The sequence below is a fragment of the Pseudomonas orientalis genome (genome assembly GCF_001439815.1).
GTDB classification, from domain to species: Bacteria; Pseudomonadota; Gammaproteobacteria; order Pseudomonadales; family Pseudomonadaceae; genus Aquipseudomonas; species Aquipseudomonas orientalis.
In genome coordinates this window covers 564,977-622,647 of the sequence record NZ_JYLM01000003.1, presented here as the reverse complement: position 1 = coordinate 622,647, position 57,671 = coordinate 564,977, and the positions used below count along the sequence as shown (strand labels likewise).

Genomic DNA, 57,671 nt, shown 5'->3' with positions numbered 1-57,671 from the left:
TCAGCGATATCCGTCAGACCTTGCCACCGGATATCCAGGGCCCATTTTTCAACGATGAGTTCGGCACCACGTTCGGCAATATCTACGCCTTGACCGGTGACGGTTTCGACTACGCCGTGCTCAAGGACTACGCCGACCGTATCCAGATTCAGCTGCAACGGGTGCCGGACGTGGGCAAGGTCGAGCTGCTTGGCCTGCAGGACGAGAAGATCTGGATCGAGCTGTCCAACCTCAAGCTCGCGACCCTCGGCCTGCCATTGGCCGCTGTACAGCAGGCCTTGCAAGAGCAGAACGCGGTGTCGACCGCCGGCTTCTTTGAAACCCCCAGCGAACGGGTGCAATTGCGGGTGTCGGGCAACTTCAAGAGCGTGGAAGAGATCCGCAACTTCCCGATTCGGGTGGGCGACCGAACTTTCCGGATTGGCGATGTGGCCGATATCCACCGTGGTTTCAACGACCCGCCGGCACCGCGCATGCGTTACATGGGCGCCGACGCCATCGGCCTGGCCGTGGCCATGCGTGAGGGTGGCGACATTCTGGTGCTGGGCAAGGCCCTGGAGCATGAATTCGCACGCTTGCAGAAGAACCTTCCGGCGGGCATGGAGTTGCGCAAGGTCTCGGACCAGCCTGCGGCAGTAAAGACCAGTGTCGGGGAATTCGTCCAGGTGCTGGCTGAAGCCTTGGCCATCGTGTTGCTGGTGAGCTTCTTTTCCCTGGGCGTACGCACCGGCATGGTGGTGGCCCTGGCGATTCCGTTGGTGCTGGCGATGACCTTCGCCACCATGTATTACCTCGGCATCGGCCTGCACAAAATCTCCCTGGGCGCGCTGGTATTGGCCTTGGGCCTGCTGGTGGATGACGCGATCATCGCCGTGGAAATGATGGCGATCAAAATGGAGCAGGGCTACGACCGGCTCAAAGCCGCGAGTTTCGCCTGGACCAGCACCGCATTCCCCATGCTGACCGGTACGTTGATTACCGCTGCGGGCTTTTTGCCGATTGCCACCGCGCAATCGAGCACGGGTGAGTACACCCGATCGATCTTCCAGGTGGTGACCATTGCATTGCTGGCCTCATGGGTCGCTGCGGTGGTGTTTGTGCCGTATCTGGGCGCAAAGCTGCTGCCGGACCTGGCGAAGATTCATGCCGCCAAACACGGCCCTGATGGGCCGGATCCCTACGGCACACCGTTTTATCAGCGGGTAAGGCGTGTGGTGCAGTGGTGCGTGCGTCGGCGCAAGACAGTGATCGTGCTGACCCTGTTGCTGTTTATCGGCTCGGTCGGGCTGTTTCGTTTCGTGCCGCAACAGTTCTTTCCTGCCTCGGGTCGCCTGGAGCTGATGGTCGACCTGAAGCTGGCCGAAGGCGCGTCCCTGAGCAACACCGCCGACCAGGTCAAACGCCTCGAGACCTTGCTCAAGGCACACGCCGGCATCGACAACTACGTGGCCTACGTGGGCACCGGTTCGCCGCGTTTCTACCTGCCGCTCGACCAGCAACTGCCGGCTGCCAGCTTCGCGCAATTCGTGGTGTTGGCACACACCATCGAAGAGCGCGAAAGCCTGCGTACCTGGTTGATCGCAACCCTTGATGAGCAGTTTCCCGACCTGCGTTCGCGCGTTACCCGCCTGGAGAATGGCCCGCCCGTGGGCTATCCGGTGCAGTTTCGCGTGACCGGTGAGCACATTGAGGAGGTCCGCGCCTTGGCGCGGAAAGTCGCGGCCAGGGTTCGCGAAAATGCCCACGTGGTCAATGTGCACCTGGACTGGGAAGAGCCGAGCAAAATCGTCTACCTGAATATCGACCAGGACCGCGCCCGGGCGCTTGGCGTGAGCACCGCCAACCTGTCGAAATTCCTGCAAAGCTCCCTGACCGGCTCCACCGTCAGCCAGTACCGGGAGGACAACGAGTTGATCGAGATTCTTCTGCGCGGCACCGTACACGAACGCACCGAGCTGTCGCGGCTGCCAAGCCTGGCGGTACCGACCGACAACGGTAGAAGTGTGGCCTTGTCGCAGGTTGCAACCCTCGAGTATGGCTTTGAAGAGGGCATCATCTGGCACCGCAACCGCCTGCCGACGGTAACCGTGCGTGCCGATATCTACGGCAAGGAACAACCCGCGACCCTGGTTCAGCAGATCCTGCCGAACCTGGAAGGTGTGCGTGGCGAGTTGCCTGACGGCTATTTGCTGGAGGTCGGTGGCACGGTTGAAGACTCGGCGCGCGGACAGAACTCGGTGAAGGCCGGCGTGCCGTTGTTCATCGTGGTGGTGCTGACGCTGCTGATGCTGCAACTGCGCAGCTTCTCACGTACGGCGATGGTGTTTCTGACCGCGCCCTTGGGCTTGATCGGCGTCACGCTGTTCCTGCTGGTGTTTCGCCAACCGTTTGGTTTCGTGGCCATGCTCGGCACCATCGCGCTGTCGGGGATGATCATGCGCAACTCGGTGATATTGGTCGACCAGATCGAACAGGACATCAAGGCGGGGCTGACGCCGTGGCAGGCGATCATTGAAGCCACCGTCCGCCGTTTCCGCCCGATCGTTCTGACGGCACTCGCGGCGGTGCTGGCGATGATTCCCTTGTCGCGCAGTGTGTTCTTCGGGCCGATGGCGGTTGCAATCATGGGCGGGCTGATTGTGGCGACGGCGCTGACGCTGCTGTTTCTGCCGGCGCTTTACGCGGCGTGGTTCAAGGTCAGACAGCAATGACAGTGGTTATGGGGAGGAACGTTTCTTAAGGTTTCGCCACTCATGGACTACCTGAATACAGGTATTCGGTCCGACGGACTTCACGCTGGCGGGCCGGATCTCAAATCTGATGATTCAAGGAGTATCCAATGGGATTATTCATCGGTAAATCGTTGACCGTTTCCGTTAACAGCGGCTTCGGCAGCATCGGCGGCGGCTGGAACTGCGCAAAACCCAAGCCACCAGCAGATGACTGCAACGACAAATGCAAACCCAAGCCCGACTGCGATGGCCGTAGCAATACCATCAAGTTCGGCGTAAGCGTGATGCCGCTGGGCGCGATAATGTTCGGCGGGCTGGCCGGCAAGCTGTTTTGACGGTGCAGTAAGGGCGCCCGGGCAGGTGATCTTTCCCACCTGCTCGGGTGCACAGCGGTATTTACAGGGCGCCAAACACTTTCTTGGCAAGGCTGGTGGCGGCAGCTGCCGGATTCTTGCGAATCGTTTCTTCCTGCTGCGCGATCATCTTGAACAAGCCGTCCAGCGCCTGTTCGGTCACGTAGTTTTCGACATTGGCGCTTTTGGAATCCACGGCACCAAACGCCGCCGCTTTGCCGGCCAGCGCGTTGTATTGCTGGGCCACACCCACCTTGTCGGTTGCGGCCTTGACGATGGGCAGGAACTTGGCGCGGATTTGTTCGCGACTGCTCTTGTTCAGGTACTGGGTGGCTGAATCCTGACCCCCGCTGAGGATGCCTTTGGCATCGGTCACGCTCATGTTTTTCACGGCATTGACCAGAATCGGCTGAGCCTGGGTGACGGCGGTTTCCGCAGCTTTGTTCATGCTGGTTTCCAGCTGGGTGACCTGATCACCCATACCGAACATCTTCAGCTTGTCGGCGACCTTGCCCAGCTTGCCCGGCAGGCCGATCTTCACGTCGGGGTTATTGCTGAAACCGCCGGGCGTGCCCAGTTGTTTCACAGCGATTTGCGCGCCTTGGGTCAAGGCATCCTTCAGGCCGCCGCTGGCGTCGCTCTGGGACAGGCTGCCAAGGTCCAGCGCCATGGCATTGGCGCCCAGCAGCAGTCCGGCAAACAGGGCAGTGAGGCGAAGAGGGTTACGGAGCATGAGCGCTTCCTTAGGGTTGAATTCAGTGGGCTACCGCGTCGACACGCACGCGCAGTGGCTGTGGGTCCTGGTCATTGAGCTGTACCGCGTGCCGTTGCGTGGTGGTGAACAGTAGCTTGCCATCCACTTCGATGCGAGCGCTGACCGAGTAGCTGTGGCCAGGCTTGACCTGTGCCGGGTCATAGCTCAGGTGAAACGCCAGCGGCACCTGACCCTTGATCGGGCCTTTCTGTTCGGCCAGGACCACGGCCGGGGCGTCCATCAAGGACACGTCTTGCAGGCTGACGCTCAAGGTGGCGGCAGGCGGCAACGCGATGCGTTGCAGGTAGAACACTTCACCGTCGAGGCTGGCCTTTGGGGCGGGGGACATGGATTGGCAGGCTCCGAGCGTTGCGGCCAAGGCAATTAAAAACAGCCTTTTCATAGGGGGTCTCCTTCGAGAGTGCCGAAGGGATCTCGGCACACTCGCCCATCCTACGAAAATTCAGGCTGAGGTGGGGGCTGTAAATTCAAAAGTCACACCTGTTCAGCTTCGTTTTGAGTGAAGCTTTCGTAGGTATATTCCTCATCTTTGAGGATGTAGTCCGATATGAGCAGCCACAACGGCCTTCTACCTACAACACTGGGCGCGCCGTCGTTTCGATCCGCCATGGTCAATATCAGTTCATAGCGTGCGTTCTGATCGATCTGGCGAGAGTCGAACCGAATGAACTCAGGTGCGAAATAATAAGGCGTGGTCAGTTCGGCTAATATCTGCGGCGGGCTTTCGTCGTCCTCTTCATGTATTTTCATGATTTTGTAATTGGCCTCTACATGCCGCAGTGATTCGATATCGACGCCGGGCATAATCTCGGGCTGTGGTAGCCGACAGTGAAACAAAGGATTCAATGAGATGACCTGTTTTATGGAGTCGGCAACGCGCCATTGATTCGAATGAACTTGGAAGTCGTGGAAAGTTGAGGGCAGAATCTGTGACTTACCCAATTGTGTAATACTGACATCAACTCGGTAGCGAGAGATAAAAGTAGCAGGTTTGTCAATTTTGAACGTCAGCTGTTTCAGCCCCCGAGTGATGCCCGTTGTACGCCAGCTCGCGCATAACTTGTAGGGTGCCCCGGTTCGTGTGCGCTTTCTCAGCGCGACTTGTACTACGGCGCCAGGCCAGTGTATGGAATTTTCAGGATAGGAAAATTCTAGGACAAGTCTTTTGCTATTGGAAGTTTGCGTTGTAGTGTTCATGATTGTTGACTCGGATGGCAGGCGTGAAAGTCGCCAACGTCATCTTAGCTTAACTATTATGGGTGACCTGGAGGTGTGGAAGTTTCGGCCCGCTTTTTAAGTAATGGACTACGGATGGGCCGAGTAGTTGATTGTGCAGAGCGGTTAGTTGGTTTCGAGGACGGTAAATATGTACTTTATTAACTAAAGTGTTGATGTCGGCAAGCCCTTTTATCAGGCATTGCCAACATCGTTCTGATCTCGCTCAGTTCTCTTTAACCTTATCGGGTTGCTGAACATCATCACTGCGATGCAGCGCCACCTGGCGAATCGACAGGCGAATCTCCGCCGGCAGTACACGTTTGGCCGCGCCTTCCGCCAGCTCACCGAGCAGGTCGCGATAGCTCAGCTTGCCGGCTTCATCGCGGCGCAGCACATCTTGCTCCAGCAAGGTCTGGATGAAATGTCGGAAAAGGCTCTTGTCGAAGAATTCCGGGGCATTGAGGCCATGCAGGATCGACAGGCGCTGGGCCATGATCGTGCACAGGTCCTCCAGCTCTTCGGCGCTGATGCTGTTCTGGCCGCTGTTGAGCAGCAGCGAGATTGCCATATAGAAGCGTTGCAGGGTCTGGGCGATGCTCTTGGACAGCAGCGTCAGCAGCACAAAATGTCGCGAGCTCGGCGCCGGGCGCAGGTACACATTGTTTTCAAAACGCAGCAGGCCCTGTTCCACGAACGCTTCCAGCCACTGGTCAACCACCGCATCCAGCTCCTCCAAGGACCAGCGGATAAACAGCTCCGATTGCAGGTACGGATACAGTGCCTGGGTGTAGCGCAGGATCTGCTCGCGGCTCATCCGTGAACTGCTCTGGAAGAAGCTCGCCAGCAGCGCCGGCAGGGCGAAGATGTGCAGCACGTTGTTACGGTAATAGGTCATCAGGACGGCATTCTGCTCATCCAGATAGACAATTTTGCCCAGAGCATCGCTTTGTTCCGACAGCAGGTCCATGTCCTTGACGTGCTTGATCAGCGCCAGGCCATCGCCTTCCGGCAGGGTGGTGTGGGGCGAATAGGGCACGCGGCGCAGCAGCGCCAGGTACAGGTCCAACTGACGCGCCATGGCTTGTTCATCCAGGGCCAGGCGTGTGGTCGACAGCAGCGCCAACGCCACCAGGTTCACCGGGTTCACCGCGGCGGCTTCGTTGAGGTGGCGGGCCACCTTTTCGCTGAGGCGGTGGGTGGTTTCATTCAGCCACGCCGGCTTGTAGTTCGGGCCCAGTTCCTGGGAGCGCCAGTCCGGTTGCTCAGCGTCGAGGAATTCCGCCAGCTTGATCGGCTCGCCGAAGTTGACCGCGACCTGGCCGAAGCGCTGCTTGAGCGCGCCCACCACTTTGAAAATATCGAAGATCGACTCTTTCTTCTTGCTCGCACCGCGCAGTTCACCGAGATAGGTGCGGCCTTCGAGCACGCGTTCGTAGCCGATATACACCGGCACGAACACGATGGGCATGCGCGAAGAGCGCAGGAAACTGCGCAGGGTAATCGCCAGCATCCCGGTTTTCGGCTGCAGCATGCGACCGGTGCGCGAGCGCCCGCCTTCGACGAAGTACTCCACCGGGAAACCCTTGGTGAACAGGGTGTGCAGGTATTCGTTGAACACCGAGGTGTACAGCGGGTTGCCCTTGAAGGTGCGGCGCATGAAAAACGCACCGCCACGGCGCAGCAGGCTGCCGATCACCGGCATGTTCAGGTTGATGCCGGCGGCAATGTGCGGCGGCGTCAGGCCGTTCTTGAACAGCAGGTAGGACAGCAGCAGGTAGTCGATATGGCTGCGGTGGCACGGCACATAGATCACCTCATAGCCTTGGGCAACCTGTTGCACACCCTCGATGTTATTGACCTTGATGCCGTCGTAAATCTTGTTCCAGAACCAGCTCAGCACCACTTCCAGGAAGCGAATTGCCGTGTAGGTATAGTCCGAGGCGATTTCGTTGCCGTAGCGCAGGGCCAGTGCCTTGGCTTTTTCCGGCGAAATGTTCTCGCGCTCGGCTTCATCGGCAATGGCCTGGCGCACCAGCGGCATATTGACCAGGCCCTTGACCAGGTTGCGGCGGTGGGACAGGTCGGGGCCGATCACGGCGGTCTTCAGGTTACGAAAGTGCACACGCAGGATGCGTTGGGCCATTCGCACGGTGCGTTCGTGCCCTTTATTGTGCTCGATCAATTCACGCAGGTTGATGGGCGCGGAGAATTGCACGCGGGTCTTGCGGCCGAGGATCAGGATGCTCAACAACCGGCGCAGACGCCCGGTGACCGCCCAGCTGTCGGCGAACAACAGCTTCCAGGGGCTGGACTCACTGTCGGGGGATTGGCCCCAGAACACGCTGACCGGAATGATTTGTGCATTCTCTTCGGCATGCTCGCTCAGGGTGTTGACCAGGCGTGTCAGGGTGGGCGGCGCGCCGCGCTTGTCCTGGCGGCCGAGCCAGTCCGGGTCCGGCGTGAGGTAAAAGAACGCCGCAGGTTCCATCAACGGGCCCACCGATACCGGCAGCACCGGTCGCGGCAGGCCGGCCTTGGTGCACTCGGCATCGACCACGGCCAATTCGGTCAGGGAGGGCGATTGCAGGACGTAGAACACCGGCCGGCTGCGGTCCAGGTTAAGGGTTAGGGACGACTGGTTGATCGTCTCCGAGCGAACCCAGAGGTACAACAGTCGGCGCAAGGTGCCAAACACCAGACGGCGAAACGGGGAGCGGGTCATAGGCGAACTGCTTCAAGTGGAAAAAACCGAGCAGGCGCTCGGGCGGGTAGTGTGCCGTATTCACCGAAAATCGGCAAAAAAGCAGCGATGTAAAGTTGAGTTGATGGTTTTTGAACCTGTCTTATACTCGGCAGTTCAACGCCAGTGACTCAATAATAAAAACCAGTGGGAGTGAACAGATGACAACGCGCGAAACCGGCAGTGTGAAGTGGTTCAACGATGCCAAGGGCTACGGCTTTATCCAGCGTGAAGATGGCAAGGATGTGTTCGTGCACTACCGCGCCATTCGCGGTGACGGGCACCGCTCATTGGCCGAGGGCCAGCAGGTGGAGTACGCCGTGGTGACGGGAGAGAAGGGCTTGCAGGCGGAGGATGTGGTGGGGCTGTAAGTTCACCACTGAACCAATGTGGGAGGGGGCTTGCCCCTCCCACATTTGATTGGGTTCGCAGCTCAGGATCAGGCGGTTTTCCAGGTGATCTGCTCTTCACCGTCTGTACTGATACGAATCCAGGTGTCAGCGCTTTCTTCACCCTCTTCCTCGACCCAGGTTCCCGGCGCGCAGCGCACTTCAACGTTCAGCGCGGCAAACGCGGCGCGGGCGCAGGCGATGTCGTCGTCCCAGGGGGTCTGGTCGCTTTCCAGGTACAGGCTATTCCACTTGCCGACGGCTTTAGGCAGCCAGGTCACCGGCACATGGCCGGCCTTGCACTTGTAGGTCTGGCCTCTCTGGACCCACTCGGTGCACGGGCCCAGGGCGGCGCCCAGCCAGGCGGCGATGGCCTTGTGGTCGACGTCGGCGTCCTTCAGGTAAATCTCGATATCGGGTTGGCGCATGGATGTTCCTCGTTGCGGGATTCGAAAATCCATTCGCGGAAAGAAAAAAGTCGTTTATTGAAGCACGAAATAGTCGTAGCGCATCGACACAGTGACCAGCAGCGGTTCGGCCGCCTCGATCACCTGGCTGCGGCGCTCGGCGCTGGCGCGCCAGCCGTGAGGGGTCATGGCCAGCAGATTGGCGCGGTCCCGGGGGGCGGCCAGGCTCAGCGTGAACGCCAGGGTTTCGCTGTGCGCAAGGCTCATGCCGTCCGGCACCAGGGCCAGGTGCTTGTCGTCGGTGTATTCGCGCACTTCGTCGTAAAGGCGCTCGCGCAGTTCCATCAGGTGGCCACTGGTGGGCCCGACCTTCATCAAGCCGCCGCCGGGGCTGAGCAGGCGCTTGGCTTCCTGCCAGTCCAACGGGCTGAACACGCTGGCGAGAAACTGGCAACTGGCATCGGCCAACGGTACGCGGGCCATGCTGGCGATCAACCAGGTCAGCGCCGGGTTGCGCTTGCATGCGCGCTTGACCGCTTCCCTGGAAATATCCAGGGCGTAGCCGTCGGCGTCGGGCAAGGCATCGGCGATCTGCGCGGTGTAGTAACCCTCGCCACAGCCGATGTCCACCCAGCGTTGCGGCGCGCGTTCAGCGGCCAGCTCGGCCAGGCGCCTGGCTACGGGGGCATAGTGTCCGGCATTGAGGAAGTCGCGGCGCGCTTGGACCATTGCCAGGTTGTCACCCGGGTCGCGGCTGTTCTTGTGCTGCACCGGCAACAGGTTCAGGTAGCCCTGGCGTGCGCGGTCGAAACGGTGCCCGGCGGGGCAGGCCACGCCGTTGTCCACCGGGTTGAGCGGGGCGCTGCAAAGGGGGCAGGCAAGCATCAGGCGAGCAACTTGATCAGGGTCTGGTAGTAGATTTCGGTCAGTACATCGAGGTCGCTGGCAAGGATGCGCTCGTTGACCTGATGGATCGTCGCATTCACCGGGCCCAGCTCGACCACCTGGGTGCCCAGGGTTGCGATGAAGCGTCCGTCGGACGTCCCGCCACTGGTGGACGCCTTGGTCTCACGCCCGGTGATCGCCTTGATGCTGGCCGATACCGCGTCGAGCAGTGCGCCCGGCTCGGTGAGAAAGGGCAGACCCGACAGCGCCCAGTCCACGTGCCAGTCCAGGCCGTGTTTATCCAGAATCGCCGCCACCCGCTGCTGCAAATCTTCCACGGTGGATTCGGTGGAGAAACGGAAGTTGAACACCGCCGTCAGGTCGCCTGGAATCACGTTGGTGGCGCCGGTGCCGGAATTGAGGTTGGAGATCTGGAAACTGGTCGGCGGGAAGAAGGTGTTGCCATCATCCCAATGCTCGGCGGCGAGTTCTGCCAGGGCCGGCGCGGCCAGGTGGATCGGGTTCTTCGCCAGGTGCGGGTAGGCCACGTGGCCCTGGACGCCGCGTACGGTCAAGGTGGCGCCGAGGGAACCGCGACGGCCGTTCTTGACCACATCGCCCACCAGGGTGGTGCTCGACGGTTCGCCGACGATGCACCAGTCCAGGCGCTCCTTGCGCGCGGCCAGGCGTTCGACCACGGCCTTGGTGCCGTGGTGCGCCGGGCCTTCTTCATCGCTGGTGATCAGGAAGGCAACCGAGCCCTTGTGGTCCGGGTAGTCGGCGACAAAACGCTCCGCCGCCACCAGCATTGCCGCCAGGCTGCCTTTCATGTCCGCCGCGCCACGCCCGCAGAGCATGCCGTGTTCGTCGATCAGCGCATCGAACGGGTCGTTCTGCCAGGCCTGCACCGGGCCGGTGGGCACCACGTCGGTGTGCCCGGCGAAGCACAGCACCGGGCCGTCATGTTTGCCATGGCTAGCCCAAAAGTTATCCACATCTTCGATGCGCATCGGCTCGAGCGCAAAACCGGCATCGCCCAGGCGCTGCATCATCAGCTTCTGACAATCGGCATCGATCGGCGTGACCGATGGGCGACGGATCAGGTCGATGGCGAGTTGAAGGGTCGGCGAAAGGTCGGCATGGGCCGTCATGGGGGAAACTCCGGAAATCGAGGCAGCGACGTTCTAATTGTAGGAGCGAGCTTGCTCGCGAAAAACGCAAGGGCACCGCGTGCGTTCAGGGTGCCCGGGTCATCGTTAACGATTTTCGCGAGCAAGCTCGCTCCTACAGTGATGTGTGCAAGGCGTGTAAAACGGCCGTTATCTTATAGCAAAACGGCGGCCAAGGGCCGCCGTTTAGTGCATGACGCAGGTTTTTACACTGCCGTGACAGGCTCGGCCTTCGGTGCCGGTTTGGGCAGCGACGACAGGAATGCCATGATCAACGCGGCCACATACGGCAGCGATTGCACCAGCAGCATCACTACCCAGAAGCGCATGTCATTGCTCGGCAGGCCTTGCACCAGGTAGATCCCCAGTGCCGCACCCCACAACAGCAGCATGATGAACATTTCTTCGCGGGCTTCGGAAATCGCCACCCAGAAGCCATGGTTGTCGGCGTTTTTCGGTGTACGAAAGAACGGAATGCTGGTGGTGAAGAAACCGTACAGCACCGCCTTGGCGATGGTGTGCGACAGCGCCAGGCCGGCCAGGGCCGCGCAAAACGCGTCTTTGAGATTCACCCCCACCGCACGGCGGTACAGGAAGATGATCTTGCCCACCTTGAACACGAACAGCGCCAGCGGCGGAATTGCGAAAATCAACAACGGCGGATCGACGCGGGTTGGCACGATGATCATCGCCGCCGACCACAGCAGCGCGCCGACAGTGAAGAAGATGTTCATGCCATCGGCCACCCACGGCAGCCAGCCCGCGAGGAAGTGATAGCGCTGGCCACGGGTCAGCTCGGTGCCTTTGCCGCGCAGCAGGCTGGCGGTGTGGCGCTTGATGATCTGGATCGCACCGTAGGCCCAGCGGAAACGCTGTTTCTTGAAGTCGATAAAGGTATCCGGCATCAGGCCCTTGCCGTAGCTGTCGTGGTAATACGCCGCCGACAGACCTTTCTCGAACACGCGCAGGCCAAGTTCGGCGTCTTCACAGATGCACCAGTCGGCCCAGCCCAGTTCTTCGAGCACCGAGCGACGGGTCATGGTCATGGTGCCGTGCTGGATGATCGCGTCACGGTCGTTGCGGGTGACCATGCCGATATGGAAAAAGCCTTTGTATTCCGCGTAGCAGAGCTTCTTGAAGGTGCTTTCGTTCTGGTCGCGGTAATCCTGCGGCGACTGCACCACGGCGATTTTCGGGTCGGCGAAGTGCGGCACCATGTGCTTGAGCCAATTGGGTGACACGCAGTAGTCCGAGTCGATCACCGCAATCACTTCGGCGTCCTTGGCGGTATGCGGAATCAGGTAGTTCAGCGCGCCGCCCTTGAAACCGGCCAGGGGGGCGACATGGAAGAACTTGAAGCGCGGACCCAGGGTTTCGCAGTAGTCGCGCACCGGCTCCCACACCGCCGGGTCCTTGGTGTTGTTGTCGATGATCAGGACTTCGTAGTCCGGGTAATCGAGTGCCGCGAGGGCATCGAGGGTCTGTTTGACCATGTCCGGCGGCTCGTTGTAGCAAGGCACATGGATCGACACTTTGGGGCGGTAGTCCGATTCACCCTCGACCGGCAGGAATTCACGCCGTCGCTTGTGGGTCCACACCGCCTCCGCCAGTTCGTGGGCTTCGGTCAGCAACACGATAAACACGCCCAGAGCGCCGAGGGCCAGGAGGATACCGACGGTGACGCTGAACCAGGTGCTGTATTGCTGGCTGTAGTCGTAGCCGATCCACACCAGCACCGAACCGCACAGAAACGCGATGAACGTGAGGAAGGTGCGGCCACGCTGGCGCAGGGCCGAGCCGTCGATCATCAACAACGTCAGGGAGAGCAGGGCCAGCACCACCGAGCCGATGGCCAGTACGCGCCACTGCGGGATTGCGACCACCGGGCCTTCAAAGTTGAATTTCTGCTGGCGCGCGGCATTGAACACGCCCCAGTAGGCACCGGCCGAACCTTCGTCGCTGACTTTCCAGGGCTGGTCGAACGCTTCGATCACGAAATAGTTGAAGCCCTGGCGGTTCAGTTTGTTAACCAGTGTGCGCAGGTAAACCGCCTGGTCCGCCGGCGACGTTTCATTGCCACCGCGCATGCGCCCGTTGCTCGGCCAGCCAACCTCCGACAGCAGCAACGGTTTTTTCGGGAACAGCTTCTTCAGATCCCTGGCGCGGTCGAGTACGTACTGGCCGGCCTTGTCCATCGGAATAAATTCCCAGAACGGCAGAATGTGCGCGGCGATCAGGTCGACGTGCTTGGCCAGTTGCGGGTTCTTTTCCCAGATATGCCATTGCTCGGAGGTGGTCACCGGCACTTTCACGGCGGCGCGCACCCGGTCCAGCAGCACAATCAGCGCTTCGGGGGTGATTTCCTCGCGGAACAGCGCCTCGTTACCGACCACTACCCGCACCACACTGCGCGAGCTGTTGGCGATCTCGATAGCGCGCTGGATTTCCCGCTCGTTGCGCTCAAGGTCCGGGCTGATCCAGATCCCCAACGTCACCCGCAGGCCGAATTCTTCCGCCAGCTTGGGGATGTCGCCCAGGGTACCGTCGACCGAATAGGTACGGATGTTGTCCGTCAGCTTGCTCATGATCGCAAGGTCCTGACGCATCTGCTCATCGGTCGGATACTGGTCTTTCTGTGGGTACTGGCCTTGCTGGAACGGCGAGTAGGAAAACCCGGAGATCTGTTCAGGCCAGTTGGGGGCGGTGACCGGGCGGTTGATCAACGCCCAGAAACCGGTGAACAGCGCGGCAATTGCCAGCACCACCACCAGGTTGAGTCCAAATTTACGCGATGCCATGGCTATGTCAGGTTCCAAAGGGTGTGGAACGAAAAGAGGTGTCGGCCTACGCCAACCGGCGCGCATCCTACACCGGCCTTTCCCTGAGCGTACAGCGGACAGAGAAAAGCCGGACGTTAGTCAGCGAAAGGCCGTCTAAGTTCTTTACTTGTAGCTTGTCGCTTCGAACTTGTCGCTGTGTAGTCCATAATGCGCGCCGGTTTTTAGGGTAATGGTCATGAGCACAGAAGATCCGCGGTTTGCAGGCGTCGCCCGTTTGTATGGCATTGAAGGCCTGGAACGCTTGAAGGCGGCCCATGTGGCGATCGTCGGTGTCGGCGGCGTGGGCTCGTGGGCGGCGGAAGCCATGGCCCGTTGCGGGGTGGGCGAGATTTCGCTGTTTGACCTGGATGACGTTTGCGTCAGCAACAGCAACCGCCAGTTGCATGCACTGGACAGCACCGTGGGCAAACCCAAGGTCGAGGTGATGGCCGATCGCCTGCGCGGCATCAACCCGGATTGCACGGTGCATGCGGTAGCGGACTTCGTCACCCGCGACACCATGGCCGAATACATCACGCCAGACATCGATTGCGTGATCGACTGCATCGACGCGGTCAACGCCAAGGCGGCACTGATTGCCTGGTGCAAGCGCCGCAAGATCCAGATCATCACCACCGGCGGCGCCGGCGGGCAGATCGACCCGACGCTGATCCAGGTGTGCGACCTGAACCGCACCTTCAATGATCCGCTGGCCTCGAAAGTGCGCTCCACTCTGCGCCGGGACTATGGATTCTCACGCACCGTGACCCGCCATTACAGCGTGCCATGCGTGTTTTCCACCGAACAGCTGCGCTATCCCAAGCCGGACGGCAGCATTTGTTTGCAGAAGAGTTTCGTTGGCGATGGTGTCAAGCTCGATTGCGCTGGCGGGTTTGGCGCGGTGATGATGGTCACGGCGACGTTCGGCATGGTGGCGGCGACCAAGGCGGTGGACAAGATTGTAGCCGGGGTGCGCAGGCCGTCGGAGCGGGTCAAGCCCACCTGAATCTCATTAACTTGCGCACATCAAAATGTGGGAGGGGGCTTGCCCCCGATAGCGATGGATCAGCCAATAAATCTGTGGCTGACACACCGCATCGGGGGCAAGCCCCCTCCCACATTTAGTGGTGTGTACGGCTTAATTCGCGCATGCGCTGCAAGACGGCATTCAGGCCATTGCTACGCGACGGTGATAACTGGCGCGACAAGCCCAGTTGATTGAACCACTCCGGCAGATCAACCGCCTGCAACTCAGCGGCCGACAGCCCATTGACCCGCGCCAGCAGCAACGCCACCAACCCACGAATCATCCGCGCATCGCTGCTGGCGGCGAACTGCCAATGGCCGTCCTGCAAGCGGCCGACCAGCCACACCAGGCTTTCGCAGCCGTGCACCAGGTTGGCGTCGACCTTGTCTGCCTCCGCCAGCGCAGGCAGTCGCTCGCCCCATTGCAGCAACAGGCGCGCACGCTGCTCCCAACTGCCTACGGCTTGAAACGCCCCAAGTGCACTGGCTGCCTGCTCAGGCAAGCTCATCGCAACATATCCAGCGCCTGATCCAGCGCTTCAAAGAAGCGCTCCAGATCATCGGAGTCGTTGTACAGCGCCAGGGACACGCGAATCGCCCCCGACAACCGCAGCGTCTTGAGCAACGGCATCGCACAGTGATGGCCGGCGCGCACGGCAATCCCCTGCTCGGTCAGCAGGTGCGCGAGGTCGGCGTTATGCACGCCCTCGACCACAAAGCTGGCCAGCGCCACCTGCGGTGCAGCCAATACGCGCACGCCGTTGCGCGCTTTCAAACCGCGCAATAAATAGTCGTGCAGCGCGGCTTCATGGCTGACCACCGCCTGTTGATCCAGCGAAGCCAGGTAATCCAGCGTCGCCCCCAGGCCGATCACACCGGCAATCGGCGGCGTGCCGGCTTCAAGACCCAGCGGGGCGGGGCGGAAGCTGGCACTGTGGTAGTCCGCCTGTTGCACCATCTCACCGCCAAACTGCCAGTGGCGCAGGTGAGGCAGGGCTTCGTGGCGGCCGTATAGCACGCCGACACCGTCCGGGCCGTACAGCTTGTGGCTGGAAAATACGTAGAAGTCGCAGCCCAGGGCCTGCACGTCGTGGCGTCCATGCACGATGCCCTGGGCGCCGTCGACCACCGTCAGCGCGCCGTGCGTGCGGGCCAGCCCCAGCAAGGCGTCGAGCGGCTGCCAGGTGCCGAGTACGTTGGATAACTGGCTCACCGCCAACAGTCGCGTGCGCGGGCCGATCAGTCCGGCGGCGGCCTCAAGGTCAATCACGCCGTGATCGGTCAGCGGCAATACCACCAGTGTCAGTGCGCGACGCTTGGCCAGTTGCTGCCAGGGCAGCAGGTTGGCGTGGTGCTCCAGGGCGCTGATGGCAATCTCATCGCCCGCATTGAATAAGTGCTCGAGGCCGTAGGCCAGGAGGTTCAGCGCCGAGGTTGCGCCGTGGGTAAACACTACCTGCCCGCTGTCGCCCGCATTCAACCACTGCGCCACCTTACTGCGGCTGTCTTCAAACGCCTGGGTCGCATGGGCGCCCGGCAAATGCTGGGCACGGTGCACATTGGCTGCGCCGTTGGCGTAGTAATGACTGATCGCGTCCAACAGGGTTTGGGGTTTCTGCGTGGTGGCGGCGCTGTCCAGGTAGGTCTGGTCCTGCCGTTGCAGGGTGGCGATGGCTGGAAAGTCAGCGCGCCAGGGGGAGGGCACAAGCATGATGTTCAAAACTCGTATAAGCGAGCCGCACGCGAAGGTGCGGCTCGCCAGGGGGCATCGAGTGGCTGCTTAGTTGTGAGCGTGCAGCGCTTCGTTCAGTTCGATGGCCGATTTGTGGGTTTTGCACTCCACGGCACCGGTCTCGGAGTTGCGGCGGAACAGCAGGTCCGGCTGGCCGGCCAGTTCACGCGCCTTGACCACTTTGACCAGTTGGTTGTTCTCGTCCAGCAACGCAACCTTGGTCCCGGCGGTCACGTACAGGCCGGACTCCACGGTGTTGCGGTCGCCCAGCGGGATACCGATACCGGCATTGGCGCCGATCAGGCAGCCTTCGCCGACCTTGATCACGATGTTGCCGCCACCCGACAGGGTGCCCATGGTGGAACAGCCGCCGCCCAGGTCCGAACCCTTGCCGACGAACACGCCTGCCGATACGCGGCCTTCGATCATGCCCGGGCCTTCGGTACCGGCGTTGAAGTTGACGAAACCTTCGTGCATCACGGTGGTGCCTTCGCCGACATAGGCGCCCAGGCGCAGACGGGCTGCGTCAGCGATACGCACACCGCTGGGCACCACGTAGTCGGTCATTTTCGGGAATTTGTCCACCGAGAACACTTCCAGCAGCTCGCCCCGCAGGCGCGCTTCCAGCTGGCGTTCGGCCAGCTCATTGATATCGATGGCGCCCTGGCTGGTCCAGGCCACGTTCGGCAGTTGCGGGAACACACCGGCCAGGCTCAAGCCGTGGGGCTTGGCCAGGCGATGGGACAGCAAATGCAGCTTGAGGTAGGCCTCAGGCGTGGAGGTCAGCGCGGCGTCTTCGGCCAGCAGTGTCGCGACCAGCGGTGTGTGGCTCTCGGCGAGTCGATTGAGCAGTGCAGCTTGGGTGGCATCGACATTTTTGAGCGCGTCGGCCAGCTGCAGCGCCTGGCTGATGGTGAAAGTGATCGCCTGATTGCCTTCGGTATAACCCAGGATCGGTGCAATGGCCGTGACGATTTCAGCCGATGGATTGAGCAGCGGCTGTGCGTAAAACACTTCCAGCCAAGCACCTTGGCGGTTCTGAGTGCCGACGCCGAAGCCCAGGCTGAACAGGGAATGGGACATGCTGTTACCTCTACAAAAATGGAAGGGCTGACCTACTTGAGGGCCGCCGAATAACTATCTGGCTTGAAGCCAATCAGGGTTCTGTCACCGAGATCGAGCACCGGGCGCTTGATCATCGAGGGTTGTGCGAGCATCAATTCAATGGCTTTCGACTGATCGAGATCGGCTTTGCGTTCGTCTTCGAGTTTGCGAAAAGTCGTGCCCGCACGGTTCAACACCACCTGCCAACCGTGCTCGTTGCACCATTGGGTCAAGTGTTCGCGGTCGATACCGGCCGTTTTGTAATCATGGAACTCATAGCTCACCGCGTGCTCATCGAGCCAGGTGCGCGCCTTTTTCATGGTGTCGCAGGCTTTGATGCCGAAAAGGTGCAAGGTTTTGCTTGAAGCAGTCAAGGAATTGCCCCCCTCTGGACCAATGAAAAATGAAAGATCGGGGATTATGCCACGGCCAGCGCGTTTCGGCGCCGCCCGTCAGCAAGGTGCGACTTTTGTGTAAACGCAAGCGCGGCATTGGCGCGTAACATAGCCAGTTAACATAGCCGGGTAATAGGGCACTTCGACGGCCAGTTGTTGCCTGATGTGTGTCATTGCAAGTCGATTGTCCGGGAAACCCGCGTTATGCAAACCGCTTACACCGTACTGATCCTGCTGATGCTGGTCAGCGTTTCGCGCCTGGTCGGGCGCATCATCCCACTGCCGTTGCCGTTGCTGCAGATTGCCGCCGGCGCCTTGCTGGCCTGGCCCACATTAGGCCTGCACGTGGCGCTGGACCCGGAGCTGTTTCTGTTTCTGTTCTTGCCGCCGTTGCTGTTTTCCGATGGCTGGCGCATGCCCAAGCGTGAATTGTGGCGTTTGCGCGGGCCGATCCTGACATTGGCGGTGGGGTTGGTGCTGTTCACCGTGGTCGGTGCCGGTTACTTCATTCACTGGTTGCTGCCCTCGATTCCCTTGCCCGTGGCCTTTGCCCTGGCGGCGGTGCTGTCGCCCACGGACGCCGTGGCCGTGTCAGCCATTTCCCAGAATCGTTTGCCCAAGCCATTGATGCATATGCTTCAGGGCGAAGCCTTGATGAATGACGCTTCGGGCCTGGTGACTTTCAAATTCGCCCTGGCGGCGGCGTTGACCGGAGTGTTTTCGCTGGCCGATGCCAGCCTGACGTTTGTACTGGTGGCGGTGGGCGGGCTGGCGATCGGGGTGGCGTTGAGCTGGCTGGTCGGCCGGCTGCGCGCCTGGATGATTGCGCGGGGTTGGGATGATCCGGCGACCCACGTGGTGTTCATGCTGTTGCTGCCCTTTGCCGCCTACGTACTGGCTGAACGCCTGGGCGCGTCCGGCATTCTCTCGGCGGTGGCGGCGGGCATGATGCAAAGCTGGCTCGACCTGTTGCCGCGCCAGACCAGCACGCGCCTGCTCAACCGCAGCGTGTGGTCGTTGCTGGAGTTTGCCTTCAACGGTTTGATCTTCCTGCTGCTCGGCCTGCAACTGCCGGACATCATCAAGGCCGTGGTCAGTCATGAACCCACGCTGTGGCCTACTTTGTTTTACCGCTGCCTGGATGTGGTGGCGATCTTCCTGGTGCTGGTGGTATTACGCTTTATCTGGGTGCAGAGCATCTGGCGGCTGTCCGGTCTGCTGCGCAGGCTGCGCGGCAAAAGTGCGCTGACCCTGGTGCCGACGGCCCGTTCCTGCTGGTTGTTGACTGTCGGCGGCGTACGCGGTGCGGTGACGTTGGCGGGTGTCATGTCGGTGCCCTTGCTGCTGGCGCCGGGCCAGGATTTTCCCGAGCGTGACCTGCTGATCTTTATTGCTGCCGGAGTCATCTTGTTGTCACTGGTCGCTGCCTGTATTGCCCTGCCATTGCTGCTGCGTGGTGTCGAGAAAGGCCCGGATGAAAAGCGCCAAAACGAAGTGCGCGAGGCCTGGAAAAAGACCGCCGTGGCGGCGATCCATGCGCTGGAGGTCGAAGAGCCCGTCGAAGCCCAGACGCCGGACGCCGCTCAGGCTGCATTGGCCACCGAGCTCAAGGCGCGGCTGATGGCGGAGTATCGTCATCAGTTGGACGTATTCAATGACTCGGCCGAGGCTCAGGCACTGGCGCTGCAGATGGATCAGCTGGAGCGCAGGCTGAGGCTCAAGGCGCTACGCGCGCAGCGCCTGGAACTCTACCGTTTGAGCCGCCAGCACCAGATTGGCGACGATGTTCTGCGCGAAGTACTGGCGGACCTGGATATGAGTGAAGCGAATTTGGGAAGTGTCAAGTAGTGGTGGGGCTGATCATTGCCCGGATGCTTGAATTGAGCAGTTTGCCCCACAGGGTTTTATCTTCTGGATAAAGCGACTGCATGAATTTTTTATCGTCCTCAGACAGTTTGAAGTTGCGAGGGATGTGAGGGCCACTATTGAGGCTTGAAGCGGGAAAGCCATAGTGCATGATGGATTTGTCATCATGGTTTGCAGAGGCCTTTACCTGATTGCGTGCAAGTGTACTGACGGGACTGGCTGGGATTGTGAGAGGCATGTCGTTCACCTGAGCATTTGTACCAGATGAACGTGGGTGGAACAGTTATCCCGCTTATGGGTTGCAAGATACATCAGTAACGGCCGCCCCCACCGCGTGGGAGCGGCTTGAACCTCAACCGTGGCGCTGAATGAACGCGCGGATCCGCTCCGCCGCTTCGACGCATTCGGCCAAGGGCGCAACCAATGCCAGGCGCACACGCCCTGCGCCTGGATTGAAACCGTCCACTTCGCGAGACAGATAAGAGCCCGGCACCACGGTCACATGTTCTTCCACGAACAGGTCGCGGCAAAAGGCGGCGTCGTCGCCATTCACATTCGGCCACAGGTAGAAACCTCCGTCCGGATGTTGCACGTCCAGCACGGGCTTGAGGATGGCCAGCACTGCATCGAACTTCTCGCGATACAGATCACGGTTGGCCAATACATGGGCTTCATCCTGCCAGGCGGCGATGCTGGCCAGCTGGGTTTGCACCGGCATCGCGCAGCCGTGGTAGGTGCGGTAAAGCAGGAAAGCCTTGAGAACCTCGGCGTCGCCGGCGACAAAGCCCGAGCGCAGGCCGGGCAGGTTGGAACGCTTGGACAGGCTGTGGAACACCACGCAACGCTTGAAGTCCTGGTGACCCAGTTCGACGCAGGCGCTCAACAGGCCCGGCGGCGGGGTTTGTTCGTCGAAGTACAGCTCGCTGTAGCATTCGTCGGCGGCAATCACGAAGTCGTACTGGTCGGCCAGGGCGATCAGCTTTTTCAGAGTGTCCAGCGGAATCAGCGCGCCGGTCGGGTTGCCGGGGGAGCACAGGAACAGGATCTGGCAACGTTTCCAGATGTCCGGCGACACGGCATCGAAGTCCGGGTTGAAGCCATTGGTGTCCAGGCACGCCAGGTAATGCGGCTTGGCCCCGGCGAGGAACGCCGCGCCTTCGTAGATCTGGTAGAAGGGGTTCGGGCTCACCACCAGCGCGTCGTCACCGCGATTGACCACGGCCTGGGTAAAAGCAAACAACGCCTCTCGCGTACCGTTGACCGGCAGGATGTTGCGCGCCGGGTCCAGCCAGCCTGCAGGGACGTTGAAGCGACGCTCACACCAGGCGCCAATCGCCTCGCGCAGTGCGGGGATGCCCAGCGTGGTCGGGTACACCGCCATCTGGTCGAGGTTGTTGCTCAGCGCCTCGGCGACGAACGCCGGAGATTTGTGCTTGGGTTCGCCGATGGACAGCGCAATCGGGCGTTTGTCCGGGTTCGGTGTGACGCTGCCGAGCAGGGCGCGCAGTTTCTCGAACGGGTAAGGCTGCAGCTGGTTCAGGGCGTTGTTCATCGCAAGTCTCGTTCAATTCGGTGGAAAGTATGCGGTCTGCAGGCATGGCAGAGCTAAAGGTGGGAGGGGGCTTGCCCCCGATAGCGGTGGATCAGCAAAAAAAGAGATCAACTGACAGGCCGCTATCGGGAGCAAGCTCCCTCCCACATAAACCCGGTGTTCATAGGGTCAATCGCGTCAGTTCGACGCCCGGTTCCTGGGTCACGCTCAATTGCTCCACGATCGCAGCCTGCAAACGGCGGCACAGCTCAGGATCGGACAGCGGCTGATTGTCGGCGTCGGTGATGAAGAACACGTCCTCCACGCGCTCGCCGAGGGTCGCGATCTTGGCGTTTTGCAGCGACAGGTCGAACTCCAGGAAAATCCCGCCGATGCGCGCCAGCAAACCCGGCCGGTCCGGCGCGCTGAGTTCCAGCACGGTAACCGGACGCTGGGCGTCGTTGGAAATAGTCACCTGGGGCGCAAAGGCAAAGTGCTTGAGCTGGCGCGGTACGCGGCGCTGGATGATGGTCGGGTAATCATCCGGGTTGCGCAGGGCTTCGGTCAGGCCTTCGCGGATCTTCTTCACGCGCACCGGATTATCGCCAATCGAGTCGCCATCGGTGTCGAGCACAATATAGGTGTCGAGGGTGAACTGGCTGCTGGAGGTGATCACCCGGGCGTCATGGATGTTCAGGTTGAGCTGGTCCATGGCCGCCACGGTCACGGCGAAGAAGTCGTGCTGGTCGGGCGCGTAGATGAAAATCTGCGTGCCGCCTTCGAATTCGCGCTGGGTAGTCTCCTTGATCAGCACCAGCGGGCCGCCATCGGGCGGCTGTTGAAGAATGGCGTCACTGTGCCAGGCGACATCCCCGGCGGTGTGGCGCAGGAAGTAATCGTCACCCAGTTGCGACCACAGTTGCTCGACGTCATCCGGGTCGTTGCCGCCGCGCACCAGGATATCCAGGGCCGCGCTTTGGGTGCGGCGGATCTGCTCTTCACGGTCCACCGGGTTTTCCAGGCCGCGGCGCAGGGCGCGCTTGGTCTCGGTGTACAACTGGCGCAACAGGCTGGCACGCCAGGAATTCCAGAGCGTGGGGTTGGTGGCGTTGATGTCCGAGACGGTGAGCACGTAGAGGTAGTCGAGGCGGGTCTCGTCGCCGACGATCTGCGCGAAATCGTGGATGACTTGCGGGTCGGACAGGTCCTTGCGCTGGGCGGTGGTCGACATCACCAGATGATTCTGCACCAGCCAGACAATCAGGCGGCTGTCCCACAATGGCAACTGGTGACGCTGGCAGAACGCTTCGGCATCGACCGCGCCGATCTCCGAGTGATCGCCATGCCGACCTTTGCCGATGTCATGGTACAGGCCGGCCAGGTAAATCAGTTCCGGCTTGGGCAGCTTGGCCATGAGCTTGCTGGCCAGTGGGAATTTTTCTGACACCTGGGTGTACTGCAACTTACGCAAGTGCTTGATCAGGTTCAGGGTGTGGGCGTCCACGGTATAGATGTGGAACAGGTCATGCTGCATTTGCCCGACGATAAAGCCGAACTCCGGCAGGTAACGCCCGAGGATGCCGTAGCGGTTCATCCGCCGCAGGTTGCGGTGGATGCCGATCTTGCACTTGAACAGTTCGATAAACAGGCTGGTGTTGCGGATGTCGTGACGAAACGCGTCGTCGATCAGATGACGGTTTTCCCGCAGCAGGCGGATGGTGTCGGCGCGCACGCCTTTGATTTCCGGCTGCTGGGCCATCAGCACGAAGATCTCCAGCATGGCGAACGGCGTGCGGCTGAACACGTTGTCGTTGCGCGCCTCGATATAGCCATCATGCAATTGGAAGCGTGCGTTGATCGGCTGCGGCGGCGCTTCGTCTTCGGGCGCCAGGATCACTTCTTCGAAGTGCTGGATGATCAGGTCGCTGAGCTGTGCAATGCTCATCACCACCCGGTAATACTGCTGCATGAAGCTTTCGATGCTGGTCTTCGCGTCTTCGCCTTCAAAACCCAGCAGGGTGGCGATGGAACGCTGATGGTCGAACAGCAGGCGGTCCTCGGAGCGCCCGGCAAGCATGTGCAGGGCGTAGCGCACTTTCCACAGGAACTCCTGGGACGAGGCCAGCAGCGCGTTTTCGCTCTCCACCAGAAAACCCTCGCCGGCCAGGGCGCGCAGGTTCAGGGTACCGTACTGGCGACGGGCTACCCACAAAATCGTCTGGATATCGCGCAGCCCGCCCGGCGAACCTTTGACGTTGGGTTCCAGGTTGTATTCGGTGTCGTTGTATTTGTGGTGCCGCGCCTTTTGCTCGGCGTGCTTGGCCAGGAAGAACTCCTTGCTTGGCCACATGTGCGCGGTGCTGGTGACCTCAAGCATGCGCTGGCGCAGGCGCTCGGGGCCACAGATGGTACGGCTTTCCATCAGGTTGGTGACGACCGTCAAGTCGGCGCGGGCCTCTTCGGCGCACTCTTCGACCGAGCGTACGCTCTGGCCGACTTCCAGGCCGATGTCCCACAACAGCGTCAGAAAGCGCTCGATGGAATCGCGAAAAATCTCATGATCGGCGCTGTCCAGCAGGATCAGCAGGTCGATGTCGGAGTAGGGGTGCAGCTCGCCACGCCCGTAGCCGCCGACCGCCACCAGGGCGATATCCGCCTCGGTGCTCCAACTGAACTGTTCCCAGGCTTTCTGCAGGATATTGTCGACAAACCAGGCGCGGTCCTCGATCAGCCGTCGTATGTCGCGGCCACTGCGAAAGCGCGCATCGAGCACATCGCGTGCCTGGCGGATGGCCTTCTTGAACGCGGCGATGGGGCTTGCCTTCAAGGCCAGTTCGGCCTGGAACTGGCCACGGTCGAAGAGTTCTGGATCCACCTGGGGCATCGATCGGCTTTCCTTTCTATCTGTCAGTCAGTCATTACACCGTTGGGAAAACCTGTCCGGCCTTTATGCCGATACGCGTGGGATCGTGTCATCGGCGCGCAGGGTGAAGATCTCGTAGCCGGTTTCGGTGACCAGCAGGGTGTGTTCCCACTGGGCCGAGAGCTTGCGGTCCTTGGTGATGGCAGTCCAGCCATCGCCCAACACCTTGGTATCGGCCTTGCCCTGGTTGATCATCGGCTCGATGGTAAAGGTCATGCCGGCCTTGAGTTCCATGCCGGTGCCGGCGCGGCCGTAGTGCAGGATCTGCGGTTCTTCATGGAACACGGTGCCAATGCCGTGGCCGCAGAACTCGCGCACCACCGAGAAGCCGTTCTTTTCGGCGTGCTTCTGGATCACTTCACCGATATCGCCAAGGCGGCAGCCAGGCTTGACGATCTCGATGGCTTTGTACATGCATTCCTGGGTCACCTGGGACAGGCGCTCGGCCCACGGCGCCACGGTGCCGACATGGAACATGCGGCTGGTGTCGCCGAAGTAGCGGTCCTTGATCACGGTGACGTCGATGTTCAGGGTGTCGCCATCCTTCAACGGCTTGTCACCCGGAATCCCGTGGCACACCACGTGGTTGACCGAGGTGCAGATCGACTTGGGAAAGCCCTTGTAGTTCAGCGGCGCAGGGATGGCGCCTTGCACGTTGACTATATAGTCGTGGCAGATCTGGTTCAGGGCTTCGGTGGTGACGCCGGGCTTGACGTGTTCGGCGATCATTTCCAGCACGTCGGCGGCCAGCTTGCCGGCGATGCGCATGCCGGCGATGTCTTCGGCGGTTTTCAAACTCACGGTCATACGGGCTCTCTCTAGCGCAATACGCTGAAATCAATTCGGTTTACGGGCGTGCGACAAAAGGTTGCAGAATTCGCACAAGCCACAAAAAACGCGATTCTAACAGACGATGGCGTCAAATCATGAGCCTCTGATGATCGCTTCTCTCTATAAGGTAGGGGTAGGTCGGCTCTATTCAAGGGCTTACGTGAGCGCGACGCGCGGCAAACGTGAATGCGTGTTCCGTTTTTGCCGATGCTGTGGTATAAAATGCGCCGCTTTCCGGGGATACCCCGCAGAGCTTAAATCCACACACGTGTCGACACGATGACCTGGGTGCCGGAGGCCTTGATGCCGCTGGTTGGTCATTGGGATACGTGGAGGCCAAACCCGACTTATTAAGGAACTATCATGTCCCAAGTCAACATGCGCGATATGCTGAAGGCCGGTGTGCACTTCGGTCACCAGACCCGTTACTGGAACCCGAAAATGGGTAAGTACATTTTCGGCGCACGTAACAAGATCCACATCATCAACCTTGAAAAAACCCTGCCAATGTTCAACGAAGCGCTGACCTTCGTAGAGCGCCTGGCTCAGGGCAAAAACAAGATTCTGTTCGTCGGCACCAAGCGTTCCGCCGGCAAGATCGTTGCTGAAGAAGCAGCACGTTGCGGTTCGCCGTACGTCGATCACCGCTGGTTGGGCGGCATGCTGACCAACTTCAAAACCATCCGTGCTTCCATCAAGCGTCTGCGTGACCTTGAAGTGCAAGCCGAAGACGGTACCTTCGCCAAGCTGACCAAGAAAGAGGCGCTGATGCGCACTCGCGACCTGGAAAAGCTCGATCGTTCCCTGGGTGGTATCAAGGACATGGGCGGTCTGCCTGACGCACTGTTCGTTATCGACGTTGATCACGAGCGCATCGCGATCACCGAAGCCAACAAGCTGGGCATCCCGGTTATCGGCGTAGTCGATACCAACAGCAGCCCGGAAGGCGTTGACTACATCATCCCAGGCAACGATGACGCAATCCGCGCTATCCAGCTGTACATGGGTTCGATGGCTGACGCTGTAATCCGTGGTCGCAACCACGTTGCTGGCGGTACCGAGCAGTTCGTTGAAGAAGCTCCGGTAGCTGCCGCTGAGTAACTGACGCCCTGGCGTTGACTCAGTAAGCAAAAAGGGGGCTTGGCCCCCTTTTTGCCACCTCGAAAACCATTTGTCGGCGCCCACTTGTGGCAGCGCAACCTAGCGACTGTAACGTGCAGCGGCCTACAAGGGTGATTCGAGAAGAATTGATCGCCCGTTTGATCGGGTGGAATGGTTGAAAACCTATCCAAGAGGATTTTGAAATGGCAGAGATTACTGCAGCGTTGGTTAAAGAACTGCGTGAGCGTACCGGCGAAGGCATGATGGATTGCAAAAAGGCCTTGACCAAGGCCGGCGGCGACATCGAAAAAGCCATCGACGACATGCGTGCTTCCGGCGCCATCAAGGCTGCCAAGAAAGCAGGCAATGTCGCTGCTGAAGGCGCAATCGCTCTGAAAGAAGACGGCAAATCCGCCGTTCTGCTGGAAGTGAACTCCCAGACCGACTTCCTTGCTCTGCAGGACGACTTCAAGGCATTTGTTGCCGCCAGCGTTGAAAAAGCGTTTGCCGACAAACTGACTGACGCCGCTCCGCTGATCGAAGCTCAAGAAGCCGATCGCCTGGTACTGGTCGGCAAGGTTGGCGAGAACGTCAACATCCGTCGCCTGGTTCGCGTTGAAGGTGACGTGGTTGGTGGTTACCTGCACGGCAACAAGATCGGCGTAGCCGTTGTTCTGAAGGGCGGCACCGTTGAGCTGGCCAAAGACATCGCTATGCACGTAGCGGCCAGCAACCCTGAGTTCCTGCTGCCTTCGGAAGTGTCCGCCGATGCAATCGAACGTGAAAAAGCCGTGTTCCTGAGCCTGAACGCCGACAAGATCGCCGGCAAGCCAGAGAACATCGTTGAAAACATGATCAAGGGCCGTATCAGCAAGTTCCTGGCTGAAGCGAGCCTGGTTGAGCAGGCGTTCGTCAAGAACCCTGAAATCAAGGTCGGCGAACTGGCCAAGAAAGCCGGTGCTGAAATCGTTTCCTTCACCTACTTCAAGGTAGGCGAAGGCATCGAGAAGCCGGTCGACAACTTCGCTGAAGAAGTTGCTGCCCAGCTGGCTGCCGCCAAGCAATAAGACAGTTTTCAACTGTCGCCCGAAAGAGGCTGCCCGCTCACGCGCGCAGCCTCTTTTCAAATGGGAGGGCTAATTTTATTTGGCTTCTCCTCGGAACTGGCTTACAAAGCCGTGTTCCGATGGCGCTGTGATGGCGTCCAGCTAGAGTGAACGCAAGCCGACAACGGCTCGCCAAGAATTTTTTAGAACATACGCCGCAGGAGAGATTCGCAATGGCTCAGCAGGGCAGTGGTTATCAGGCTCGCTATAAACGCATTCTACTCAAGCTCAGCGGCGAGGCCCTGATGGGCTCGGAAGAGTTCGGGATCGACCCCAAGGTGCTTGACCGCATGGCGCTCGAAGTCGGCCAATTGGTCGGTATCGGTGTTCAGGTGGGCCTGGTGATCGGCGGCGGCAACCTGTTCCGCGGCGCGGCGCTGAGTGCTGCCGGCATGGATCGGGTCACTGGCGACCACATGGGCATGCTGGCCACTGTGATGAACGCCTTGGCCATGCGTGACGCCCTGGAGCGCGCCAATATCTCGGCCATCGTGATGTCGGCGATTTCCATGGTCGGCGTGACCGATCACTACGATCGCCGCAAAGCCATGCGTCACCTCAATTCCAAGGAAGTGGTGATCTTCGCCGCAGGCACCGGTAACCCATTCTTCACCACCGATTCGGCCGCGTGCCTGCGCGCTATCGAAATCGATGCTGACGTAGTGCTGAAGGCGACCAAGGTGGATGGCGTATACACTGCAGATCCATTCAAAGACCCGCATGCCGAGAAGTTCGATCATCTGACCTACGATGAAGTACTGGATCGCAAGCTGGGTGTGATGGACCTGACGGCTATCTGTCTGTGCCGCGACCACAAGATGCCGCTGCGCGTATTTAACATGAACAAGCCCGGCGCCCTGCTGAATATCGTACACGGCGGCGCGGAAGGGACTCTGATCGAGGAAGGCCAACAATGATCAACGAAATCAAGAAAGACGCTCAAGAGCGTATGCACAAATCCCTGGAGTCTCTGAGCCACGCGTTCGGCCAGATCCGTACCGGCAAGGCGCACCCGAGCATCCTGGGCAGCGTGATGGTGCCGTACTACGGCACGGACACCTCCATCACCCAGGTGGCCAACATCACCGTAAAAGACTCGCGCACCCTGCAAGTCGTGGCTTTCGAGCGCAACATGCTCGGCGCTGTCGACAAGGCCATCCAGAGCGCCGGCTTGAACCTCAACCCGACCAACCTGGGCGAGTTGCTGCTGATTTCCATGCCTGCCCTGACCGAAGAAACCCGCAAGGGCTTCACCAAGCAGGCGCGCAGCGCGGCTGAAGATGCGCGCGTGGCCGTGCGCAACATCCGCCGCGATGCCTTGGGTGATCTGAAGAAGCTGGTCAAGGACAAGGAAATCAGCGAAGACGAAGAGCGTCGCGCCGTTGCCGATATCGATAAGCTGACCAAGGATGCGGAGGCCCAGATCACCAAGGCCACCGAAGAAAAAGAAAAGGACCTGATGGCCGTATAAGGGGTCAGGACGCCTTCATGGAAAAGACCAAGCAGACTGTGCCCTCTGTGGTGCCGCGCCATGTCGCGATCATCATGGACGGGAATAATCGCTGGGCGAAGAAACGCTTTATGCCGGGTGTTGCCGGGCATAAAGCGGGTGTCGATGCGGTGCGCGCTGTCATCGAAGTGTGTGCCGAGGCCAAGGTCGAAGTACTGACGCTGTTTGCCTTTTCCAGTGAGAACTGGCAGCGGCCAGCCGAAGAGGTGAGCGCCTTGATGGACCTGTTCTTCAAGGCGCTGCGTCGCGAGGCCAAGCGCCTCAATGACAACGGCATCAGCCTGCGCATCATTGGTGATCGCTCGCGGTTCCATCCGGAGCTGCAGGCGGCCATGCGTGAAGCCGAGGCTATCACCGCCGGCAGCAACCGTTTTGTGCTGCAGATCGCAGCCAACTACGGTGGTCAGTGGGACATTGCCCAGGCTGCGCAGCGACTGGCCCGTGAAGTGCAGGCCGGTCATCTGCGGCCCGACGACATTACGCCCGAACTGTTGCAAACCTGCCTGGTGACCGGCGACCTGCCGTTGCCGGACTTGTGCATCCGTACCGGTGGCGAGCACCGCATCAGCAATTTCCTGCTGTGGCAACTGGCCTATACCGAGTTGTATTTCTCCGACCTGTTCTGGCCGGACTTCAAACACGATGCCATGCGCAATGCGCTGGCCGATTTCGCTTCCCGTCAGCGTCGCTTCGGTAAAACGAGCGAGCAGATCGAAGCTGGAGCCCGGGTTTAAATGCTTAAACAACGAATCATCACGGCACTGATCCTGCTGCCGATTGCCTTGTGCGGTTTTTTCCTGCTCGAGGGTTCCGGTTTTGCGCTGTTCATCGGCCTGGTCGTCACCCTCGGCGCCTGGGAATGGGCGCGTCTGGCGGGGTTCAGTGATCAGTTGCCGCGCATGGCGTACGCCGCGGTCGTCGCGTTGTTGCTGTTCCTGATGTACATCCTCCCGGATATCGCGCCCTGGGTGCTGGGTGCGGCGGTACTGTGGTGGGCGACGGCGACGTTTCTGGTGCTGACCTATCCGCGTACCAGCGGCCAGTGGTCCAGTGTGGCGTGCAAGCTGGTGATCGGCTTGCTGATTCTGCTGCCGGCCTGGCAGGGGCTGGTGGAAATCAAGCGTTTCCCCAATGGCAACGAATTGATCCTGGCCGTCATGGTGCTGGTCTGGGGCGCTGACATCGGCGCCTACTTTTCGGGTCGTGCCTTTGGCAAGCGTAAGCTGGCGCCGGCCGTCAGCCCAGGCAAGAGCTGGGAGGGCGTATATGGCGGCCTGGCCCTGACGCTGCTGATTGCGTTGGTGGTCGGTGTGCTGCGCGACTGGTCGGTGAAGCAGATTTTGCTGGCCTTGCTGGGGACCGCCATTGTCGTATTCATTTCGGTGGTGGGCGACCTCACCGAAAGCATGTTCAAGCGTCAGGCCGGGATCAAGGACAGCAGTAACCTGCTGCCGGGGCACGGTGGCGTGCTCGACCGCATCGATAGCCTTACCGCTGCGTTGCCGATCTTTGCCGTGTTGCTGTGGATGATCGCTTCGTGAGTCGCCTGCAACAGGTCACCGTGCTGGGCGCGACGGGGTCGGTGGGGCTGAGCAGTCTGGATGTCATTGCGCGTCATCCTGATCGTTATCAAGTGTTTGCCTTGACCGGCTTCTCGCGTATGAGCGAACTGCTGGCGCTGTGCGTGCGCCACTCGCCGCGTTTTGCCGTGGTGCCGCAGGCCGCCGCCGCGCGTGGCCTGCAGGATGACCTGCGCGCTGCCGGCCTCGCTACCCAGGTGTTGGTGGGTGAGGAGGGGCTGTGCCAGGTGTCGGCGGATGCCGAAGTAGACACGGTAGTGGCGGCGATAGTCGGGGCGGCAGGTTTGCGTCCCACGCTGGCCGCCGTCGACGCGGGCAAAAAAATCCTGCTGGCCAACAAAGAAGCCCTGGTCATGTCCGGCGCGCTCTTTATGCAGGCCGTGCGCAAGAGCGGGGCGGTCCTGTTGCCTCTCGACAGCGAGCACAACGCGATCTTCCAATGCATGCCCGCCGATTTTGCCCGTGGCTTGAGCCAGGTGGGCGTGCGCCGGATTTTGCTGACGGCTTCCGGTGGCCCCTTCCGGCAAACTCCGCTGGATGAGCTGGAGCATGTGTCGCCGGACCAGGCGTGCGCGCATCCGAACTGGTCCATGGGGCGCAAAATCTCCGTGGATTCGGCAAGCATGATGAACAAAGGGCTGGAGCTGATCGAGGCGTGCTGGTTGTTCGATGCGCGGCCGGATCAGGTGGAAGTGGTGATTCACCCGCAAAGTGTGATTCATTCCCTGGTCGATTACGTGGACGGCTCGGTACTGGCGCAATTGGGCAACCCCGATATGCGCACGCCGATCGCCAACGCGTTGGCCTGGCCGGAGCGGATTGACTCGGGTGTGGCGCCATTGGACCTGTTTGCAATTGCGCGCCTGGATTTCCAGGCGCCGGACGAGCAGCGCTTCCCGTGCCTGCGTCTGGCCCGGCAGGCGGCCGAGGCGGGTAACAGCGCGCCAGCCATGCTTAATGCAGCCAATGAAGTGGCCGTGGCGGCGTTTCTCGAACGGCGCATCCGCTTTCCGCAGATCGCGAGTATCATCGAGGACGTTCTGAATCTTGAGCCGGTAGTGGCTGTGGATGATCTGGGGGCAGTGTTCGAGGCGGATACCAAGGCCCGGGCCCTGGCCGAGCAATGGTTGGACCGCAACGCGCGTGAGGCTGTGGGCGGGTGAGCGCCTTCAGGCATCGGATTGAAATGCGGAGAAATTAGATGAGTGCGCTCTACATGATTGTCGGCACCCTGGTTGCTCTGGGTGTGCTGGTTACCTTTCACGAATTCGGCCACTTCTGGGTGGCGCGTCGTTGCGGCGTCAAGGTATTGCGCTTTTCCGTCGGTTTCGGCATGCCGCTGGTTCGCTGGCATGACCGTCGTGGCACTGAGTTCGTGATCGCAGCCATCCCGTTGGGTGGCTATGTGAAGATGCTCGATGAGCGAGAAGGCGAAGTGCCTGCGGATCAGTTGGACCAGTCCTTCAACCGCAAGACCGTTCGTCAGCGTATCGCCATCGTGGCTGCCGGCCCGATTGCCAACTTTCTGTTGGCGATGGTGTTTTTCTGGGTCCTCGCCATGATGGGCAGCGAGCAAGTGCGCCCGGTCATCGGCGCGGTCGAGTCCGGCAGTATTGCGGCCAAGGCCGGGCTGGTGGCAGGGCAGGAAATTGTTTCCATTGATGGCGAGCCCACCACCGGTTGGGGCGCGGTCAATTTGCAGTTGGTGCGTCGACTGGGCGAGAGCGGTACCGTCAATGTGGTGGTGCGCGAGCAGGACGCCAGTGCCGAAAGCCCGCGTGAGCTGGCTTTGGACCGCTGGCTGCAAGGTGCTGACGAGCCGGATCCGATCAAATCCCTGGGCATCCGTCCATGGCGTCCGGCGTTGCCGCCGGTGCTGGCCGAGCTGGACCCCAAAGGTCCGGCCCAGGCCGCAGGTCTGAAAACCGGCGATCGGTTGTTGGCCCTGGATGGCCAGGCGCTGGGTGACTGGCAGCAAGTGGTCGACCTGGTGCGTGTACGTCCTGATACCAAAATTGTGCTGAAAGTTGAGCGTGATGGTGCTCAAATCGATGTCCCCGTGACCTTGTCGGTTCGTGGGGAGGCCAAGGCCGCCGGGGGTTACCTGGGTGCCGGGGTCAAAGGTGTCGAGTGGCCGCCATCGATGGTGCGAGAGGTCAGCTTCGGGCCATTGGCAGCAATTGGCGAGGGTGCCAGGCGCACCTGGACCATGAGCGTGCTGACCCTCGAATCCCTCAAGAAAATGTTGTTCGGCGAGCTCTCGGTAAAAAACTTGAGTGGACCGATAACCATTGCTAAAGTGGCGGGCGCTTCTGCCCAGTCGGGTGTCGCGGATTTCCTGAATTTCCTGGCTTATCTGAGTATCAGCCTTGGAGTTCTGAATTTGCTGCCCATTCCAGTATTGGATGGGGGGCATCTGCTGTTTTATCTGGTCGAGTGGGTGCGTGGTCGCCCCTTGTCGGATCGGGTGCAGGGTTGGGGGATACAGATCGGTATCAGTTTGGTGGTCGGAGTGATGTTGTTAGCTCTGGTCAACGATCTGGGACGACTGTAACGCTTCGCTGAATTGCGAATCTGCCGCATTTTGCGGCAGTTTGTTTATTGCCAGTTGGAATAAGAAAGGACTTCATGAAACGTCTGCTGCTAACTGCGGTTCTCACCGTATTGATGATCGCCGAAGTTCACGCCGAGTCCTTCACCATCTCCGATATTCGCGTCAACGGCCTCCAGCGGGTTTCCGCGGGTAGCGTCTTTGGTGCCTTGCCGTTGAACGTCGGGGAACAGGCTGATGATCGTCGCCTGGTGGAATCCACTCGTGCGCTGTTCAAAACCGGGTTCTTTCAAGATATCCAACTGGGTCGTGAAGGCAATGTCCTGGTCATCACCGTCGTCGAGCGGCCTTCCGTCGCGAGTATCACGATCGAAGGCAACAAGGCCATCTCCACTGAAGACCTGATGAAGGGGTTGAAGCAGTCGGGCCTGGCCGAGGGCGAAATCTTCCAGCGCGCCACCCTTGAAGGCGTGCGTAACGAACTGCAACGCCAGTATGTTGCCCAAGGCCGCTACTCGGCGAGCGTGGAAACGGAAGTGATCCCGCAGCCGCGTAACCGGGTAGGCCTGAAGGTCAACATCAACGAAGGCACCGTCGCGGCCATCCAGCACATCAACGTGGTGGGCAACACCAAGTTCGCTGATGAAGACCTGATCGGCCTGTTCGAGCTCAAGACCACCAACTGGTTGTCGTTCTTCAAGAACGATGACAAGTACGCCCGTGAGAAACTGTCCGGTGACCTGGAGCGCCTGCGCTCTTACTACCTGGACCGTGGCTACATCAATATGGACATCGCTTCGACCCAGGTGTCCATCACCCCGGACAAGAAGCACGTCTACATCACTGTCAACGTCAACGAAGGCGAGAAGTACAAGGTTCGTGACGTCAAGCTCAGCGGTGACTTGAAAGTGCCTGAAGACCAGGTCAAGTCCCTGCTGCTGGTCCAGAAGGACCAGGTGTTCTCGCGCAAGCTGATGACCACCACCTCCGAGCTGATCACCCGTCGCCTGGGCAACGAAGGCTATACCTTCGCCAACGTCAACGGCGTGCCGACCCCGAACGATGAAGACCACACCGTGGACATCACGTTCGTCGTCGATCCGGGCAAGCGTGCCTACGTCAACCGCATCAACTTCCGTGGCAATACCAAGTCCTCGGACGAAGTGCTGCGTCGGGAAATGCGCCAGATGGAAGGCGGTTGGGCGTCGACTTACTTGATCGACCAATCCAAGACCCGTCTTGAGCGCCTGGGCTTCTTCAAGGAAGTCAACGTCGAAACCCCGGCCGTACCGGGTGTGGATGACCAGGTCGACGTGAACTACGCCGTTGAAGAACAAGCCTCGGGCTCGATCACCGCCAGCGTCGGTTTCGCGCAGAGCGCCGGTTTGATCCTGGGTGGTTCCATTACCCAGAACAACTTCCTCGGTACCGGTAACCGTGTGTCCATCGGCCTGACCCGAAGCGAATACCAGAGCCGATACAATTTCGGCTACACCGACCCCTACTGGACTGCAGACGGTGTGAGCCTGGGCTACAACGCCTTCTATCGCACCACCGACTACAAAGACCTCGACGTTGACGTTGCAAGCTATGCAATCGACAGCCTCGGCGCCGGTGTCAACGTGGGTTACCCGATCAGCGAGACCTCGCGTCTCACCTTCGGCCTGACCGCGCAGCAGGATGAAATCAAGACCGGTGTCTACACCGTGGATGAAATTTTCGACTTCACCCGTCGTGAAGGCGACAAGTTCCTGAACTTCAAGGCGTCTGCCGGCTGGTCCGAGTCGACCCTGAACAAAGGCGTACTGGCAACCCGCGGCCATTCCCAGAGCCTGACTGCGGAAGTCACCACGCCGGGCAGCGACCTGTCGTTCTTCAAGCTCGATTATCGCGGCCAGTTGTTCCAGCCGTTGAGCGACAACTACACCATGCGCCTGCACACCGAGCTGGGCTATGGCGACGGTTATGGTTCGACCAATGGTTTGCCGTTCTATGAAAACTACTATGCGGGTGGTTTCAACTCGGTACGTGGCTTCAAGGACAGCACCTTGGGTCCTCGTGGTACGCCGAGCCGTGGCCAGGCATTTACGGGTAACCAGGGCACGCAAGTGGACTCGGACAACGACCCGCTTCCGTTCGGTGGCAACGTTCTGATCCAGGGTGGTGCGGAAATCCTGTTCCCGCTGCCATTCGTGAAAGATCAGCGTTCCCTTCGCACTTCGGTCTTCTGGGACGTGGGTAACGTGTTCGACTCCAAGTGCGACCAGATCACCAACCCGAGTGGCGCGAAGTCCAACACCCAGTGCAACGACGTGAGCCTCAGCAATCTGGCGAGCTCCGTGGGTGTGGGTGTGACCTGGGTGACCGCGCTGGGCCCGTTGAGCTTCGCTCTGGCCATGCCGATCAAGAAACCGGATAACGCTGAAACCCAGATTTTCCAATTCTCCCTTGGCCAGACGTTCTAAGCGTCTGACCTAAGATAACGACAACGGATTCTGTAGGAGTACATCGTGCGTAAGTTGACTCAATTGGTTCTGCTGGCCACTGTGCTGGTAACCACCCCGGCCTTCGCCGAAATGAAAATCGCCGTGCTGAACTATCAGATGGCCCTGCTGGAATCTGACGCGGCCAAGCGATACGCCGTGGATGCCGAGAAGAAATTCGGTCCGCAACTGACCAAGCTCAAGACCCTGGAAAGCAGCGCCAAGGGCATCCAGGACCGTCTGGTTGCCGGTGGCGACAAAATGCAGCAAGGCGAGCGCGAGCGTCTGGAGCTTGAATTCAAGCAAAAGGCCCGTGACTACCAGTTCCAGTCCAAGGAGCTGAACGAAGCCAAGGCCGTTGCCGACCGCGAAATGCTCAAGCAGCTCAAGCCCAAGCTGGACAGCGCTGTGGAAGAAGTCATCAAGAAGGGTGCCTTTGACCTGGTGTTCGAGCGCGGCGCCGTGATTGACGTCAAGCCTCAATACGACATCACCCGCCAGGTGATCGAGCGCATGAATCAGCTGAAGTAAACCATGACCGCGACTATCAAGCTCGGCGAGTTGGCCGAGTTCCTGGGGGCCACCTTGCGTGGCTCCAAGGAGAAGGAAATCACTGGGCTAGCCACCTTGCAGGAGGCTGGCCCAGCTCAGTTGAGCTTCCTCGCAAACCCTCAATACCGTAAATACCTGGTCGATTGCCAAGCCGCAGCCGTGTTGCTGAAGGCCGCTGACGCCGAAGGGTTTGTTGGGGATGCGCTGGTGGTGGACGACCCCTACCTGTGCTACGCGAAAGCATCGCACCTGTTCGATCCCAAGCCGAAGGCCGCTGGCGGTATTCACCCGTCCGCGGTGATCGCACAGGATGCCCAGGTCGATCCCGCGGCCAGCATTGGCGCCTTCGCGGTGATCGAGAGTGGCGCGCGTATTGGCGCCGGCGTCACCGTAGGCGCGCATTGCTTTATTGGTGCGCGCTGCGAAATCGGCGCCGATGGCTGGCTGGCGCCCCGCGTTACCCTTTATCACGATGTGCGTATCGGGCAGCGGGTGGTGATTCAGTCGGGTGCGGTGATCGGTGGTGAAGGCTTCGGCTTTGCCAACGCCAAAGGTGTCTGGCACAAGATCGCCCAGGTTGGCGGCGTTTTGATCGGCGACGACGTGGAAATCGGTGTCAACACCGCGGTCGACCGCGGGGCCTTGGCCGACACCGTGATCGGCAATGGCGTGAAGCTCGACAACCAGATCCAGATCGCCCACAACGTGCAGATTGGCGACCACACCGCCATGGCGGCCTGCGTGGGGATTTCCGGCAGCACTAAAATCGGCAAGCATTGCATGCTTGCCGGTGGCGTGGGGCTGGTGGGGCATATCGATATTTGCGACAACGTCTTCATCACCGGCATGACCATGGTCACTCACTCGATTACCGAGCCAGGGGCTTACTCATCCGGTACCGCCATGCAGCCTGCGGCTGAATGGCGCAAGAGTGCGGCGCGTCTGAGGCAGCTCGACGACATGGCTCGACGTCTCAAACAGCTGGAAAAGCGTGTTGGGGACGTGACCCCTGGCGGTAATGCTTCATCAGAAGGCTGATACCATTTCCATATCAAGTGTGCACAGCCGATAGACTGCCCTCCTTGATTTGCTAGCGGGGCGTGCTTTTAGTCCGCCCGCCCCCAATCTTTATTACAGGCTTCCCCCCGAAATGATGGACATCAACGAGATTCGCGAATACCTGCCTCACCGTTATCCGTTCCTGCTGGTGGACCGTGTAGTGGACCTCAATGTTGAGGAAAAGCGCATTCGTGCCTACAAGAATGTCAGCATCAACGAACCGTTTTTCAATGGTCACTTCCCTGCGCATCCCATCATGCCGGGCGTGTTGATCATCGAAGCAATGGCCCAGGCTGCCGGTATCCTTGGTTTCAAAATGCTTGACCTCAAGCCTGCCGACGGCACGCTTTACTATTTCGTGGGCTCCGACAAGTTGCGTTTCCGCAATCCGGTTACCCCGGGTGACCAGTTGATCCTGGAAGCCAAGTTCATCAGTTGCAAACGCCAGATCTGGAAGTTCGAATGCCAGGCTTCGGTGGATGGCAAGCCGGTGTGCTCTGCCGAGATCATCTGTGCGGAACGCAAACTATGAGTTTGATTGACCCTCGCGCAATCATCGATCCGTCGGCCGTACTGGCCGCCGACGTTGAGGTCGGCCCCTGGTCGATCGTCGGCGCAGGTGTGGAAATCGGCGAGGGGACTGTCATCGGGCCGCACGTGATCCTTAAGGGTCCGACCCGCATTGGCAAACACAATCGTATCTACCAGTTTTCCTCGGTAGGCGAAGACACCCCGGACATGAAGTACAAGGGTGAAGAAACACGCCTGGTCATCGGTGATCACAACATCATCCGTGAAGGCGTGACCATTCACCGTGGCACCGTGCAGGATCGCGCCGAGACCACGCTGGGGGATCACAACCTGGTGATGGCCTATGCGCATATCGGCCACGACAGCGTGATTGGCAACCATTGCATACTGGTCAACAACACCGCGTTGGCCGGGCATGTGCATGTGGATGACTGGGCAATCCTGTCCGGTTTCACCCTGGTACATCAGTATTGCCATATCGGCGCCCACAGCTTTTCAGGCATGGGCACCGCCATCGGCAAGGACGTCCCTGCATTCGTCACGGTGTTCGGCAACCCTGCCGAAGCCCGCAGCATGAATTTCGAAGGCATGCGCCGTCGCGGTTTCAGTGACGACGCAATCCAGGCCCTGCGCCGCGCCTACAAGACGGTTTACCGTCAAGGGCTGACGGTTGAGCAGGCGCTGATCGAACTGGCAGAGCCTGCAGCGTCGTTCCCGGAAGTCGCGGTGTTTCGTGACTCGATCCAGGCGTCGACTCGCGGCATTACCCGCTGATCATGGCCAAGTTGCGTATCGCATTGGTCGCCGGCGAAGCTTCCGGCGATATTCTCGGCGCCGGCCTGATGCGGGCTCTCAAGGTCCAGCACCCGGCAATCGAATTTATCGGCGTCGGCGGCCCCTTGATGCAGGCCGAAGGCCTCACCTCCTACTTTCCGATGGAACGCCTGTCGGTCATGGGATTGGTCGAGGTGCTGGGGCGCCTGCGTGAATTGCTCGCTCGGCGCAAGCTGCTGATCAAGACGCTGATCGACGAAAAACCCGACGTCTTTATCGGTATCGACGCCCCGGATTTCACCCTCAATATTGAGCTCAAGCTGCGCCAGGCCGGGATCAAGACCGTGCACTACGTCAGCCCGTCCGTATGGGCGTGGCGGCAAAAGCGTGTGCTGAAGATTCGCGAAGGCTGCGACTTGATGCTGACCCTGCTGCCGTTCGAGGCCAGATTCTACGAAGAGAAGGGCGTGCCGGTGCGGTTTGTCGGGCATACTCTGGCCGATGCCATTCCTTTGCAGGCTGACCGTGACGCGGCGCGTACCGAACTGGGGTTGACCGCCGGTCCGCTGGTCGCGTTGATGCCGGGTAGCCGGGGCGGGGAAGTCGGACGCCTGGGCAGCCTGTTTTTTGATGCCGCCGAACGCCTGCAAGTACTCAAGCCAGGCGTTCGTTTTGTGTTGCCGTGCGCCAGCCCGCAGCGCCGCGCGCAAATCGAAACACTGCTGGAAGGGCGCAACCTGCCGCTGACCCTGCTCGACGGTCAGTCGCACCTGGCCCTGGCCGCCTGTGATGCCGTATTGATCGCGTCGGGCACTGCAACCTTGGAAGCCCTGCTGTACAAGCGTCCTATGGTCGTGGCCTATCGTCTGGCGCCGCTGACCTTCTGGATTCTCAAGCGCATGGTCAAGAGCCCGTATATTTCCTTGCCCAACCTGCTGGCCCAACGGTTGTTGGTGCCGGAGCTGTTGCAGGACGATGCTACGCCCGAAGCGCTTGCGCACACTCTACTACCCTTGATTGATGGCGGCGAAGAGCAGACCCGTGGTTTCGACGCTATTCACCGCACCTTGCGCCGTGATGCCTCGAACCAGGCGGCGGATGCCGTGCTGAACCTGATCGGCCATAAACGGGAAGCCTTATGAGCACGCAGATGGGTCTGGATTTCAGCCTGGTTGCACAGGCGCACGAACTGGTGGCGGGTGTCGACGAAGTCGGACGCGGCCCGTTGTGCGGTGCGGTCGTAACGGCGGCGGTGATCCTCGACCCGAGCCGTCCGATCCTGGGCCTTAATGATTCGAAAAAACTCACTGAAGCCCGTCGTGAGAAACTCTATGACGAGATCTGCGAGAAGGCCCTGAGTTGGCATATCGCCCGCGCGGAAGTGGAAGAAATCGACGAGCTGAACATCCTGCACGCCACCATGCTTGCCATGCAGCGGGCGGTTGAAGGGCTGCATATCACGCCCAGGCTGGCGATGATCGACGGCAACCGTTGCCCCAAACTGACGATGCGCGCCGAGGCCGTAGTGCAGGGTGACAGCAAGGTGCCGGCCATTGCGGCGGCGTCGATCCTGGCCAAGGTCAGCCGCGACCGCGAAATGGCGGCTTTCGATCTGGTTTATCCCGGCTACGGCATGGGCGGTCACAAAGGCTACCCGACGCCCGTTCATCTGGAAGCGCTGGCGCGACTCGGCCCCACGCCTATCCATCGCCGCTCGTTCGCCCCGGTGCGCCAGGCTTATGAGCTGCGCGAGAGCCTCAGCGAGGTGTAGTCGCGAGGCTGATGTTTTGCTCAAGGCCCGGTACAATCCCGGGCCTTGTTGTTTCCAAGTTACTGCACAGGATCACTATGCCGGCTTCATTCGTTCATCTACGCCTGCACACTGAATACTCCCTGGTCGACGGCCTGGTACGGATCAAGCCGCTGGTCAAGACCCTGGTGGGCATGAACATGCCGGCGGTGGCGGTTACCGACCAGAACAACATGTGCTCCCTGGTCAAGTTCTACAAGAACGCCATGGGCGCCGGTATCAAGCCGATCTGTGGTGCCGACCTGTGGCTGTCCAACAAGGACCCGGATAACCCGCTGAGTCGCATCAGCCTGCTGGCGATGAACGGCGTGGGTTATCGCAACCTGACCGAACTGATTTCTCGTGGCTTTATCGAGGGCCAGCGCAATGGCTCGATCATCATCGAGCGCGAGTGGGTGGCCGAAGCCAGCGAAGGCGTGATCATGCTCTCGGCCGCCAAGGAGGGCGAGATCGGTATCGCGCTGCTCGGTGGCAACCCGCATGAAGCCGAAGTGCTGGCCCGCGAGTGGATGCAGGTCTTCCCCGACCGCTTCTACCTCGAAGTGCAGCGCACCAACCGCCCCAACGATGAAGAGCATCTGCACGCCGCCGTGGCCCTGGCCGACAAGCTGGGCGCGCCGCTGGTGGCGACCAACGATGTGCGCTTTATCAAGAAGGAAGATTTCGAAGCCCACGAAACGCGCGTGTGCATCGGCGAAGGCCGCGCCCTGGACGATCCGCGCCGCTCGAAGAACTACAGCGAAGAGCAGTACCTCAAAAGCGCCGAAGAAATGGCCGAACTGTTCAGCGACCTGCCCGAGGCCCTGGAAAACTCGGTCGAAATCGCCAAGCGCTGCAATATCGAAGTGAAGCTGGGCAAGCACTTCCTGCCCAACTTCCCGATTCCCGATGGCATGACCATCGACGAGTACTTTCGCAAGGTGTCGTTCGATGGCCTGGAGGATCGCCTGCGCGTCCTGTTGCCCAAGGACACCACCGAAGATTACGAGGCCAAGCGCCAGGTCTACGTCGACCGGCTGAATTTTGAGCTGGATATCATCATCCAGATGGGCTTCCCCGGTTACTTCCTGATCGTGATGGACTTTATCCAATGGGCCAAGAACAACGGCGTACCGGTTGGTCCGGGCCGGGGGTCAGGTGCTGGCTCGCTGGTCGCCTATGTGCAGAAGATTACCGACCTCGACCCGTTGGAATATGACCTGCTGTTCGAACGCTTCCTGAACCCGGAACGGGTCTCCATGCCCGACTTCGACGTCGACTTCTGCATGGACGGTCGCGACCGCGTGATCGAATACGTGGCCGAAAAGTACGGCCGCAACGCGGTCAGCCAGATCATCACCTTCGGTTCCATGGCCGCCAAGGCGGTAATCCGCGACGTGGCCCGGGTGCAGGGCAAGTCCTACGGCCTGGCCGACCGCCTGTCGAAGATGATCCCGTTCGAAGTCGGCATGACCCTGGAAAAGGCCTACGAGCAGGAAGAAATCCTGCGCGACTTCATCAAGGTCGATGAAGAAGCCGCCGAAATCTGGGACATGGCGCGCAAGCTCGAAGGCGTGGTACGTAACGTCGGTAAACACGCCGGCGGCGTGGTGATCGCGCCGACCAAGCTGACCGACTTCTCGCCGATCTATTGCGATGAAGAAGGCGACGGCCTGGTTACCCAGTTCGACAAGGATGACGTGGAGGCGGCCGGCCTGGTGAAGTTCGACTTCCTCGGCCTGCGTACCCTGACGATCATCGACTGGGCGCTCAAGACCATCAACCGCGACCGCGCCAAGGTGGGCGAGGAGCCGCTGGATATCGCGTTCATTCCGCTGGACGACAAACCGACCTACAGCCTGCTGCAAAAAGCCGAAACCACGGCGGTGTTCCAGCTTGAATCCCGGGGCATGAAAGAGCTGATCAAAAAGCTCAAGCCCGACTGCCTGGAAGACTTGATTGCACTGGTGGCCCTGTTCCGTCCGGGGCCGCTGCAATCGGGCATGGTGGATGACTTCATCAACCGCAAGCACGGTCGCGCCGAACTGGCGTACCCGCACTCCGACTATCAGTACGAAGGTCTCAAGCCGGTACTGGCGCCGACCTACGGCATCATCCTGTATCAGGAACAGGTGATGCAGATTGCCCAGGTGATGGCAGGTTACACCCTCGGTGGCGCCGACATGCTGCGTCGCGCCATGGGTAAAAAGAAACCCGAGGAAATGGCCAAGCAGCGCGGCGGTTTCATCGAGGGCTGTGCCACCAACAATATTGATGCTGACCTGGCCGGTAACATCTTCGACCTGGTGGAAAAATTCGCCGGTTACGGCTTCAACAAGTCCCACTCCGCCGCCTATGGCCTGGTGTCGTACCAGACCGCCTGGCTGAAGGCCCACTATCCGGCGCCGTTCATGGCGGCGGTACTCTCGGCGGATATGCACAACACCGACAAGGTCGTGACCTTGATCGAAGAAGTGCGCACCATGAAGCTGCGCCTCGACGCGCCGGACGTGAACGCCTCGGAGTTCAAGTTCACGGTGAACGACGAAGGCCGCATCATCTATGGCCTCGGCGCGATCAAGGGTGTGGGCGAAGGCCCGGTGGAAGCCATCACCGAGGCGCGTCAGGACGGGCCCTTCAAGGATCTGTTCGACTTCTGCGCGCGGGTCGACCTCAAGCGCATCAACAAACGTACCCTCGACGGCCTGATCCGCAGCGGCGCGCTCGATCGTCTCGGTCCGTATTTCCACGATGAGCCGAAGGCTTACCAGGCCAATATCGACCGCAATCGCGCGGTATTGCTCACCGCCATGGAAGAAGCGATCAAGGCCGCTGAACAGACCGCCCGTACTCATGACAGCGGCCACGCCGACCTGTTTGGCGGATTGTTCGTCGAAGAAGACGCGGATGTGTATGCCAATCACCGCAAAGCCAAGGAACTGACCCTCAAGGAACGTCTCAAGGGCGAGAAAGACACCCTGGGCCTGTACCTCACCGGTCACCCGATTGACGAGTACGAAGGCGAGATCCGCCGTTTTGCCCGCCAGCGCATCATCGACCTGAAACCGGCGCGCGATACCCAGACCGTCGCCGGCATGATCATCGCCCTGCGCGTGATGAAAAATAAGAAGGGCGACAAGATGGGCTTCATCACCCTCGATGACCGCTCGGGCCGGATCGAAGCCTCGCTGTTTGCCGACGCGTTCCACTCCGCCCAGTCGCTGCTGCAGACCGACGCCATGGTGGTGGTGGAAGGGGAGGTCAGCAACGACGACTTCTCCGGTGGCCTGCGCCTGCGCATCAAGCGCGTGATGAGCATGGAAGATGCACGTACCAATCTGGCCGAAAGCCTGCGCCTGAAGGTCAGGACCGACGCACTCAAGGGCGATCAGCTACGCTGGTTGGGCGACCTGCTCAAGCGTCACCGTGGCGCGTGCCCGGTGACCATGGAGTACACCGGCAACGACGCCAAGGCCATGCTGCAGTTTGGCGAGACCTGGCGAATTGATCCGGCCGATGGCTTGATTCAAGCTTTGCGTGACCAGTTCGGGCGAGACAACGTCTTCCTCCAATACCGTTGACGGTCAGCACCCCTGACCTCGGCTGAACATTTAATCTCGACCTGAACGCGCCTCTCCCTTAAGGTAGGGCGCGAACAGACAACCGGCTGGCCAGGCACTCCCTGGCCGTCGACCCAAGACGGACGCTTATGAACCCGAATTTTCTTGATTTCGAACAGCCGATCGCTGACCTGCAAGCCAAGATCGAAGAGCTGCGCCTGGTCGGCAATGACAATTCGCTGAATATCGGCGATGAGATCGCCCGCCTGCAAGACAAGAGCAGCACGCTCACCGAAGACATCTTCGGCAAGCTGACCAGCTGGCAGATCGCGCGCCTGGCCCGCCATCCGCGCCGTCCTTACACCCTGGACTACATTCAGCACATCTTCACCGAATTCGACGAGTTGCATGGCGACCGCCATTTCTCCGACGACGCGGCCATCGTGGGCGGTATCGCTCGCCTGGACGACCAGCCGGTGATGGTGATCGGTCATCAGAAAGGCCGCGAAGTGCGCGAAAAAGTGCGCCGCAACTTCGGCATGCCGCGTCCGGAAGGCTACCGCAAGGCGTGCCGCCTGATGGAGATGGCCGAACGCTTCAAGATGCCGATCCTGACCTTCATCGACACCCCGGGTGCCTACCCTGGGATCGACGCCGAAGAACGCAACCAGAGCGAAGCGATTGCCTGGAACCTGCGCGTCATGGCGCGCCTGAAAACCCCGATCATCGCCACCGTGATTGGCGAAGGCGGTTCCGGCGGTGCATTGGCCATTGGCGTCTGCGACCAGCTGAACATGCTGCAATATTCGACCTACGCAGTGATCTCGCCTGAAGGTTGCGCCTCAATCCTGTGGAAAACCGCCGAAAAGGCGCCGGACGCTGCTGAAGCCATGGGCATCACGGCTGATCGTCTAAAAGGCCTGGGGATCGTCGACAAGGTGATCGCCGAGCCACTGGGCGGCGCGCACCGTGACCCGGCTGCCGCTGCCGCCACTATCCGCGCCGAGCTGGGCGCGCAACTGGCGATGCTCAAGAAGCTGGATAACGAAGCGCTGCTGGCCCGTCGTTATGAGCGCCTGATGAGCTACGGCCTGTAAAGTCGCAGCAGTACTCATGTGGGAGGGGGCTTGCCCCCGATGGCTGAGTGTCAATCACCGCATCTGGTGACTGACACACGGCTATCGGGAGCAAGCCCCCTCCCACATTTGCTTTGTGTATGCTCGGTCAACGTATTCCAGATTTGCGGCGGTAACCTCTGATGAAACCGGCTCTGCCCGCCAGGTTCCTGCAAGCCCTGGCCCCCTGGCGCGACGCCCCGGCCTGGCACATTGCATTCTCCGGTGGCCTGGATTCCACCGTTCTGTTGCACCTTCTGGCCTCCCTGGCAAAAATCGAAACGCTCCCGCCCCTCAATGCCGTGCATATTCATCATGGCCTGCAAGCGGCGGCTGATGCCTGGCCAGGTCATTGCCAGTCGGTATGCGATGGTCTGGGCGTCCCCCTGCACGTGATGCGCGTGCAGGTCCAATCCGGCGCCAGTCTTGAGCGTGCGGCCCGTGACGCGCGTTACCAGGCATTTACCGAGGTGACCGGGGCAGGGGAAGTGTTGCTGACAGGCCAGCATCGCGACGATCAGGCCGAAACCCTATTGTTTCGCCTGCTGCGCGGGGCAGGGGTGAGAGGGTTGGCGGCAATGCCTGCGTATCGGCCGTTGGCGCGGGGACATCTGGTGCGGCCGCTGCTGGAGGTGTCGCGGGTTGCACTGGAAAACTATGCCAGTGCGCATCATTTGCAATGGATCGAGGATCCTTCCAACGCCGATCCACGCTTCTCCCGCAATTACCTGCGCCACCGTGTGTTCCCGACACTGACCGAGCGTTGGCCGCAAGCCGTTTCAAACCTGGCCCGCGCTGTCGAGCATCTCGACGAAGCCCAGGGCCTGCTGGATGAGTTGGCGCGTATGGACCTGCAAACCGCCGATCAACCTTCGCCGTTTCCCTGGTTGTCTTTGCCGTCATTGGCCCTCACGCCTTTGCGCGAGCTTTCCGACGCCCGTCAGCGCAACGCCCTGCGTCATTGGCTGGCGCCTTTTACTCGTCTACCCGACAGCGACCACTGGGCCGGCTGGATTTCCCTGCGCGATGCCAAGGGTGATGCACAGCCCGTATGGCGTCTGGCCGACGGCGAGTTGCACCGTTGCGGCGAGCGTATCTGGTGGGTGCCTGGCGCATACTCGGAATTTTCCGACGCAATGGTGAGCTGGCCCGATCCGCAAAAGCCACTAAGGTTACCCGGCAACGGTCAGTTGGAATTTATCGGCGAGGCGCCCGCAGTCCCGTTGGAGGTTCGGTATCGCCAGGGCGGCGAAATCATCGACGTACCCGGCCGCGGCCGGCGTGACTTGAAACGCCTGCTTAACGAAAGTGGGTTGCCCGGCTTCATCCGTGGCAGATTGCCGCTGCTGTATCAGGGCGAGCAATTGCTGGGTGTGCCCAGACTCGCTGGACGCTGGGCGGTTGCGAGTGACGGCTGGCAATTACATTGGATGCCACAGACCTGCGATCAAGGTTTGAGCTGATAGCGCCTTTCCGGTAGACTACGCTCCCTTCTTGATACAACTTCTGTGGATTCGCCTGAATCGCAGCAGTTGCCGATTACCAAGCAGTCTTTGCTGGGCGATTCCAAAAAATGTGTAGCGATCAACGTACCGGTGTTTCATTGCTGGTCTGTCACAACGCGGCGGTTTTTTTGAAAGGTGCACTGTGATTAATGCAGGTGATCGGGGGCTTCGGCCTCTCTTCGCTTTCCCCGGCGGCTCGGACCGCTTTAACGCAGACTTCTAGGGTTTTTCATGACGCGCTACATATTCGTCACGGGCGGTGTTGTTTCTTCATTGGGGAAAGGCATTGCCTCCGCTTCATTGGCGGCCATCCTGGAGGCGCGGGGGCTTAAAGTCACCATGCTCAAGCTGGACCCGTACATCAACGTCGACCCGGGCACCATGAGCCCGTTCCAGCACGGTGAAGTGTTCGTCACGCATGACGGCGCCGAGACCGACCTGGACCTGGGCCACTACGAGCGGTTCATCCGCACGACCATGACCCAGAACAACAACTTCACCACCGGCCGTGTCTACGAGCACGTGCTGCGCAAGGAGCGCCGTGGTGACTACCTGGGTGCAACCATCCAGGTGATCCCGCACATCACCGACGAAATCAAGCGCCGCATCATCAAGGGCGCGGGCGATGCCGACGTGGCGATGGTCGAGATTGGTGGCACCGTGGGTGACATCGAATCCCAACCGTTCCTCGAAGCCATCCGCCAGTTGCGTTTCGAAGTCGGCGCCAAGCGCGCGATGCTGATGCACCTGACATTGGTGCCTTACATCGCCACCGCAGGCGAAACCAAAACCAAGCCCACCCAGCATTCGGTCAAGGAGCTGCGTTCCATCGGCCTGCAGCCGGACGTGCTGGTGTGCCGCTCCGATCACCCGATCGACATTTCCTCGCGTCGCAAGATCGCCCAGTTCACCAACGTTGAAGAGCGTGCGGTGATTGCCCTGGAAGACGCCGACACCATCTACAAGATCCCGGGCATCCTGCATTCGCAAGGCCTGGATGATTTTGTGGTCGAGCGTTTCGGCCTGCAATGCAACGGCGCGGACCTGTCCGAGTGGGAAGCGGTGGTCGACGCCAAGCTCAACCCTGAGCACGAAGTCACCATCGCCATGGTCGGCAAGTACATGGAACTGCTCGACGCGTACAAGTCGCTGATCGAAGCGATGAGTCACGCCGGCATCAGCAACCGTACCAAGGTCAACCTGCGCTACATCGATTCCGAAGACATCGAGAACCAGGGCACCGCGCTGCTTGAAGGCGTGGATGCCATCCTGGTTCCCGGCGGTTTCGGCCTGCGCGGCGTGGAAGGCAAGATCACTGCCGTGCAATACGCTCGCGAGAACAAGGTGCCTTACCTGGGTATCTGCCTGGGCATGCAAGTGGCCGTTATCGAGTTCGCCCGTAACGTGCTGGGCTGGAAAGACGCCAACTCCACCGAATTCGATCACACCAGTGGCCATCCGGTCGTGGGTCTGATCACCGAGTGGGAAGACGCCACCGGTGCCGTCGAAACCCGTACCGAAAGCTCCGATCTAGGCGGCACCATGCGCCTTGGCGCTCAGGACTGCCTGCTGGAAGCCGGTTCCCTGGTGCACGACTGCTACGGCAAGGACGTAATCGTCGAACGTCACCGTCACCGCTACGAAGTGAACAACAACCTGCTGCCGCAGATCAAAGAAGCCGGCCTGAAGATTTCCGGTCGCTCCGGTGACGGCAAGCTGGTTGAAGTGGTCGAGGCGCCGGATCATCCGTGGTTCGTGGCCTGCCAGTTCCACCCTGAGTTCACTTCGACGCCGCGTGACGGTCATCCGTTGTTCAGCGGTTTCGTCAAGGCTGCATTGACGCAACACCAGAAGAAGGCATAACCCTGATGGCCCAGAAGATCATTCGCGTAGGCGACATCGAAATTGCCAACGACAAGCCCATGGTGCTGTTCGGCGGTATGAACGTACTGGAAAGCCGCGACATGGCGATGCAGGTCTGTGAAGAATACGTGCGGGTTACCCAGAAACTGGGCATCCCTTATGTGTTCAAGGCCAGCTTCGACAAGGCCAACCGTTCGTCGGTGACCTCCTATCGCGGCCCGGGCCTTGAAGAAGGCATGCGGATCTTCCAGGACATCAAGCAAGCCTTCGGCGTGCCGATCATCACCGACGTCCACGAGCCTGAGCAGGCTGCCGTGGTCGCCGAGGTGTGCGACATCATCCAGTTGCCGGCCTTCCTGTCGCGCCAGACCGACCTGGTGGTCGCGATGGCCAAAACCGGAGCTGTGATCAATATCAAGAAAGCCCAGTTCCTCGCGCCCCAGGAAATGAAACACATCCTGAGCAAATGCGTGGAAGCGGGTAACGACCAGTTGATCCTCTGCGAGCGTGGTTCGAGCTTCGGCTACAACAACCTCGTGGTGGACATGCTTGGTTTCGGCATCATGAAACAGTTCGAATACCCGGTGTTTTTCGACGTGACCCACGCGCTGCAAATGCCCGGTGGTCGCTCGGACTCCGCCGGCGGGCGGCGTGCCCAGGTCACCGACCTGGCCAAGGCGGGCATGAGCCAGTCCCTGGCCGGCCTGTTCCTGGAAGCCCACCCGGACCCGGACAACGCCAAGTGCGACGGCCCCTGTGCCCTGCGCCTGGACAAGCTGGAGCCGTTCCTGGCCCAGCTCAAGCAGTTGGACGAGCTGGTCAAGAGTTTTCCGACGGTAGAAACCGCGTAAGCGGTGTTTCTCCGGTAGAATTTCCACGCTTTATGCTCAGGCCCCAGGCCTGAGCCTTGTCGTCTGCAAGCCTGCCCTGTTGTTCCACCCTTGCGGTCGGTCAAAAGATTTCCTTCAGCTGCGTCGTTTTCGTCAACTTTGGAGTGTTTACAACAATGGCAAAAATCGTCGACATCAAAGGTCGTGAAGTTCTCGACTCCCGTGGCAACCCAACCGTCGAAGCCGACGTGCTTCTCGATAACGGCATCATCGGCAGCGCCTGCGCGCCGTCCGGTGCTTCCACAGGTTCCCGTGAAGCGCTGGAACTGCGTGATGGCGACAAGAGCCGTTACCTGGGCAAGGGTGTACTCAAGGCGGTAGCCAACATCAACGGCCCGATCCGTGACCTGTTGCTGGGCAAGGACCCACTGGACCAGAAAGCCCTGGACCACGCGATGATCAAGCTCGACGGCACCGACAACAAAGGCAGCCTGGGCGCCAATGCGATCCTCGCCGTGTCCCTGGCCGCCGCCAAGGCCGCCGCACAGGACCAGGACCTGCCGTTGTACGCGCACATTGCCAACCTGAACGGCACCCCGGGCGTCTACTCGATGCCGGTGCCGATGATGAACATCATCAACGGTGGCGAGCACGCCGACAACAACGTCGACATCCAGGAATTCATGGTGCAGCCAGTGGGCGCCAAGACCTTCTCCGAAGGCCTGCGCATGGGCACCGAAATTTTCCATCACCTCAAGGCTGTACTGAAGGCCCGTGGCCTGAGCACTGCCGTTGGCGACGAAGGTGGTTTCGCACCCAACCTTGCGTCCAACGAAGATGCACTGAAAGTGATCTCCGAAGCCGTGGCTAACGCCGGCTACAAGCTGGGCACCGACGTGACCCTGGCCCTGGACTGCGCGGCCAGCGAATTCTATGAAGACGGCAAGTACAACCTGTCCGGTGAAGGCCAGGTGTTCAATTCCGAAGGTTTTGCCGAGTACCTCAAAGGCCTGACCCAGCGCTACCCGATCATCTCGATCGAAGACGGCCTGGACGAGTCCGACTGGGACGGCTGGAAAATCCTCACCGACAAGATCGGCGAGAAAATCCAGCTGGTGGGCGACGACCTGTTCGTGACCAACACCAAGATCCTGAAAGAGGGTATCGATAAGAAAATCGCCAACTCGATCCTGATCAAGTTCAACCAGATCGGCACCCTGACCGAAACCCTGGAAGCCATCCAGATGGCCAAGGCTGCGGGCTACACGGCCGTGATCTCCCACCGCTCCGGCGAAACCGAAGACTCGACCATTGCCGACCTGGCCGTGGGCACGTCGGCGGGCCAGATCAAGACCGGTTCCCTGTGCCGTTCCGATCGCGTGTCCAAGTACAACCAATTGCTGCGTATCGAAGAGCAGCTGGCAGGTAAAGCCAAGTACAACGGTCGCAGCGAGTTCCGCGGCTAAGCAGTAAATGGTAAAAAGTCGGCCGATTGCGTCGGAAATCTCACGACAGTGTGAATTTCGGCGTTACTCTGCTGACTGACAAGCACAAGCCTGGTTTTTCCAGGCTTCGTGCTATCAGTTGCTGCAAAAGGTTTGCATGACTGTTTTTTTTCACTGGATACCCGGATTTCGATGCGCAGTCCCAATTGGTTGTTCCTCGTCTTGCTCTTGTTGCTGGCTGGCCTGCAATACCGCCTATGGGTCGGTAATGGCAGCTTTGCGCAGGTGGAAGAGCTGACCCAGCAAATTGCCGACCAGCACGCCGAAAACGAACGTCTGCTGGAGCGCAACCGCGTCCTCGATGCTGAGGTGCTTGAGCTGAAAAAAGGTACGGAGACCGTCGAAGAGCGGGCTCGTCATGAACTGGGCATGGTCAAGGAGGGCGAAACCCTCTACCAGCTGGCCCAATGAGCGCTGATTTACCGGCCTTCTGGGCCGTGATTCCTGCCGCGGGTGTAGGTGCCCGTATGGCCGCTGACCGTCCCAAGCAATACTTGCAACTGGGCGGGCGCACTATTCTCGAACACAGCCTTGGCTGTTTTCTCGACCACCCTTCGCTCAAGGGCCTGGTGGTCAGTCTTGCTGTTGATGATCCTTATTGGCCCGCCCTGGCGTGTGCCACTGACCCGCGCATTCAACGTGCGGACGGTGGCTCGGAGCGGTCGGGCTCGGTGCTCAATGCGTTGCTGCATCTTAATGCCCTGGGCGCCAGTGATGATGACTGGGTGCTGGTGCACGATGCTGCGCGGCCTAACCTGGGCCGTGATGACCTCGACAAACTCCTGGCTGAACTGGCAGATGATCCGGTGGGCGGTCTGCTGGCGGTGCCGGCTCGCGACACCCTCAAGCGCGTCGACAAGCGTGGCCGTGTGGTGGAAACCGTCGACCGCAGCCTGATCTGGCAGGCGTATACGCCGCAGATGTTTCGCCTGGGCGCCTTGCACCGTGCCTTGGCCGACAGCCTGGTAGCCGATGCGGTGATCACCGATGAAGCCTCGGCCATGGAGTGGTCCGGCCAGGCGCCACGCCTGATCGAAGGGCGCGCGGACAACATCAAGGTCACCCGCCCTGAAGACCTCGAATGGCTGCGTCAGCGCCGGGCTTACCAGGCACCCTGACCCTCAGCCGTTGACCTGCTCCAATCCGGGCAGGGTTCTGAGCGCTCTCACCAATGCCTCAATGCTGTCGAATGGCTTCTGATCGATAGACCAGCCGGCCGCATTGATGAAGTACCGGCGATCCTGATGGTAGATCCTGAAACTGCGCAGTTCCCCGCGTCGGGAACGGTAGTCAATGTGGGAGGCTTCGCAGAGCATGAATTGGCCCGGCAGTGTCAGCAGTGCCTGGGTCGACTTCATTACTTGACTGTGCGAGGGCCCGGGCTGTGGCTCTACTGAGTGCTGCAACGCGGCGGGATCAACGCGCAAGACCAGATTGGCTTTGACCGTGGCTTCGCCTTTGTTGAGGCCCAGGCTGGCAGTGCGTCCCGGATCGACTTCGATACCCAGGGGTTGGACGCTCACTCTATCTTCTATCCGCAGGCCGATGCTGCCGGTGAGTTCGGCAATCCCGGGGATGTCCTTGAAGGTATTGGTATGGGTGTCGCCCACCAGTGCGACCCATTTACCAGGTTGGCGCTTGGTAGTCTGGGTCCATTGAATCACCTCGGTGGCGTAATAGTTCATCATCCGTTGGCGCAGGGTGCCCGCGCTGTCCCGCATATCGCGAAGTACGTAGCTCGCGGTGCAGTCGATCGGCTGGATCTTGATCCCGGCGTCTCGGGCTTTGGTGACCACATTTCTGAATGAGTAATAGTGGTGTCGGGGCAGGGGGTAGATCCCGTTCAGAAAATTTGCCAGCTCCTCGGCCATTGGCGCGCTCTTTGATCGGTAAAACGCCTTCAACATTGGAATATGCACATCCGTCAGCAGATGTTCGAAGTAGATGCGTTTGACGCCTTGGCTGGCGAGTAGCTGCATGTTGTCGATCAGAAAGGCTTTGCTCGATTCGGCGCTGTGGCTTTCGCCGATCACAAGGCCGTCGCTGGCACGCAGCAACTTCTCGATAATGCTTGGCTGTGATTCATTCAAACTCATGCGCGGGAGTACCGGCTGCAGGGGCGAATAGGGCAAGCGGTTAAAGAAGATCGCTGAATCCTGGTTTAATTGGCTTCTTTTCTCAAAGAACAGTTTCCGGGCGTTGATGAACGATTGCGCAGCCGTGCCGTAGGGTTCGAAGTCTTCCGAAAATGAGCTGGTGTCAGTGAGCATGTCCGCGAGGGTCTCGCGAGCGTGTGAAGGCATCTCATAGGTGCTGAAGAAGCTCGGGTTTTCGGTGCCGCCGAACAGTTTGTAAACTTGTTGCCAGGCATTACGAAATGCCCCACCTCCGGCCAGGCCGGCACGCCGCCATTGCCGGTCGGCGCTCTGAATAGCGTAGAGCCCCGTGGACTGGATCGTCTCGGGCGCTTTTGGATGGTTCACGAAGAGTTCAAAAAAGCCCCAGTCGTTGGGTTTTTTGTAGGTCAGAAAGATCTCGCCCTGAATCTTGATGGTCTGCATGCCGCTGGGGGCTGTTGCAGCGACCAGAGGGCGAGTCTCAGTCTGGGTCGACGCGGCAGGCTTGATGACCCTGACACTGATCTGACCCTCCTCTGTACGCGTGGCCTGGCCAAGTACGGGGCGCAATGACTCAAGACTGTTCACTCCTTTGCTGATGCCGTGGATAACCACCGGGAGCGCGTTCAGGGCGCCGAACACGATGCGCTCGACGGCGTGGGGTTTGTCTTTGAGCACGTCATCGACGCCGATGGCCATTCCAGCCAAGCCGGATGTTACGAAGCAAAACTCCGCCAGTAACGCCGTGCCCATGGTCAGTGCCACGGGGATCGCCAGCAGGCAGGCTTTATCCAACGCGTCGAGGGTGTCGGCCTTGAACGTGTCCAGGGGCGAGACAATGGTTTTTGCCGCCATTTTTGCAATGCGCGTGCGGATCTGCCGCGCGACAAACGCAAAGGGGTCACTTCGCAGTGCCGGATACATTGGGTTATTGATGTATTGCTCGGGGTCCCAGTAACCGTTATGCAGCAAACTATTGAAAAAACCGGGAGGGCTGGACGATTCCGGATACATCGCCATGCCGATCAGTGCCTCCTCGACACCACTGTAAAGCAGGCCGGAGTCAATCGAGTCGGGTTCAAAATGATGGGTCAGCGCCTTGCGCTCGGTCGGGTCCCTGGCAACTTTCACCAGCGCCTTGCGCATGTCTGCCGGGGTGTTGAAACCATGGATGGGGGAGGAGTTTCCCGGGATGTACAGCAGGGTAATCTGGCTCTGGTTATCGGTAATCGTGAGGATGTCGGTGGCTTCGAACTGATGAATGCGCAGCGCGCGCACGGACAGGTTTTGATCCGGTGAATAGGGCGCCTGAAAGTCTTCGAGGGTCAGGTTGCCGGAGTCCTTGTCGACGCCGATACCTGCCGCCCGGGCGGCCAGTTGCCGTTCTGCTTCGGTGAGCGTGAACTCCTCGTACTGATTGAGGTAAGCCTTGGTGAACGCGATGCGCATCAGGGTGGTGTAATTGTCCCGATGTTCGCTCCAGAACAGTGTGACGGCCTTGTCGTAGGTTTGTTCGAAGCTGCTTGAGTCGATGACTTTTCTGAGCGCGGCAGGCGAGATCTCCAATTGGGTGGTCGGATCGTAGACCTGCGGTTCGCTTTGCCGGTAGAGCGCCTCATACCGCCTGGGCGGGATCCAGCCGGAAGTAATGAACTCTTCGTTGAACATTTGCGGGATGCGGTTATCCATCAGGCGCGGCAGTTCACTGACGATGTTGAAGTACGGCGCGGTGGTGGAAAAACCCGTGGTGTTGATCATGCCGCCAGGAGCTTGGGGCGCATTGCAGATCATGGCCTCGGTCAGGCTCATGGATTGGACGATCACGGCTGTGTAGGGCGCATTGGGATTGTCGAGGTTATATTCCAGAGTGGTGAGGAACGTAGTGTCCGGGTCCAATGGTTCCTGGGTGAAGGGTTGCAGATACTCGTACAGCAATTGGGCGGCGATAGCGCCGGGCACCGGGAAGTCGGCCAGCACCTTACGGACAAAATGATTGATATGCTGGAGTTTTTGAGCATTGGACGTCATGGCTTGCCTGGGTTTGCAGTCAAAGCGGCTATTAATCGGTAACCAGGCAATGCATGGGCGGTAGCTGTTTATTCCCGATAGACCGGATTGTCACTCAATCCTTCTTTTAAAAAGTCCACCAGCTTCCTGACCTTCGGCGACAAATGCCGCTGCTGCGGATACAACGCCCACACCGCCGTATTCGGCGGTTGATGCGTCTCCAGCAGCGACACCAGCGCGCCACTGTGCAGATGCTCCAGCACGTAATAGTCCGGCAACTGGCACAGCCCCATGCCTTGCAGCGCGGCATCCAGCACCGCCTGCCCACTGTTGCAGCGCCAGTTGCCCTGCACCCGTTGGGAAAATTCGCGCCCGTCCTGGGCCAGTTGCCAGATATCCGAACTGCCGATCAGGCAGTTGTGCCGACTCAATTCCGACAAGCTATGTGGCCGGCCATACCGGGCCAGGTAGGAAGGCGACGCGCACAAATACATGCGTCGCGCAGCCAGGCGGCTGGCTACCATGCGCGAGTCCTGCAGGCGTCCGAGACGAATCGCCAGGTCGAGCCCTTCATGCACAAGGTCCAACGGGCGGTTGCTCAGCTCGATATCGACCCGCAACTGCGGATAGAGCGCCATGAACCTTGTTACCAGCGGCACGATAAAACGTTCGCCGTAGGCCACGGCGCAGGTCATGCGCAACATACCCTTGGGTTCGCTGGTGAGGTCGCCCACCGCACGCAAGGCTTCTTCGCGACCGTCCTGCAAGCGTTGGCAGTGTTGCAGGAACGTCTGACCCGCTTCGGTCAGCGTCACCTTGCGCGTACTGCGATACAGCAGGCGCGTTTGCAGCCGTTCTTCCAGGCGTGCCACCTGGCGGCTGATATGGGACGACGAGACCCCCAGGCGCTCGGCCGCCGCCGTGAATTGGCTGCATTCGGCCACGGCGACGAACTCATCGATACCTTCCCAGCGATTCTCCAGCACCTTGATTGTCCCTGTATGGCAATAATGTTTTGCTTTTACCCGGATTATTAATCAGCAGGCCATGTTTTACACTCATCTCATCAATTTTTAACTCCATGGAGAAACCCGGATGATCAAGTCCCGCGCCGCCGTAGCCTTCGAAGCCAAGAAGCCCCTTGAAATTGTGGAAGTCGATGTCGCCATGCCCAAGGCTGGCGAGGTGCTGTTGCGCGTGGTCGCGTCCGGGGTGTGTCACACCGATGCCTACACGCTGTCGGGGGCAGACCCGGAAGGTATCTTCCCGTCGATTCTTGGGCATGAAGGCGGTGCAGTGGTCGAGGCCATTGGTGAAGGCGTGACCTCGGTTGCCGTCGGCGACCATGTGATCCCGCTGTACACCCCGGAATGCGGCAAGTGCAAATTCTGTCTGTCAGGCAAGACCAACCTGTGCCAGGCCATCCGTTCCACCCAGGGCAAAGGCTTGATGCCTGACGGCACCACACGTTTCTCCTACAAAGGCCAGCCGATTTTCCACTACATGGGTACCTCGACGTTCTCCGAGTACACCGTGCTGCCGGAAATCTCCGTGGCCAGAATTCCCAAGCAAGCGCCGCTGGAAAAAGTCTGCCTGCTCGGTTGCGGCGTCACCACCGGTATCGGTGCGGTGCTCAACACCGCCAAGGTCAAGCCGGGCGACACCGTGGCCATCTTCGGTCTGGGCGGTATCGGTCTGTCGGCGGTGATTGGCGCGCTGAAAGCCAAGGCGGGTCGTATTATTGCCATCGACATCAACCCGGCCAAATTCGAAATCGCCAAGCAACTGGGCGCTACCGACTGTATCAACCCGAAAGACTATGACCGCCCGATTCAGGACGTGATTGTCGATTTGACCGATGGCGGCGTGGACTTTTCCTTCGAATGCATCGGCAATGTGCAACTGATGCGTGCGGCGCTCGAGTGCTGCCATAAAGGGTGGGGTGAGTCGGTGATCATCGGCGTGGCCGGCGCCGGCCAGGAAATTTCCACCCGTCCTTTCCAACTGGTGACCGGTCGCGTCTGGCGCGGGTCTGCATTCGGCGGCGTGCGTGGTCGTACGGAATTGCCAAGCTACGTGGAAATGGCCCAGACCGGCGAGATCCCGCTGGACACCTTCATCACCCACACCATGGGCCTGGAAGACATCAACAAAGCGTTTGACCTGATGCATGAAGGCAAGAGCATTCGTACTGTCATCCATTTCTGAGGTCGGCCATGAGTCTGGAAAACCTGTCCTGCCAGAAAAGCTTCGGCGGCTGGCATAAACGCTATAAACATCACTCCGATGTGCTCGATTGCGACATGACCTTCGCCGTCTACCTGCCGCCGCAAGCGGAGCAGGGCGGCAAGCTGCCGGTGTTGTATTGGCTGTCCGGCCTGACCTGCACCGACGAGAACTTCATGCAAAAGGCCGGCGCCCAGCGCATGGCCGCCGAGCTGGGCTTGATCATCGTGGCGCCGGATACCAGCCCGCGCGGCCCCGGTGTTCCCGATGACCCGGACAACGCCTGGGACTTTGGCCTGGGTGCCGGTTTCTATTTGAACGCCACCCAGCAACCCTGGGCCAGGCACTATCGGATGCATGACTACGTGGTGCAGGAATTGCCGGCGCTGGTGGAAGCGCATTTTCCGGCTTCGGACAAGCGCGGTATCAGCGGCCACTCGATGGGCGGCCATGGTGCGCTGGTCTGCGCGCTGCGCAACCCTGGGCGTTACCAGTCAGTGTCGGCATTTTCGCCGATCAACAATCCGATGGATTGCCCCTGGGGCCAGAAAGCCTTTTCCCATTACCTGGGCGAGGAGCGTTCGAAGTGGCGTGAATGGGACGCCTGCGTGTTGATCAGCGAAGCCTCGGAACAGTTGCCGCTGCTGGTCGACCAGGGCGATCGCGACGATTTCCTCGCCGTGCAGCTCAAGCCCGAGGCCCTGCAGCAAGCGGCCAAGGCCGCCGGTCATCCGCTGGAACTGCGGCTGCAACCGGGCTACGACCACAGCTACTTCTTCATCGCCAGCTTCATCGACGATCACTTGCGCCATCATGGTCGTGCTTTGCTCGGTTAATGTGAGGCAAAAGTAGGTAGAATCACGCCCTGAATTAAATCGGGGCGTTTTATTATGCGTATTGGCCACGGCTACGATGTGCACCGTTTCGCTGAAGGCGATTTCATCACTTTGGGCGGCGTGCGTATCGCGCATCACCATGGGCTGCTGGCTCATTCCGACGGCGACGTTGTCCT

At 60.1% G+C, this 57,671-nt stretch carries 49 protein-coding genes (2 of these 49 running past the window's edge); 31 read left to right on the top strand and 18 right to left on the bottom strand.

The annotated features are described in order from the left end of the window. Both TU82_RS11000 and TU82_RS10995 read left to right on the top strand, forming a co-directional pair. Positions 1–2,711, top strand: the 3' portion of a protein-coding gene (locus TU82_RS11000) for an efflux RND transporter permease subunit (protein WP_057723222.1). The gene continues 349 nt to the left of window position 1, outside the view; the window shows 2,711 of its 3,060 coding nt (coding positions 350–3,060); its start codon lies beyond the left edge, outside the window; it ends in the stop codon at positions 2,709–2,711. Positions 2,712–2,839: 128 nt separating this feature from the next. Next, positions 2,840–3,067, top strand: a complete 228-nt coding sequence (locus tag TU82_RS10995) for a hypothetical protein (RefSeq protein ID WP_057723221.1) — start codon at positions 2,840–2,842, stop codon at positions 3,065–3,067. Between the two features lie 61 nt (positions 3,068–3,128). Here the strand turns inward: TU82_RS10995 and TU82_RS10990 are convergent, their stop codons facing one another. From TU82_RS10990 to plsB, 4 genes are all read right to left on the bottom strand, one after another. Next, positions 3,129–3,818: a DUF4197 domain-containing protein gene (locus tag TU82_RS10990; RefSeq protein WP_057723220.1), complete on the bottom strand. Its 690-nt coding sequence runs from the start codon at positions 3,816–3,818 to the stop codon at positions 3,129–3,131. A gap of 22 nt (positions 3,819–3,840) precedes the next feature. Beyond that, positions 3,841–4,242, bottom strand: a complete 402-nt coding sequence (locus tag TU82_RS10985; RefSeq protein WP_057723219.1) for a YbaY family lipoprotein — start codon at positions 4,240–4,242, stop codon at positions 3,841–3,843. Between the two features lie 92 nt (positions 4,243–4,334). Then, the gene (locus TU82_RS28685; protein ID WP_156421659.1) at positions 4,335–5,057 is read right to left on the bottom strand and encodes a hypothetical protein; all 723 of its coding nucleotides are present in this window, start codon (positions 5,055–5,057) and stop codon (positions 4,335–4,337) included. Between the two features lie 244 nt (positions 5,058–5,301). Then, positions 5,302–7,800 carry a glycerol-3-phosphate 1-O-acyltransferase PlsB gene (gene plsB / locus TU82_RS10975; protein ID WP_057723217.1) on the bottom strand — a complete coding sequence of 833 codons (2,499 nt, stop codon included), beginning with the start codon at positions 7,798–7,800 and terminating at the stop codon, positions 5,302–5,304. Between the two features lie 179 nt (positions 7,801–7,979). On the opposite strand from plsB, the gene TU82_RS10970 reads away from it, so the two are divergent. Continuing rightward, positions 7,980–8,189, top strand: a complete 210-nt coding sequence (locus TU82_RS10970) for a cold-shock protein (protein WP_057723216.1) — start codon at positions 7,980–7,982, stop codon at positions 8,187–8,189. A 68-nt stretch (positions 8,190–8,257) separates the two neighbouring features. Here the strand turns inward: TU82_RS10970 and TU82_RS10965 are convergent, their stop codons facing one another. The 4 genes from TU82_RS10965 to TU82_RS10950 all read right to left on the bottom strand — a co-directional run bounded on the left by TU82_RS10965 (position 8,258) and on the right by TU82_RS10950 (position 13,466). Continuing rightward, complete coding sequence (locus TU82_RS10965; RefSeq protein WP_057723215.1) at positions 8,258–8,635, bottom strand: hypothetical protein; 378 nt, start codon at positions 8,633–8,635, stop codon at positions 8,258–8,260. Between the two features lie 54 nt (positions 8,636–8,689). Then, complete coding sequence (locus TU82_RS10960) at positions 8,690–9,499, bottom strand: putative RNA methyltransferase (RefSeq protein ID WP_057723214.1); 810 nt, start codon at positions 9,497–9,499, stop codon at positions 8,690–8,692. Further along, the gene (gene dapE, locus TU82_RS10955) at positions 9,499–10,650 is read right to left on the bottom strand and encodes a succinyl-diaminopimelate desuccinylase (RefSeq protein WP_057723213.1); all 1,152 of its coding nucleotides are present in this window, start codon (positions 10,648–10,650) and stop codon (positions 9,499–9,501) included. The genes TU82_RS10960 and dapE overlap by 1 nt, the downstream gene beginning before the upstream one ends. Before the next feature lie 224 nt (positions 10,651–10,874). Next, on the bottom strand, positions 10,875–13,466 hold the full coding sequence (locus tag TU82_RS10950; protein ID WP_057723212.1) for a glycosyltransferase: 2,592 nt from the start codon (positions 13,464–13,466) through the stop codon (positions 10,875–10,877). Positions 13,467–13,683: 217 nt separating this feature from the next. Here TU82_RS10950 and tcdA point away from each other — a divergent pair, with 217 nt between their 5' ends. Further along, on the top strand, positions 13,684–14,493 hold the full coding sequence (gene tcdA, locus TU82_RS10945; RefSeq protein WP_420892986.1) for a tRNA cyclic N6-threonylcarbamoyladenosine(37) synthase TcdA: 810 nt from the start codon (positions 13,684–13,686) through the stop codon (positions 14,491–14,493). A gap of 115 nt (positions 14,494–14,608) precedes the next feature. Here the strand turns inward: tcdA and TU82_RS10940 are convergent, their stop codons facing one another. The 4 genes from TU82_RS10940 to TU82_RS10925 form a co-directional block, all read right to left on the bottom strand. Further along, entirely contained in the window at positions 14,609–15,022 is a 414-nt protein-coding gene (locus tag TU82_RS10940) for a SufE family protein (protein ID WP_057723210.1), read from the bottom strand. Continuing rightward, on the bottom strand, positions 15,019–16,224 hold the full coding sequence (locus TU82_RS10935) for an aminotransferase class V-fold PLP-dependent enzyme (protein ID WP_057723209.1): 1,206 nt from the start codon (positions 16,222–16,224) through the stop codon (positions 15,019–15,021). Before TU82_RS10935 ends, TU82_RS10940 begins: the two co-directional genes overlap by 4 nt. Before the next feature lie 69 nt (positions 16,225–16,293). Beyond that, the gene (gene dapD / locus TU82_RS10930) at positions 16,294–17,328 is read right to left on the bottom strand and encodes a 2,3,4,5-tetrahydropyridine-2,6-dicarboxylate N-succinyltransferase (protein WP_057723208.1); all 1,035 of its coding nucleotides are present in this window, start codon (positions 17,326–17,328) and stop codon (positions 16,294–16,296) included. Positions 17,329–17,360: 32 nt separating this feature from the next. Beyond that, complete coding sequence (locus TU82_RS10925; protein WP_231982825.1) at positions 17,361–17,669, bottom strand: arsenate reductase; 309 nt, start codon at positions 17,667–17,669, stop codon at positions 17,361–17,363. A gap of 279 nt (positions 17,670–17,948) precedes the next feature. Here TU82_RS10925 and TU82_RS10920 point away from each other — a divergent pair, with 279 nt between their 5' ends. Next, complete coding sequence (locus tag TU82_RS10920) at positions 17,949–19,592, top strand: Na+/H+ antiporter (RefSeq protein WP_057723207.1); 1,644 nt, start codon at positions 17,949–17,951, stop codon at positions 19,590–19,592. Here the strand turns inward: TU82_RS10920 and TU82_RS28680 are convergent. From TU82_RS28680 to map, 4 genes are all read right to left on the bottom strand, one after another. Then, positions 19,585–19,848: a zinc metalloprotease gene (locus TU82_RS28680; RefSeq protein ID WP_156421658.1), complete on the bottom strand. Its 264-nt coding sequence runs from the start codon at positions 19,846–19,848 to the stop codon at positions 19,585–19,587. The genes TU82_RS10920 and TU82_RS28680 overlap by 8 nt on opposite strands. A 114-nt stretch (positions 19,849–19,962) precedes the next feature. Next, positions 19,963–21,162 (bottom strand): succinyldiaminopimelate transaminase, encoded by a 1,200-nt coding sequence (gene dapC, locus TU82_RS10915; RefSeq protein ID WP_057723206.1) that lies wholly within the window; start codon positions 21,160–21,162, stop codon positions 19,963–19,965. Between the two features lie 160 nt (positions 21,163–21,322). After that, the gene (locus TU82_RS10910) at positions 21,323–24,025 is read right to left on the bottom strand and encodes a [protein-PII] uridylyltransferase (protein ID WP_057723205.1); all 2,703 of its coding nucleotides are present in this window, start codon (positions 24,023–24,025) and stop codon (positions 21,323–21,325) included. A 63-nt stretch (positions 24,026–24,088) separates the two neighbouring features. Further along, the gene (gene map / locus TU82_RS10905; RefSeq protein WP_057723204.1) at positions 24,089–24,871 is read right to left on the bottom strand and encodes a type I methionyl aminopeptidase; all 783 of its coding nucleotides are present in this window, start codon (positions 24,869–24,871) and stop codon (positions 24,089–24,091) included. Between the two features lie 387 nt (positions 24,872–25,258). Between map and rpsB the strand changes: the two genes are divergently transcribed. From rpsB to ispD, 23 genes are all read left to right on the top strand, one after another. After that, entirely contained in the window at positions 25,259–25,996 is a 738-nt protein-coding gene (gene rpsB / locus TU82_RS10900; RefSeq protein ID WP_003219330.1) for a 30S ribosomal protein S2, read from the top strand. Positions 25,997–26,199: 203 nt separating this feature from the next. After that, complete coding sequence (tsf, locus tag TU82_RS10895) at positions 26,200–27,063, top strand: translation elongation factor Ts (protein ID WP_024073825.1); 864 nt, start codon at positions 26,200–26,202, stop codon at positions 27,061–27,063. A 212-nt stretch (positions 27,064–27,275) separates the two neighbouring features. Then, entirely contained in the window at positions 27,276–28,019 is a 744-nt protein-coding gene (gene pyrH, locus TU82_RS10890) for a UMP kinase (protein WP_003189161.1), read from the top strand. Then, entirely contained in the window at positions 28,016–28,573 is a 558-nt protein-coding gene (gene frr / locus TU82_RS10885) for a ribosome recycling factor (protein WP_057723203.1), read from the top strand. Before pyrH ends, frr begins: the two co-directional genes overlap by 4 nt. A gap of 17 nt (positions 28,574–28,590) precedes the next feature. Continuing rightward, on the top strand, positions 28,591–29,346 hold the full coding sequence (gene uppS / locus TU82_RS10880; RefSeq protein WP_057723202.1) for a polyprenyl diphosphate synthase: 756 nt from the start codon (positions 28,591–28,593) through the stop codon (positions 29,344–29,346). Then, positions 29,347–30,153 carry a phosphatidate cytidylyltransferase gene (locus tag TU82_RS10875; RefSeq protein ID WP_057723201.1) on the top strand — a complete coding sequence of 269 codons (807 nt, stop codon included), beginning with the start codon at positions 29,347–29,349 and terminating at the stop codon, positions 30,151–30,153. Then, positions 30,150–31,355, top strand: coding sequence for a 1-deoxy-D-xylulose-5-phosphate reductoisomerase (gene ispC, locus TU82_RS10870; RefSeq protein WP_057723200.1), 1,206 nt, complete (start codon positions 30,150–30,152; stop codon positions 31,353–31,355). Before TU82_RS10875 ends, ispC begins: the two co-directional genes overlap by 4 nt. A 38-nt stretch (positions 31,356–31,393) precedes the next feature. Next, positions 31,394–32,746: a sigma E protease regulator RseP gene (rseP, locus tag TU82_RS10865; RefSeq protein WP_057723199.1), complete on the top strand. Its 1,353-nt coding sequence runs from the start codon at positions 31,394–31,396 to the stop codon at positions 32,744–32,746. A gap of 74 nt (positions 32,747–32,820) precedes the next feature. Further along, on the top strand, positions 32,821–35,208 hold the full coding sequence (gene bamA, locus TU82_RS10860) for an outer membrane protein assembly factor BamA (RefSeq protein ID WP_057723198.1): 2,388 nt from the start codon (positions 32,821–32,823) through the stop codon (positions 35,206–35,208). A 45-nt stretch (positions 35,209–35,253) separates the two neighbouring features. After that, the gene (locus TU82_RS10855) at positions 35,254–35,757 is read left to right on the top strand and encodes an OmpH/Skp family outer membrane protein (protein ID WP_003189173.1); all 504 of its coding nucleotides are present in this window, start codon (positions 35,254–35,256) and stop codon (positions 35,755–35,757) included. A gap of 3 nt (positions 35,758–35,760) precedes the next feature. Next, entirely contained in the window at positions 35,761–36,816 is a 1,056-nt protein-coding gene (lpxD, locus tag TU82_RS10850; protein ID WP_057723197.1) for a UDP-3-O-(3-hydroxymyristoyl)glucosamine N-acyltransferase, read from the top strand. Between the two features lie 112 nt (positions 36,817–36,928). After that, entirely contained in the window at positions 36,929–37,369 is a 441-nt protein-coding gene (gene fabZ / locus TU82_RS10845) for a 3-hydroxyacyl-ACP dehydratase FabZ (RefSeq protein ID WP_003172281.1), read from the top strand. Beyond that, positions 37,366–38,142 (top strand): acyl-ACP--UDP-N-acetylglucosamine O-acyltransferase, encoded by a 777-nt coding sequence (gene lpxA / locus TU82_RS10840; RefSeq protein ID WP_057723196.1) that lies wholly within the window; start codon positions 37,366–37,368, stop codon positions 38,140–38,142. Before fabZ ends, lpxA begins: the two co-directional genes overlap by 4 nt. Before the next feature lie 2 nt (positions 38,143–38,144). After that, positions 38,145–39,284 (top strand): lipid-A-disaccharide synthase, encoded by a 1,140-nt coding sequence (gene lpxB / locus TU82_RS10835; RefSeq protein ID WP_057723195.1) that lies wholly within the window; start codon positions 38,145–38,147, stop codon positions 39,282–39,284. After that, on the top strand, positions 39,281–39,913 hold the full coding sequence (gene rnhB / locus TU82_RS10830; protein ID WP_057723194.1) for a ribonuclease HII: 633 nt from the start codon (positions 39,281–39,283) through the stop codon (positions 39,911–39,913). The genes lpxB and rnhB overlap by 4 nt, the downstream gene beginning before the upstream one ends. Before the next feature lie 77 nt (positions 39,914–39,990). Further along, the gene (gene dnaE / locus TU82_RS10825; RefSeq protein WP_057723193.1) at positions 39,991–43,512 is read left to right on the top strand and encodes a DNA polymerase III subunit alpha; all 3,522 of its coding nucleotides are present in this window, start codon (positions 39,991–39,993) and stop codon (positions 43,510–43,512) included. 128 nt (positions 43,513–43,640) lie between these two features. Further along, a complete protein-coding gene (locus TU82_RS10820) occupies positions 43,641–44,588 on the top strand; it encodes an acetyl-CoA carboxylase carboxyltransferase subunit alpha (protein ID WP_057723192.1) in 948 nt (315 codons plus the stop codon). A gap of 161 nt (positions 44,589–44,749) precedes the next feature. Then, positions 44,750–46,069 (top strand): tRNA lysidine(34) synthetase TilS, encoded by a 1,320-nt coding sequence (tilS, locus tag TU82_RS10815; protein ID WP_057723191.1) that lies wholly within the window; start codon positions 44,750–44,752, stop codon positions 46,067–46,069. Between the two features lie 273 nt (positions 46,070–46,342). After that, positions 46,343–47,974, top strand: coding sequence for a CTP synthase (pyrG, locus tag TU82_RS10810; RefSeq protein WP_057723190.1), 1,632 nt, complete (start codon positions 46,343–46,345; stop codon positions 47,972–47,974). 5 nt (positions 47,975–47,979) lie between these two features. Next, positions 47,980–48,825 (top strand): 3-deoxy-8-phosphooctulonate synthase, encoded by an 846-nt coding sequence (gene kdsA / locus TU82_RS10805; RefSeq protein ID WP_003189190.1) that lies wholly within the window; start codon positions 47,980–47,982, stop codon positions 48,823–48,825. Positions 48,826–48,980: 155 nt separating this feature from the next. Beyond that, entirely contained in the window at positions 48,981–50,270 is a 1,290-nt protein-coding gene (eno, locus tag TU82_RS10800) for a phosphopyruvate hydratase (protein WP_057723189.1), read from the top strand. Between the two features lie 171 nt (positions 50,271–50,441). After that, entirely contained in the window at positions 50,442–50,720 is a 279-nt protein-coding gene (gene ftsB, locus TU82_RS10795) for a cell division protein FtsB (RefSeq protein WP_057723188.1), read from the top strand. After that, the gene (ispD, locus tag TU82_RS10790) at positions 50,717–51,427 is read left to right on the top strand and encodes a 2-C-methyl-D-erythritol 4-phosphate cytidylyltransferase (RefSeq protein ID WP_057723187.1); all 711 of its coding nucleotides are present in this window, start codon (positions 50,717–50,719) and stop codon (positions 51,425–51,427) included. Before ftsB ends, ispD begins: the two co-directional genes overlap by 4 nt. A gap of 3 nt (positions 51,428–51,430) precedes the next feature. Here the strand turns inward: ispD and TU82_RS10785 are convergent, their stop codons facing one another. After that, positions 51,431–54,454: a membrane-targeted effector domain-containing toxin gene (locus TU82_RS10785; protein WP_057723186.1), complete on the bottom strand. Its 3,024-nt coding sequence runs from the start codon at positions 54,452–54,454 to the stop codon at positions 51,431–51,433. A gap of 68 nt (positions 54,455–54,522) precedes the next feature. Beyond that, entirely contained in the window at positions 54,523–55,419 is an 897-nt protein-coding gene (locus TU82_RS10780; RefSeq protein WP_057723185.1) for a LysR substrate-binding domain-containing protein, read from the bottom strand. A gap of 109 nt (positions 55,420–55,528) precedes the next feature. Between TU82_RS10780 and TU82_RS10775 the strand changes: the two genes are divergently transcribed. The 3 genes in view from TU82_RS10775 to ispF are tightly spaced (at most 54 nt apart) and all read left to right on the top strand, a layout consistent with a single transcriptional unit that may run on beyond the window. Next, positions 55,529–56,641, top strand: a complete 1,113-nt coding sequence (locus TU82_RS10775) for an S-(hydroxymethyl)glutathione dehydrogenase/class III alcohol dehydrogenase (protein WP_057723184.1) — start codon at positions 55,529–55,531, stop codon at positions 56,639–56,641. Between the two features lie 8 nt (positions 56,642–56,649). Further along, complete coding sequence (gene fghA / locus TU82_RS10770; RefSeq protein WP_057723183.1) at positions 56,650–57,495, top strand: S-formylglutathione hydrolase; 846 nt, start codon at positions 56,650–56,652, stop codon at positions 57,493–57,495. Positions 57,496–57,549: 54 nt separating this feature from the next. Next, on the top strand, positions 57,550–57,671 hold the start of the coding sequence (gene ispF / locus TU82_RS10765) for a 2-C-methyl-D-erythritol 2,4-cyclodiphosphate synthase (protein ID WP_057723182.1). It continues 352 nt past the right edge of the window; only the first 122 of its 474 coding nucleotides appear in the window; it begins with the start codon at positions 57,550–57,552; the stop codon falls past the right edge of the window.

Excerpts from the sequence above, each read along its gene's own strand:
- pyrH (WP_003189161.1), top strand. The coding sequence starts at position 27,276 with ATGGCTCAGCAGGGCAGTGGTTATCAGGCTCGCTATAAACGCATTCTA.
- TU82_RS10910 (WP_057723205.1), bottom strand. The coding sequence starts at position 24,025 with ATGCCCCAGGTGGATCCAGAACTCTTCGACCGTGGCCAGTTCCAGGCC.
- TU82_RS10875 (WP_057723201.1), top strand. The coding sequence starts at position 29,347 with ATGCTTAAACAACGAATCATCACGGCACTGATCCTGCTGCCGATTGCC.
- rpsB (WP_003219330.1), top strand. The coding sequence starts at position 25,259 with ATGTCCCAAGTCAACATGCGCGATATGCTGAAGGCCGGTGTGCACTTC.
- TU82_RS10940 (WP_057723210.1), bottom strand. The coding sequence starts at position 15,022 with ATGAGCTTGCCTGAGCAGGCAGCCAGTGCACTTGGGGCGTTTCAAGCC.
- ftsB (WP_057723188.1), top strand. The coding sequence starts at position 50,442 with ATGCGCAGTCCCAATTGGTTGTTCCTCGTCTTGCTCTTGTTGCTGGCT.
- ispD (WP_057723187.1), top strand. The coding sequence starts at position 50,717 with ATGAGCGCTGATTTACCGGCCTTCTGGGCCGTGATTCCTGCCGCGGGT.
- TU82_RS10965 (WP_057723215.1), bottom strand. The coding sequence starts at position 8,635 with ATGCGCCAACCCGATATCGAGATTTACCTGAAGGACGCCGACGTCGAC.
- fghA (WP_057723183.1), top strand. The coding sequence starts at position 56,650 with ATGAGTCTGGAAAACCTGTCCTGCCAGAAAAGCTTCGGCGGCTGGCAT.
- map (WP_057723204.1), bottom strand. The coding sequence starts at position 24,871 with ATGACCGTGAGTTTGAAAACCGCCGAAGACATCGCCGGCATGCGCATC.
- kdsA (WP_003189190.1), top strand. The coding sequence starts at position 47,980 with ATGGCCCAGAAGATCATTCGCGTAGGCGACATCGAAATTGCCAACGAC.
- TU82_RS10920 (WP_057723207.1), top strand. The coding sequence starts at position 17,949 with ATGCAAACCGCTTACACCGTACTGATCCTGCTGATGCTGGTCAGCGTT.
- lpxD (WP_057723197.1), top strand. The coding sequence starts at position 35,761 with ATGACCGCGACTATCAAGCTCGGCGAGTTGGCCGAGTTCCTGGGGGCC.
- TU82_RS10985 (WP_057723219.1), bottom strand. The coding sequence starts at position 4,242 with ATGAAAAGGCTGTTTTTAATTGCCTTGGCCGCAACGCTCGGAGCCTGC.
- rnhB (WP_057723194.1), top strand. The coding sequence starts at position 39,281 with ATGAGCACGCAGATGGGTCTGGATTTCAGCCTGGTTGCACAGGCGCAC.
- dapC (WP_057723206.1), bottom strand. The coding sequence starts at position 21,162 with ATGAACAACGCCCTGAACCAGCTGCAGCCTTACCCGTTCGAGAAACTG.
- dapE (WP_057723213.1), bottom strand. The coding sequence starts at position 10,650 with ATGACGGCCCATGCCGACCTTTCGCCGACCCTTCAACTCGCCATCGAC.
- lpxA (WP_057723196.1), top strand. The coding sequence starts at position 37,366 with ATGAGTTTGATTGACCCTCGCGCAATCATCGATCCGTCGGCCGTACTG.
- TU82_RS10820 (WP_057723192.1), top strand. The coding sequence starts at position 43,641 with ATGAACCCGAATTTTCTTGATTTCGAACAGCCGATCGCTGACCTGCAA.
- TU82_RS10775 (WP_057723184.1), top strand. The coding sequence starts at position 55,529 with ATGATCAAGTCCCGCGCCGCCGTAGCCTTCGAAGCCAAGAAGCCCCTT.
- TU82_RS28685 (WP_156421659.1), bottom strand. The coding sequence starts at position 5,057 with ATGAACACTACAACGCAAACTTCCAATAGCAAAAGACTTGTCCTAGAA.
- eno (WP_057723189.1), top strand. The coding sequence starts at position 48,981 with ATGGCAAAAATCGTCGACATCAAAGGTCGTGAAGTTCTCGACTCCCGT.
- tsf (WP_024073825.1), top strand. The coding sequence starts at position 26,200 with ATGGCAGAGATTACTGCAGCGTTGGTTAAAGAACTGCGTGAGCGTACC.
- TU82_RS10995 (WP_057723221.1), top strand. The coding sequence starts at position 2,840 with ATGGGATTATTCATCGGTAAATCGTTGACCGTTTCCGTTAACAGCGGC.
- frr (WP_057723203.1), top strand. The coding sequence starts at position 28,016 with ATGATCAACGAAATCAAGAAAGACGCTCAAGAGCGTATGCACAAATCC.
- plsB (WP_057723217.1), bottom strand. The coding sequence starts at position 7,800 with ATGACCCGCTCCCCGTTTCGCCGTCTGGTGTTTGGCACCTTGCGCCGA.
- TU82_RS10990 (WP_057723220.1), bottom strand. The coding sequence starts at position 3,818 with ATGCTCCGTAACCCTCTTCGCCTCACTGCCCTGTTTGCCGGACTGCTG.
- rseP (WP_057723199.1), top strand. The coding sequence starts at position 31,394 with ATGAGTGCGCTCTACATGATTGTCGGCACCCTGGTTGCTCTGGGTGTG.
- bamA (WP_057723198.1), top strand. The coding sequence starts at position 32,821 with ATGAAACGTCTGCTGCTAACTGCGGTTCTCACCGTATTGATGATCGCC.
- TU82_RS10935 (WP_057723209.1), bottom strand. The coding sequence starts at position 16,224 with ATGCTTGTGCCCTCCCCCTGGCGCGCTGACTTTCCAGCCATCGCCACC.
- TU82_RS10950 (WP_057723212.1), bottom strand. The coding sequence starts at position 13,466 with ATGGCATCGCGTAAATTTGGACTCAACCTGGTGGTGGTGCTGGCAATT.
- fabZ (WP_003172281.1), top strand. The coding sequence starts at position 36,929 with ATGATGGACATCAACGAGATTCGCGAATACCTGCCTCACCGTTATCCG.
- dnaE (WP_057723193.1), top strand. The coding sequence starts at position 39,991 with ATGCCGGCTTCATTCGTTCATCTACGCCTGCACACTGAATACTCCCTG.
- dapD (WP_057723208.1), bottom strand. The coding sequence starts at position 17,328 with ATGTCCCATTCCCTGTTCAGCCTGGGCTTCGGCGTCGGCACTCAGAAC.
- TU82_RS10785 (WP_057723186.1), bottom strand. The coding sequence starts at position 54,454 with ATGACGTCCAATGCTCAAAAACTCCAGCATATCAATCATTTTGTCCGT.
- uppS (WP_057723202.1), top strand. The coding sequence starts at position 28,591 with ATGGAAAAGACCAAGCAGACTGTGCCCTCTGTGGTGCCGCGCCATGTC.
- TU82_RS28680 (WP_156421658.1), bottom strand. The coding sequence starts at position 19,848 with ATGCCTCTCACAATCCCAGCCAGTCCCGTCAGTACACTTGCACGCAAT.
- tcdA (WP_420892986.1), top strand. The coding sequence starts at position 13,684 with ATGAGCACAGAAGATCCGCGGTTTGCAGGCGTCGCCCGTTTGTATGGC.
- TU82_RS10960 (WP_057723214.1), bottom strand. The coding sequence starts at position 9,499 with ATGCTTGCCTGCCCCCTTTGCAGCGCCCCGCTCAACCCGGTGGACAAC.
- TU82_RS10970 (WP_057723216.1), top strand. The coding sequence starts at position 7,980 with ATGACAACGCGCGAAACCGGCAGTGTGAAGTGGTTCAACGATGCCAAG.
- tilS (WP_057723191.1), top strand. The coding sequence starts at position 44,750 with ATGAAACCGGCTCTGCCCGCCAGGTTCCTGCAAGCCCTGGCCCCCTGG.
- pyrG (WP_057723190.1), top strand. The coding sequence starts at position 46,343 with ATGACGCGCTACATATTCGTCACGGGCGGTGTTGTTTCTTCATTGGGG.
- lpxB (WP_057723195.1), top strand. The coding sequence starts at position 38,145 with ATGGCCAAGTTGCGTATCGCATTGGTCGCCGGCGAAGCTTCCGGCGAT.
- TU82_RS10925 (WP_231982825.1), bottom strand. The coding sequence starts at position 17,669 with ATGAAAAAGGCGCGCACCTGGCTCGATGAGCACGCGGTGAGCTATGAG.